The sequence below is a fragment of the Pelagirhabdus alkalitolerans genome (genome assembly GCF_900096905.1).
Classification (GTDB): Bacteria; Bacillota; Bacilli; order Bacillales; family Amphibacillaceae; genus Pelagirhabdus; species Pelagirhabdus alkalitolerans.
Window position 1 is genome coordinate 230,685 of record NZ_FMYI01000001.1, and the last position, 57,671, is coordinate 288,355.

At 38.3% G+C, this 57,671-nt stretch carries 60 protein-coding genes (1 of these 60 only partly in view); 18 read left to right on the plus strand and 42 right to left on the minus strand.

Annotation, left to right across the window (positions count from 1 at the left end; all coding sequences use genetic code 11):
- Window positions 1-49 precede the first annotated feature (49 nt).
- From BLR62_RS01020 to BLR62_RS01060, 9 genes are all read right to left on the minus strand, one after another.
- Window positions 50-1,231, minus strand: coding sequence for an aspartate aminotransferase family protein (locus BLR62_RS01020; RefSeq protein WP_090791983.1), 1,182 nt, complete (start codon window positions 1,229-1,231; stop codon window positions 50-52).
- Window positions 1,221-2,009 carry an acetylglutamate kinase gene (gene argB, locus BLR62_RS01025; protein WP_090791985.1) on the minus strand — a complete coding sequence of 263 codons (789 nt, stop codon included), beginning with the start codon at window positions 2,007-2,009 and terminating at the stop codon, window positions 1,221-1,223. The genes BLR62_RS01020 and argB overlap by 11 nt, the downstream gene beginning before the upstream one ends.
- A gap of 12 nt (window positions 2,010-2,021) precedes the next feature.
- Window positions 2,022-3,248: a bifunctional ornithine acetyltransferase/N-acetylglutamate synthase gene (gene argJ, locus BLR62_RS01030; protein ID WP_090791987.1), complete on the minus strand. Its 1,227-nt coding sequence runs from the start codon at window positions 3,246-3,248 to the stop codon at window positions 2,022-2,024.
- A gap of 13 nt (window positions 3,249-3,261) precedes the next feature.
- The gene (argC, locus tag BLR62_RS01035) at window positions 3,262-4,299 is read right to left on the minus strand and encodes an N-acetyl-gamma-glutamyl-phosphate reductase (RefSeq protein WP_090791989.1); all 1,038 of its coding nucleotides are present in this window, start codon (window positions 4,297-4,299) and stop codon (window positions 3,262-3,264) included.
- Between the two features lie 208 nt (window positions 4,300-4,507).
- The gene (locus tag BLR62_RS01040; RefSeq protein WP_090791991.1) at window positions 4,508-5,437 is read right to left on the minus strand and encodes a fumarylacetoacetate hydrolase family protein; all 930 of its coding nucleotides are present in this window, start codon (window positions 5,435-5,437) and stop codon (window positions 4,508-4,510) included.
- Between the two features lie 12 nt (window positions 5,438-5,449).
- Entirely contained in the window at window positions 5,450-5,854 is a 405-nt protein-coding gene (locus tag BLR62_RS01045) for an OsmC family protein (protein WP_090791992.1), read from the minus strand.
- A 64-nt stretch (window positions 5,855-5,918) separates the two neighbouring features.
- The gene (locus BLR62_RS01050; RefSeq protein WP_090791997.1) at window positions 5,919-6,389 is read right to left on the minus strand and encodes a threonine/serine exporter family protein; all 471 of its coding nucleotides are present in this window, start codon (window positions 6,387-6,389) and stop codon (window positions 5,919-5,921) included.
- Between the two features lie 25 nt (window positions 6,390-6,414).
- The gene (locus tag BLR62_RS01055; RefSeq protein ID WP_090791999.1) at window positions 6,415-7,182 is read right to left on the minus strand and encodes a threonine/serine exporter family protein; all 768 of its coding nucleotides are present in this window, start codon (window positions 7,180-7,182) and stop codon (window positions 6,415-6,417) included.
- Between the two features lie 10 nt (window positions 7,183-7,192).
- Window positions 7,193-8,341: an MFS transporter gene (locus BLR62_RS01060; RefSeq protein WP_090792001.1), complete on the minus strand. Its 1,149-nt coding sequence runs from the start codon at window positions 8,339-8,341 to the stop codon at window positions 7,193-7,195.
- A gap of 184 nt (window positions 8,342-8,525) precedes the next feature.
- Between BLR62_RS01060 and BLR62_RS01065 the strand changes: the two genes are divergently transcribed.
- Entirely contained in the window at window positions 8,526-9,119 is a 594-nt protein-coding gene (locus tag BLR62_RS01065; RefSeq protein WP_090792004.1) for a YbbN family protein, read from the plus strand.
- Window positions 9,120-9,163: 44 nt separating this feature from the next.
- Here BLR62_RS01065 and BLR62_RS12530 read toward each other — a convergent pair whose 3' ends face one another.
- Window positions 9,164-9,781 (minus strand): response regulator transcription factor, encoded by a 618-nt coding sequence (locus BLR62_RS12530; RefSeq protein ID WP_245719364.1) that lies wholly within the window; start codon window positions 9,779-9,781, stop codon window positions 9,164-9,166.
- 466 nt (window positions 9,782-10,247) lie between these two features.
- On the opposite strand from BLR62_RS12530, the gene BLR62_RS01075 reads away from it, so the two are divergent.
- A complete protein-coding gene (locus tag BLR62_RS01075; protein WP_090792010.1) occupies window positions 10,248-10,538 on the plus strand; it encodes a HesB/YadR/YfhF family protein in 291 nt (96 codons plus the stop codon).
- A 48-nt stretch (window positions 10,539-10,586) separates the two neighbouring features.
- On the opposite strand, the gene BLR62_RS01080 is transcribed toward BLR62_RS01075, so the two are convergent.
- From BLR62_RS01080 to BLR62_RS01095, 4 genes are all read right to left on the minus strand, one after another.
- A complete protein-coding gene (locus BLR62_RS01080; protein ID WP_090792012.1) occupies window positions 10,587-12,257 on the minus strand; it encodes a formate--tetrahydrofolate ligase in 1,671 nt (556 codons plus the stop codon).
- Between the two features lie 169 nt (window positions 12,258-12,426).
- The gene (locus tag BLR62_RS01085) at window positions 12,427-13,614 is read right to left on the minus strand and encodes an aminotransferase (RefSeq protein ID WP_090792015.1); all 1,188 of its coding nucleotides are present in this window, start codon (window positions 13,612-13,614) and stop codon (window positions 12,427-12,429) included.
- Window positions 13,611-14,108: an Lrp/AsnC family transcriptional regulator gene (locus BLR62_RS01090; RefSeq protein WP_090792018.1), complete on the minus strand. Its 498-nt coding sequence runs from the start codon at window positions 14,106-14,108 to the stop codon at window positions 13,611-13,613. The genes BLR62_RS01085 and BLR62_RS01090 overlap by 4 nt, the downstream gene beginning before the upstream one ends.
- An 85-nt stretch (window positions 14,109-14,193) precedes the next feature.
- A complete protein-coding gene (locus BLR62_RS01095) occupies window positions 14,194-14,760 on the minus strand; it encodes a DUF1836 domain-containing protein (RefSeq protein WP_090792021.1) in 567 nt (188 codons plus the stop codon).
- A 130-nt stretch (window positions 14,761-14,890) separates the two neighbouring features.
- On the opposite strand from BLR62_RS01095, the gene trhA reads away from it, so the two are divergent.
- Entirely contained in the window at window positions 14,891-15,532 is a 642-nt protein-coding gene (trhA, locus tag BLR62_RS01100) for a PAQR family membrane homeostasis protein TrhA (RefSeq protein ID WP_090792024.1), read from the plus strand.
- A gap of 73 nt (window positions 15,533-15,605) precedes the next feature.
- On the opposite strand, the gene treR is transcribed toward trhA, so the two are convergent.
- The 11 genes from treR to BLR62_RS01155 form a co-directional block, all read right to left on the minus strand.
- Window positions 15,606-16,322 (minus strand): trehalose operon repressor, encoded by a 717-nt coding sequence (gene treR / locus BLR62_RS01105; RefSeq protein ID WP_090792026.1) that lies wholly within the window; start codon window positions 16,320-16,322, stop codon window positions 15,606-15,608.
- Window positions 16,323-16,346: 24 nt separating this feature from the next.
- On the minus strand, window positions 16,347-18,032 hold the full coding sequence (gene treC / locus BLR62_RS01110) for an alpha,alpha-phosphotrehalase (protein ID WP_090792029.1): 1,686 nt from the start codon (window positions 18,030-18,032) through the stop codon (window positions 16,347-16,349).
- A gap of 82 nt (window positions 18,033-18,114) precedes the next feature.
- Window positions 18,115-19,554: a PTS system trehalose-specific EIIBC component gene (gene treP, locus BLR62_RS01115; protein ID WP_090792032.1), complete on the minus strand. Its 1,440-nt coding sequence runs from the start codon at window positions 19,552-19,554 to the stop codon at window positions 18,115-18,117.
- 127 nt (window positions 19,555-19,681) lie between these two features.
- Window positions 19,682-20,035, minus strand: coding sequence for a hypothetical protein (locus BLR62_RS01120; protein WP_090792035.1), 354 nt, complete (start codon window positions 20,033-20,035; stop codon window positions 19,682-19,684).
- A gap of 122 nt (window positions 20,036-20,157) precedes the next feature.
- Window positions 20,158-20,763: a YpjP family protein gene (locus BLR62_RS01125; RefSeq protein WP_090792037.1), complete on the minus strand. Its 606-nt coding sequence runs from the start codon at window positions 20,761-20,763 to the stop codon at window positions 20,158-20,160.
- A gap of 125 nt (window positions 20,764-20,888) precedes the next feature.
- Window positions 20,889-21,623, minus strand: coding sequence for a CPBP family intramembrane glutamic endopeptidase (locus BLR62_RS01130; RefSeq protein WP_090792040.1), 735 nt, complete (start codon window positions 21,621-21,623; stop codon window positions 20,889-20,891).
- Window positions 21,624-21,696: 73 nt separating this feature from the next.
- Window positions 21,697-22,428: a TspO/MBR family protein gene (locus BLR62_RS01135; RefSeq protein ID WP_090792042.1), complete on the minus strand. Its 732-nt coding sequence runs from the start codon at window positions 22,426-22,428 to the stop codon at window positions 21,697-21,699.
- A gap of 2 nt (window positions 22,429-22,430) precedes the next feature.
- Window positions 22,431-23,864: a cryptochrome/photolyase family protein gene (locus BLR62_RS01140; protein WP_090792045.1), complete on the minus strand. Its 1,434-nt coding sequence runs from the start codon at window positions 23,862-23,864 to the stop codon at window positions 22,431-22,433.
- Window positions 23,865-24,004: 140 nt separating this feature from the next.
- Window positions 24,005-24,442: an OsmC family protein gene (locus BLR62_RS01145; protein WP_090792048.1), complete on the minus strand. Its 438-nt coding sequence runs from the start codon at window positions 24,440-24,442 to the stop codon at window positions 24,005-24,007.
- Between the two features lie 28 nt (window positions 24,443-24,470).
- Window positions 24,471-25,466 (minus strand): arsenic resistance protein, encoded by a 996-nt coding sequence (locus BLR62_RS01150; RefSeq protein WP_090792051.1) that lies wholly within the window; start codon window positions 25,464-25,466, stop codon window positions 24,471-24,473.
- Between the two features lie 210 nt (window positions 25,467-25,676).
- Window positions 25,677-26,849 carry a TraB/GumN family protein gene (locus tag BLR62_RS01155; RefSeq protein ID WP_090792054.1) on the minus strand — a complete coding sequence of 391 codons (1,173 nt, stop codon included), beginning with the start codon at window positions 26,847-26,849 and terminating at the stop codon, window positions 25,677-25,679.
- Between the two features lie 376 nt (window positions 26,850-27,225).
- On the opposite strand from BLR62_RS01155, the gene gdhA reads away from it, so the two are divergent.
- Complete coding sequence (gdhA, locus tag BLR62_RS01160; protein WP_090792057.1) at window positions 27,226-28,581, plus strand: NADP-specific glutamate dehydrogenase; 1,356 nt, start codon at window positions 27,226-27,228, stop codon at window positions 28,579-28,581.
- Between the two features lie 53 nt (window positions 28,582-28,634).
- Here gdhA and BLR62_RS01165 read toward each other — a convergent pair whose 3' ends face one another.
- The 7 genes from BLR62_RS01165 to BLR62_RS01195 all read right to left on the minus strand — a co-directional run bounded on the left by BLR62_RS01165 (window position 28,635) and on the right by BLR62_RS01195 (window position 34,256).
- Window positions 28,635-29,132, minus strand: coding sequence for a DUF3278 domain-containing protein (locus BLR62_RS01165; RefSeq protein WP_090792059.1), 498 nt, complete (start codon window positions 29,130-29,132; stop codon window positions 28,635-28,637).
- Complete coding sequence (locus BLR62_RS01170; protein WP_090792062.1) at window positions 29,113-29,325, minus strand: helix-turn-helix transcriptional regulator; 213 nt, start codon at window positions 29,323-29,325, stop codon at window positions 29,113-29,115. The genes BLR62_RS01165 and BLR62_RS01170 overlap by 20 nt, the downstream gene beginning before the upstream one ends.
- A gap of 345 nt (window positions 29,326-29,670) precedes the next feature.
- Window positions 29,671-30,639 (minus strand): sugar phosphate isomerase/epimerase family protein, encoded by a 969-nt coding sequence (locus BLR62_RS01175; RefSeq protein WP_090792065.1) that lies wholly within the window; start codon window positions 30,637-30,639, stop codon window positions 29,671-29,673.
- Window positions 30,640-30,675: 36 nt separating this feature from the next.
- A complete protein-coding gene (locus tag BLR62_RS01180) occupies window positions 30,676-31,701 on the minus strand; it encodes a Gfo/Idh/MocA family protein (RefSeq protein ID WP_090792068.1) in 1,026 nt (341 codons plus the stop codon).
- Entirely contained in the window at window positions 31,694-32,440 is a 747-nt protein-coding gene (locus BLR62_RS01185; protein WP_090792071.1) for a sugar phosphate isomerase/epimerase family protein, read from the minus strand. Before BLR62_RS01185 ends, BLR62_RS01180 begins: the two co-directional genes overlap by 8 nt.
- 4 nt (window positions 32,441-32,444) lie before the next feature.
- Entirely contained in the window at window positions 32,445-33,167 is a 723-nt protein-coding gene (locus tag BLR62_RS01190; RefSeq protein WP_090792074.1) for a ThuA domain-containing protein, read from the minus strand.
- A 57-nt stretch (window positions 33,168-33,224) separates the two neighbouring features.
- Window positions 33,225-34,256, minus strand: coding sequence for a Gfo/Idh/MocA family protein (locus BLR62_RS01195; protein ID WP_090792076.1), 1,032 nt, complete (start codon window positions 34,254-34,256; stop codon window positions 33,225-33,227).
- A gap of 154 nt (window positions 34,257-34,410) precedes the next feature.
- On the opposite strand from BLR62_RS01195, the gene BLR62_RS01200 reads away from it, so the two are divergent.
- Window positions 34,411-35,175, plus strand: coding sequence for an AraC family transcriptional regulator (locus BLR62_RS01200; protein ID WP_090792079.1), 765 nt, complete (start codon window positions 34,411-34,413; stop codon window positions 35,173-35,175).
- 79 nt (window positions 35,176-35,254) lie between these two features.
- On the opposite strand, the gene BLR62_RS01205 is transcribed toward BLR62_RS01200, so the two are convergent.
- Window positions 35,255-37,006, minus strand: a complete 1,752-nt coding sequence (locus BLR62_RS01205; protein WP_090792082.1) for an alpha-glycosidase — start codon at window positions 37,004-37,006, stop codon at window positions 35,255-35,257.
- 317 nt (window positions 37,007-37,323) lie between these two features.
- On the opposite strand from BLR62_RS01205, the gene BLR62_RS01210 reads away from it, so the two are divergent.
- Window positions 37,324-38,346: a LacI family DNA-binding transcriptional regulator gene (locus BLR62_RS01210; RefSeq protein WP_090792084.1), complete on the plus strand. Its 1,023-nt coding sequence runs from the start codon at window positions 37,324-37,326 to the stop codon at window positions 38,344-38,346.
- A 47-nt stretch (window positions 38,347-38,393) separates the two neighbouring features.
- Here BLR62_RS01210 and serC read toward each other — a convergent pair whose 3' ends face one another.
- A complete protein-coding gene (gene serC, locus BLR62_RS01215; RefSeq protein WP_090792087.1) occupies window positions 38,394-39,488 on the minus strand; it encodes a 3-phosphoserine/phosphohydroxythreonine transaminase in 1,095 nt (364 codons plus the stop codon).
- 169 nt (window positions 39,489-39,657) lie between these two features.
- Between serC and BLR62_RS01220 the strand changes: the two genes are divergently transcribed.
- On the plus strand, window positions 39,658-40,374 hold the full coding sequence (locus BLR62_RS01220) for an HAD family hydrolase (RefSeq protein ID WP_090792089.1): 717 nt from the start codon (window positions 39,658-39,660) through the stop codon (window positions 40,372-40,374).
- Window positions 40,375-40,392: 18 nt separating this feature from the next.
- Here BLR62_RS01220 and BLR62_RS01225 read toward each other — a convergent pair whose 3' ends face one another.
- Window positions 40,393-41,793, minus strand: coding sequence for a sodium/glutamate symporter (locus BLR62_RS01225; protein ID WP_090792092.1), 1,401 nt, complete (start codon window positions 41,791-41,793; stop codon window positions 40,393-40,395).
- A gap of 64 nt (window positions 41,794-41,857) precedes the next feature.
- The gene (locus BLR62_RS01230) at window positions 41,858-42,856 is read right to left on the minus strand and encodes a cache domain-containing protein (protein WP_090792095.1); all 999 of its coding nucleotides are present in this window, start codon (window positions 42,854-42,856) and stop codon (window positions 41,858-41,860) included.
- A gap of 208 nt (window positions 42,857-43,064) precedes the next feature.
- On the opposite strand from BLR62_RS01230, the gene BLR62_RS01235 reads away from it, so the two are divergent.
- The 7 genes from BLR62_RS01235 to manA all read left to right on the plus strand — a co-directional run bounded on the left by BLR62_RS01235 (window position 43,065) and on the right by manA (window position 50,591).
- Window positions 43,065-43,412: a PTS sugar transporter subunit IIB gene (locus BLR62_RS01235; protein ID WP_143008335.1), complete on the plus strand. Its 348-nt coding sequence runs from the start codon at window positions 43,065-43,067 to the stop codon at window positions 43,410-43,412.
- Window positions 43,413-43,435: 23 nt separating this feature from the next.
- Complete coding sequence (gene celB / locus BLR62_RS01240; RefSeq protein ID WP_090792100.1) at window positions 43,436-44,716, plus strand: PTS cellobiose transporter subunit IIC; 1,281 nt, start codon at window positions 43,436-43,438, stop codon at window positions 44,714-44,716.
- Window positions 44,717-44,793: 77 nt separating this feature from the next.
- Window positions 44,794-45,102, plus strand: coding sequence for a PTS sugar transporter subunit IIA (locus tag BLR62_RS01245; protein ID WP_090792103.1), 309 nt, complete (start codon window positions 44,794-44,796; stop codon window positions 45,100-45,102).
- 11 nt (window positions 45,103-45,113) lie between these two features.
- Window positions 45,114-46,496, plus strand: a complete 1,383-nt coding sequence (locus BLR62_RS01250) for a glycoside hydrolase family 1 protein (RefSeq protein ID WP_090792107.1) — start codon at window positions 45,114-45,116, stop codon at window positions 46,494-46,496.
- A gap of 137 nt (window positions 46,497-46,633) precedes the next feature.
- Window positions 46,634-48,568 carry a BglG family transcription antiterminator gene (locus BLR62_RS01255; RefSeq protein WP_245719365.1) on the plus strand — a complete coding sequence of 645 codons (1,935 nt, stop codon included), beginning with the start codon at window positions 46,634-46,636 and terminating at the stop codon, window positions 48,566-48,568.
- A 124-nt stretch (window positions 48,569-48,692) separates the two neighbouring features.
- Entirely contained in the window at window positions 48,693-49,622 is a 930-nt protein-coding gene (locus tag BLR62_RS01260; protein WP_090792113.1) for an ROK family protein, read from the plus strand.
- Between the two features lie 15 nt (window positions 49,623-49,637).
- Window positions 49,638-50,591 (plus strand): mannose-6-phosphate isomerase, class I, encoded by a 954-nt coding sequence (gene manA, locus BLR62_RS01265; RefSeq protein ID WP_090792115.1) that lies wholly within the window; start codon window positions 49,638-49,640, stop codon window positions 50,589-50,591.
- 33 nt (window positions 50,592-50,624) lie between these two features.
- Here the strand turns inward: manA and BLR62_RS01270 are convergent, their stop codons facing one another.
- Both BLR62_RS01270 and BLR62_RS01275 read right to left on the minus strand, forming a co-directional pair.
- The gene (locus BLR62_RS01270; RefSeq protein ID WP_090792118.1) at window positions 50,625-51,992 is read right to left on the minus strand and encodes a sensor histidine kinase; all 1,368 of its coding nucleotides are present in this window, start codon (window positions 51,990-51,992) and stop codon (window positions 50,625-50,627) included.
- Window positions 51,985-52,683, minus strand: a complete 699-nt coding sequence (locus BLR62_RS01275; protein WP_090792121.1) for a response regulator transcription factor — start codon at window positions 52,681-52,683, stop codon at window positions 51,985-51,987. The genes BLR62_RS01270 and BLR62_RS01275 overlap by 8 nt, the downstream gene beginning before the upstream one ends.
- 152 nt (window positions 52,684-52,835) lie before the next feature.
- Between BLR62_RS01275 and BLR62_RS01280 the strand changes: the two genes are divergently transcribed.
- The gene (locus BLR62_RS01280) at window positions 52,836-53,063 is read left to right on the plus strand and encodes a hypothetical protein (protein ID WP_090792124.1); all 228 of its coding nucleotides are present in this window, start codon (window positions 52,836-52,838) and stop codon (window positions 53,061-53,063) included.
- A 43-nt stretch (window positions 53,064-53,106) separates the two neighbouring features.
- Here BLR62_RS01280 and BLR62_RS01285 read toward each other — a convergent pair whose 3' ends face one another.
- From BLR62_RS01285 to BLR62_RS01295, 3 genes are all read right to left on the minus strand, one after another.
- On the minus strand, window positions 53,107-53,784 hold the full coding sequence (locus BLR62_RS01285; RefSeq protein WP_245719366.1) for a Crp/Fnr family transcriptional regulator: 678 nt from the start codon (window positions 53,782-53,784) through the stop codon (window positions 53,107-53,109).
- Window positions 53,785-53,797: 13 nt separating this feature from the next.
- Window positions 53,798-55,654: a heavy metal translocating P-type ATPase gene (locus tag BLR62_RS01290; protein WP_090792129.1), complete on the minus strand. Its 1,857-nt coding sequence runs from the start codon at window positions 55,652-55,654 to the stop codon at window positions 53,798-53,800.
- Between the two features lie 64 nt (window positions 55,655-55,718).
- Window positions 55,719-55,922 (minus strand): heavy-metal-associated domain-containing protein, encoded by a 204-nt coding sequence (locus BLR62_RS01295; protein WP_090792131.1) that lies wholly within the window; start codon window positions 55,920-55,922, stop codon window positions 55,719-55,721.
- Window positions 55,923-56,110: 188 nt separating this feature from the next.
- Here BLR62_RS01295 and BLR62_RS12535 point away from each other — a divergent pair, with 188 nt between their 5' ends.
- Genes BLR62_RS12535 through BLR62_RS01310 form a run of 3 tightly spaced genes read left to right on the plus strand, consistent with a single transcriptional unit; the run spans window position 56,111 to window position 57,389 of the window.
- Window positions 56,111-56,563 (plus strand): hypothetical protein, encoded by a 453-nt coding sequence (locus BLR62_RS12535; protein ID WP_245719367.1) that lies wholly within the window; start codon window positions 56,111-56,113, stop codon window positions 56,561-56,563.
- Entirely contained in the window at window positions 56,539-57,006 is a 468-nt protein-coding gene (locus tag BLR62_RS12540; RefSeq protein WP_245719368.1) for a M23 family metallopeptidase, read from the plus strand. The genes BLR62_RS12535 and BLR62_RS12540 overlap by 25 nt, the downstream gene beginning before the upstream one ends.
- Window positions 57,007-57,020: 14 nt before the next feature.
- A complete protein-coding gene (locus BLR62_RS01310; RefSeq protein WP_090792137.1) occupies window positions 57,021-57,389 on the plus strand; it encodes a bactofilin family protein in 369 nt (122 codons plus the stop codon).
- Between the two features lie 56 nt (window positions 57,390-57,445).
- On the opposite strand, the gene BLR62_RS12685 is transcribed toward BLR62_RS01310, so the two are convergent.
- Window positions 57,446-57,671, minus strand: partial view of a methyl-accepting chemotaxis protein gene (locus tag BLR62_RS12685; RefSeq protein ID WP_425438850.1) — the end only. 266 nt of this gene lie beyond the right edge of the window; only the last 226 of its 492 coding nucleotides appear in the window; its start codon lies beyond the right edge, outside the window — the gene reads right to left on this strand; the stop codon is at window positions 57,446-57,448.

Genomic DNA, 57,671 nt, shown 5'->3' on the forward strand with positions numbered 1-57,671 from the left:
TTCAGATTGTTCTAGCATTCTACGAACTATATAAAGTTTGTCAATTCAATTAATTTAAATGTCGATCGAGTGCTGCGATCACGCGATCCATTTCTTCTTCAGTCGTTGTTAACGGTGGTAAAATACGAACGACTTGAGGTCCTGCAACTAAGATGAGGATGTGATCATTTTCCCTTACGGCATGAACAATATCAATTGCTTTTTTGGTTGTTTCTAAACCTAGTAAGTAACCCGCTCCACGAACGGTTAGAATCTCATTTTTCCGCTGCGCTAAATGCTCTAATTTTTGTTTAAAAAGAGCCATTTGATCACGTATTTGACTCAAATCAAGTTCTTTAGTGATTAGATCTAGTGTCGCTAGTGCACCACTTGTGACAATCGGATTCCCACCAAACGTTGAACCGTGTGTACCTGCAGAGAATGCTTCTGCGACTTCAGATTTAGCAAGTGTTGCACCGATCGGTAAACCTGAGGCAAGCCCTTTAGCGCTCGTTAAAATATCAGGTTCAAAATCAAATTGTTGATAGAAATATAATGTGCCTGTACGTCCCACACCTGTCTGAATTTCGTCAACGATTATTAAAATATCATGTTCATCGCACAGTTTTATCAGTTTTTCTAACCATGCTTTCTCAACAGGTATGACACCACCTTCACCTTGAACGAGTTCTAACATGACCGCTGCCGGTTGACGTTCAATCAACTGGTTGAGAGCTTCAGAATCATTATAGGGTAAATAAGAGAAACCTGGCATTAACGGAAGAAAGCCGTCTTGTATTTTTTCTTGTCCAGTAGCCGATAACGTCGCAAGTGTTCGGCCATGAAACGATTGAGAAAAGGTTACGATCTCTTCACGATCTGTTTGCTTCACCTTTTGATGATAGCGCCTCGCAAGTTTAATCGCCGCTTCATTCGCTTCTGCTCCACTATTGGAGAAGAATACTTGATCAAAACATGTTAGTTGAGTCAGTTGATCAGCTAACTTTTCCTGTGTTGGAATATGGAAAAGGTTCGAACAATGCCAAAGTGTTTCAATTTGCTCTGTCACTTTTTCTTGAACAGATTTCGGACGATGACCGACGTTACACGTTGCAATACCAGATGTATAATCTAAATATTTCGTATCATCGTCTCCATACAGATAGTGACCTTCTCCTTTTACAATCCGAACTGGAAATCGATTATACGTTGGCATAATATGTTCATTTGTTGTTATCTTTTCACAAGACATGACTAGCCTCCTTTAACTGTATCGTTGTTCCTACCTTTTTATGCTGGGTAAAGTCAATGACACTATCCGGATCCAAACCACTTACGATCGCTACTTCCGGCACACCCGAGCGTAACGCTTGTATGGCTGAATTAACTTTAGGAATCATACCACCATAAATATCTCCCGCTTCAATATATCCTTTAATTGTATCTTCAGTCGCAAAATGGATCAGCTCATCATTCACACAAATACCTGGAATATCACTCACATACAGAAGTGGTGCCTCTAATGCTTGAGCAATAGAAGCCGCGGCTAGATCAGCATTGACGTTATATCGTTGCTGAGCTTCTCCTACACCGAGTGGTGAAATGATCGGTAAAAATTCAGCGTCTGTTAATGCTTCAATCATTTTCGTATTTACATGTGTCACATGGCCGACGTGACCGATTTTCCCTGCATCTTTTACAGGCTCAGCTTCCAACATACTGCCATCAATCCCACTCATACCGACTGCTTTAACGCCCTGATCTAAAAATTTACGGACAATTGTTTTATTAACTGAACCACTTAAGACCATTTCAACAACGTCTAAAACTTGATCTGTCGTGACGCGTAAACCATCTACAAAAGTCGTTTTTACATCTAATTTATCAAGCTGCGAGGAAATCATCGGTCCTCCGCCATGAACGATAATCGGTTTAATCCCTTTATCAATAATTGATGAAAAACTTTCATAAAATGCGCTTGGTAGTTTTTCAACAATACTTCCACCACATTTGATCACCATGTATTCCATATCATTCTCTCCTTACGTCCGGTAAGATGCATTAATTTGCACGTAATCATAGGATAAATCGCAACCCCAACCCTTTGAGCTAGCGGTACCCTTTCCTACTGATGCATAAATGACAATTTCATCTTGCTCCAAATAGCGTTTAGCTTCGATTTCATCAAAATCAACAGGTACACCTTGTTTTACAACATCAATGTCGCCTAAAGCAACATCAACTGCATTGGGATCGATCTCGATACCACTATAGCCGATCGCTGTGATGATTCGGCCCCAATTAGCATCCGAACCGTGGATAGCTGTTTTGACTAAATTTGAACCGATAATTGATTTGGCAATTTGCTGCGCTTCTTCTTCTGTATGCGCCCCTTCTACTTGCACTTCAATCAGCTTCGTTGCACCTTCTCCGTCTCGAGCGATTGATTTCGCAAGCGATTGGCTGACAAAAAATAGCGCCTCATAAAATTGATGCCACTCAGGATGGTTTTCATCAAGTTGATCGTTTCCTGCTAAACCATTTGCCATGACACAAACCATATCATTCGTACTTGTATCACCATCTACTGTGATCATATTATAAGACTGGTTGGTAATAGACTTGAGAGCATTCGTTAGCGCCCCTTTTTCTATATGGGCATCTGTTGTGATAAAGCTAAGCATTGTTGCCATATTCGGATTAATCATACCCGATCCCTTTGCAGCACCACCAATTGTCACGGTTTTTCCATCAATCTCAAGTGTCACTGCCACACCTTTCCGAACGGTATCTGTGGTTAAAATAGCCGATTCAAACGACGCCGCTGATGGCTTATTAAAATCAATCTCATCAATACCTGATCGGATTTTATCCATAGGTAACAGCGTGCCAATTAAGCCAGTTGACGCGACAGCGACATCCTTTTCAGCTAAACCTAACTTCGCGGCTGTTAAATGACGCATCTCTAAGGCATCCACTTCACCTTGCTTACCTGTACATGCATTTGCAACACCGGAGTTACAAATAAGAGCACTTAATGTTTGATTGCTTTCGATACTTTCTTTTGTCACATTTAACGGCGCTGCCTTAAAGCTATTTGTTGTATAGACTGCCGCTGCGACTGCTTCTTTTTCCGTGTATAACCAAGCTAAATCAAGCTTCGTTTTTCGAATGCCGCAATGTAGCCCGCCTGCGTGAAAACCATGAGGTGATATGATCGATCCGTTTTTTATTTCTGTCATGCCCTGACTTTTCGTTGTTACATTCATTGTATTCGCCCCCCTATGGAAAAATCGGTAAAAGTTCTAATCCTGTCTTTTCATCAAATCCGTGCATGATATTAAAGTTTTGAATCGCTTGACCAGAAGCACCTTTTACTAAGTTGTCGATGACTGAAATGACGGTTAATTTGTTCGTCCGCTCATCAACATGGACAGCTATAGCGCAATAGTTACTGCCATAGACTTCTTTTGTTTGTGGGTAATGGTTATTTGTATACACTTTGACGAATGGGTCATTTTTATAATAGTCCTGATATAAATCGTTCATTTTTTGTTGAGAATAATCTGTTGATAAATTTCCGTAAATGGTTGTCATAATCCCTCTAGTCATCGGGACAATATGCGGTGTGAATTGAACTGTCACTTCCTCACTTGCTGTTTTAGATAACCACTGCTCAATTTCTGGTATATGTTTATGCGCTCCGAGCTTATACGCTTTTGTATTCTCATTCATCTCTGAGTAATGCACATTTTGAGATAAGCTTCTACCTGCTCCTGAGGCACCTGTTTTACCATCAATAATAATCGAATTCAGATCAATAAGTTTATGATGAACTGCTGGCATAAGCCCTAACAATGTAGCCGTTGGATAACAGCCTGGATTCGCAATTAATTGTGCTTGTTTGACTGCTTCACGATTTTCTTCCGTAAGACCGTAAACAGCTTCTTTTAACGTTTCGGCATCTGCTGCGTCATATCCATACCACTCTTCATAGACTTCTTGATCTTTCAGCCGAAAATCTCCAGATAAATCAATACACTTCACGCCGCTTTTTATTAACTCTGGCATCCATTTTGAACTCACATTAGCTGGTGTTGCAAAAAACACAACATCGACGTATTGGCTAATCGCCTCAACACTCATCGACTCCATTGTTAAATCAACATGGTCTTTCATATGTGGATAGATGTCAGAAAAACGCTCATTCGCTTTAGAATGCGAAACGACTTTTATTTGGTCAACATGTGGATGATGGTATAGAAATCGAATTAATTCTACACCACCATAGCCACTTCCCCCTACAATGGCTACATCCATTGACTAACACCCCTTATCCGTTCTAGTTTATAGTAAATTATTATACTTCAATATGTATGTTTATACAATAGTAAAATGATATTTATTTATTAATTAAGGTTTTGATTGTATAATTATACACAACCGCTGTATTTAACTCCCGGGTTTTAACACACAAAAAAGCCTCTTTAAATCTGTAAATTAAACAGTTTTAAAGAGGCTTTATAAATTATTCGATCACACGATTTGTTAGTGTTCCGATCTCTTCAATTGATAACGACACTTCGTCTCCAGCTTGTAAAAAAGCTGGTGGATCCTGCGCAAATCCTACCCCATCTGGTGTACCTGTTAAAATAATATCACCGGGTTCTAACGTCATTAAACTTGAAATAAATTCAATGATCTCATCAATTTTAAAAATCATTTGCTCTGTATTAGACGATTGTCTTCGTTCGCCATTTACAAACGATTCGATTTTTAAAGCTTGAGGATCTTTTATATCCTGAGGTGTCACAATCCACGGTCCAATCGGCGTTGAACGATCGAGCGTTTTGCCTTGTAACCACTGCGGCGTTCGTTTTTGTAAGTCGCGAGCCGAAATGTCATTGGCAATCGTATAACCCGCTATATAATCAATCGCATCTTCTTTTGAGATGTTTTTAGCCTTTTCTTTGATGACAACAGCTAACTCCACTTCATAATCTAACTTTTCTGTTAAGGGTGACTTTTCAATCGAATCATCTGGTCCAATTAATGCATTAGCAAACTTAGCAAACAATACTGGATATGTTGGTAATTCAGTTTTCATCTCATGCACATGATCTTTATAATTCGTTCCAATACAAATTATTTTATGCGGCGTTACAACAGGCGGCCCTAATTTTACGTCTTTTTGGTCATAGTAAAGATGAGGAAAGTCATGCGTTTGGAAAAACGAAACAACTTCTTCTGCTTTATTGAATGACCAACTCCCCATTTGGAAAAATAGATTGGGATCAGATGGACAAATCGATTCAATCGTATCAACTAAGTTCATATCCTGCTTAATCGTGACCATCTCTTGACACGCTCTTTCTAAGTCAACAATCTTTCCGTCCTTTTCATAACCCATCCGATACATAGATGATACTTGTTCATTTTTATAGGTGACTAATCGCATCTAACCACTCCCTTACGATGATGTTAACACTTCTGACTGCATATCAATCGCGATACCATGCTCGAGGGTATGTCCAATTGTACAACCGCGTTTAGCTGACTTTTCTAATTTTTTACGCGTTTTTTCTTCAAGTTCACCATTAAACTCGACATGAATAGCCATCGACTTCATTCGGCTAGGACGTGCGTCAGGATCTTTCGTTACTGAAACGTCAATCTTATAACCCTCAATGTCAATTTGATCACGTTCAATTATTGCATCTAGCGTTAATCCGATACACATTGCCACCGAACTGCACAAGTAATCAACCGGTGAGAATCCATCCACGTCTGTTTTGCTACTTGCTCCATAAGAAATTGAACCTTTTTCATTTTCAATTTCATGCGCTTGATCCGATCGTTTATTTAAAGTAATCATCACATTACCCTCCTCGTTTTTATCTCTATTATAACATGCCCTATTTTTACGCTTACAAAACCGCTTAAGACCTTGTCAGCCCTTTCCGATCATAGCGACTTTGATAATGTTTCCATTTTGCATTGCGTATCATTTGATTAATCACCTCTGACGATACCAAACCGAGCGCAATCGCACCGGATAGCATAATGACTCTAGCAGCTAAAGGAATCGCTGCGTCGTAATTATTCTCTACAAACTGACGCATCGTATCATAAGCCAATCCACCAGGTACGAGTGGGATAATACCAGCCACATTAAAAATGATAATCGGGGTGCGAAACCATTTTGCAAATACTTGTGATATAACTGCCACCACGAATGCCCCTGCCAATGTTGAAACAACCGCTTCAATACCAAAGCTCGTTAAAAGTGTGTAAATAAACCAACCTGCCATACCGACAAGCCCACAAGGAAATAATGTATTTTTAGGTGCATTAAATATAACAGCAAAACCCGCTGCTGCAACAAAACTAACAATCAATTGCTCAATCATGGAACCCTCTCACTTCCTAATTAAGTTAGACAATGAAAAAAATAGCTGCAACACCCGCTCCAATTGCGAGTGCTGTTAGCGCTGCTTCTGCTGTTTTAGCAATACCTGAAACGAGATGATGCGCCATCAAATCACGAACAGCATTTGTAATCAACAACCCAGGCACTAATGGCATGACAGAACCAATAATGATTTTATCAATATCAGCCCCTATTCCGAATTGACTAAATAAATAGGCAAGAAAACCAAGAATAATGGAAGCTAAAAATTCTGCAAAAAAACGTACCTTAAGTGTCCGGTGGAAATATTGCATCGCACCATAAGCCATAGAACCGACAACCAAAGCAGGAAAGAAATCTGACCACGCTCCTTGGAACATAATCGTAAAACCACCACTCGCTGCAGCCGCTGCTAATAATTGCACCCATACAGGGTATGTATTTTTTTGCATTTCAATCTCTTCAAGTTCATCACAAGCCTCATCAAGCGTTAGATCACCTGTTGATATGCGGCGAGAGACACTATTAACTTGACTGACCTTGTGTAAGTCCGTAACCCGCTCAACAATACGGACAAAGTTTGTCGGATTTGTTGTTGATGAGGCGAACATGATCGCTGTTGGTGTCACGTGTGATTGAGCATACTCGAGTCCATATGCATTTGCAATCCGCACCATCGTATCTTCTACTCGATACGTCTCGGCACCGCTTTTTAACATAATACGACCTGCCAATAAACAAACATTAATGATCGTTTGTTCTTGCAAAACGCTCACCTCTTTTCTTTCTATCATGATCCGTCCTTTAATACTTAGAAAATGCAGCGTGATATAAAATAATTAAGACAGAACCTGTCGTTGCCATAATACCTAATATGTAATACAACGTTGTCCCTCCGAATGTGTCTAAAACATAACCACCGCCTAGCGATGCGACAATACCTGATATACCGAAGAAAACGGTCGTAAACAATAAGTGACCTGTCGCCTGTAGTTTTTCAGGAATAAGTCGAGAGACGTACTGGAAAGCTGCGAGGTAGAAAACACCAAAGGATAGACCGTGCATAAATTGAAATGCGACAATCCCGAGTGGCTCTGTGAAATATCCGTATAAAAACCATCTTGTGGCATAAATTAAAGCCGCTCCTACCATAAAAATTAATGGATGGAATTTTCTAAACCACTTACCTGCAAAAGCAAAAACGAGCGCTTCACTGACAACCCCCATAAACCATGACCAGCCTACAAGGCTATCACGACCTCCTAATTCACTAATATAGAGACCAATATAGTTATCATTGGCTCGGTGTGTAATCGTTACTAACAAAAGCATTAATAAATAGAGGAGTAAGCGATGATTTTTTAATAAAATACGAACATCACCCAGTTGTACGGGTTTCGCCTTTACTTCCACATCAGCTAAACGAAAACTAACGATTAATACAATCGACGCCATAAAGACATATGGTATAACTAAATACTGAACACCGACCCAATCAATCAGTTCACCAACAAGTAAAGCATTAATCGCAAATCCAATAGATCCCCACGTTCTAATTGACCCAAACGGAATCCCTAGCATATGCGCTCTTCTTTGCGCGAGACTATCAGCAAGCGGTCCGATCGATGATTGGAAGAAGTAGAAGAAAATAGCGAATATAAAGATGAGTAAAAACGTTGTCATCTGGAAAAAGATCGCACTACTCACGACTAAACCAATCGCTGTAATAATTAAGATTTTTTGCATGGTTTGATATTTGTCACTCATAAAGCCCCAAAACGGTTGCGCGATGATCGATATCGTTGGACCAATAGCCAGTATAAAGCCAATTTCTTGTCCACTTAATCCTCGATACGTTAACAGTAATGGCAAAAAGCTAACGACCATCGTATTCGCACCATGAAAACTAAATAAAAGCATTTTCAATGGAACGAGTGAAGTTTGATTGTTCACATAATTCTCCCCTTATCTTGTAGTATCTAGTGATCTATTATACGGCTTTTTGTAATGATTGGAAAGGCAGAAGTCAGACTTTCCACAAACTCATTCTCTGATACCAGACCCTTCACTATAATCTAGTTTTTTCGTCTCTAACAATATATGCTATACTAGACAAAAAGAGTAAAGGAGAAGCTCAATGAAACGCACAGGTTTTACAATTACAGCGATCGTCGTTCTTTTATTTGGATTGTTAATTATATTGACTCAATTTGGTGATAACACCGTTCAAAGCGCACAAGATATTGACACAATAGATGGAGAAGAAGCATTAGACTTAAATGATCATGACTACCTTGTTTACTTTTGGCAAGAAGGTTGTCACTACTGCGAAATTATTGAAGATGATATCGTTCAATACGCCAATGAAGGCGATCTACCTATCTACCTTGTGGATATGAACGAACAACAAAACCAATCATTATGGTATGACTGGCAAGCACATCAAGATACTTATAATGAAGTTGTTGGTGAGATCGTTGACGGAGAAGAAGAATATTTTGTTGATATAGAAGAGTATCTAGAAGACGATTCGGTTGACTGGGGATTAGAGGTCACAGAGGACAATGAAATTGTTGCGATCAACCAAACCCCTGATTTAAACAGATCACCCGATGATTCAAGCGAGCTTGATATTGCTGGAACACCTACATTAATTAGAGTTGAAAATAACAATGTAGTCGATTATGCTTTTGGAGACGAAGAAAGTGTTGAACTATTAGAAGAAAATTAAATAAAATAAAGAAAGGTGCTCATCTATCAATCTGAGCGCCTTTCTTATAGACATAACCACTTGTTTTTAAGCGCTGTTAATACAGCATTCGTACGATCAGGAACAGCGAGTTTATGTAAAATAGAACTAACATAGTTTTTAACTGTTTTATCTGATATAAAAAGTTCTTCTGCAATTTTAAAATTGCTGTATCCTTTTACAAGCAATTCCAGCACTTCCCATTCTCGATTTGATAGCAGTTCACCAGGTGGGTTTGATTCTTTAGACTGCATCTCGATATGTAATTCTAGCAAACATTGACCAAGAGATGGATGAATAAACTTTCGACCACTCAATATCCACTCGATCGCTTGAGCAAGTTCACGTTCGGTCATCTCTGAACAAAAATACCCATTAAGACCTAAATCAAACAGCGGTTTTAGTTTTTCTCGGTCAGCTTGATCAACCCATACAATGACCTGTTTCTCCATTGATTGAAAGAGCTCAGCCCATTCTTTCACGTCACTAGATACATCGAGATCCAAAAGAACGAGATCAACCGATGATTCCATTTCTCTTAAACTGTTTTCAGAACCTCCTTCACAACATTCTACCTCGATGTCAGGAAATTGTCTTTGCAACAAACCTACCATACCATCACGTAACAATGAGCTTTTTTTCATAAATAAGAGTTTCATTTTAACTAATCACTTCTTTTCTGTATGTATTCGTCCAAACCCTAGTGAGGAGCCTACCTAACCTATTCATTGTACGCTTACTAGCCAACCTATAACTCATGTTACTTATTATAACGAATAGGGTCAACTAATCTCAAACCGAATCAATTGATTTAAAGAGACGTTCCCTTGTGCAGATATAATACCACTTATAATTAATGACTTTTGTATGGAGACTTTAGAAATAGTATTTGCCTCCTCATTTCAACCTAAACACTAGACATATTGCCATAAATAATACTGTGCCATTAGACTCAAAATGAAATATTGATTTTTTTATAGGTCTAAATCATTATTTTTGCTACTTTTTGACAAATGCAACAAATATAGTTGATTTGGTAACTGACCATATCTCTGCTAACATATTTAATAAGAAGAAGTACAAGACATGATAACCATAGGAGGAAACATAATGGAGATAACATTCACACAACCTGCGATCAAGTGGTTTAAAAATGAAATGGATTTAGAAGAGGGTGATTACCTCCGTTTTTTTGTTAGATACGGGGGACATTCATCGATCCAACCTGGATTTTCACTTGGAATAAGCATGCAAGACGAACCGTATGAACCACTCGCCAAAAGGGAGATCGATGGTATTATCTTTTTTATCGAAAAGAAAGACCAGTGGTATTTTAAAAACAACCGATTACACGTCAAATACTCTAGAAAAAGAGATGAAATCGAATTTATCACTGATTAATATGACACATTAAAAAACTCGCGTCTAAAATCAACGCGAGTTTTAAAATTAAAATAAACCTAGTGCTTCACCATCGTCATCAACATCCATCTTAAGCGCCGCTGGTTGTTTTGGCAGACCAGGCATGGTTAAAACATCTCCGGTCAAGACAACGATAAAACCAGCACCAACAGACGGACGAAGCTCTCGAATCGTTATTGTAAAGTCACGAGGCCGACCTAAAGCCGTCGGATCATCAGATAGCGAGTACTGTGTTTTAGCCATACAAACCGGTAAATGACCCCAATCATTTTTTTCGAATGCTTCACATTGTGCTTTCGCTTCTTTTGTTAATTCCACGCCGCTCGCACCATATACTCGCTTAGCAACTGTTTCAATCTTTTTTTCTAAAGTCAGATCAAGCGGATACAGCGGATTAAAATTAGATTCATTAGATTCAACCGTCTTAATGACTTGATCAGCTAAATCAAGCCCACCCTGACCACCATCTGCCCATACCGTTGTGAGCGAATAGTCAACGTCAGATTGCTCACAATAGTTTTTAAAATATTCGAGTTCTTTTTCTGTGTCTGTATCAAACTGATTTAACGCAACAACAAATGGTAAACCGAAAGCCTCAATCGTCTCCATATGTTTTTCCAAATTAACAAGGCCGCGCTTGATCGCCTCAACATTTTCTTCTTTCAAATCAGCTTCAGCTACGCCACCGTGTAGCTTCAACGCTCGAAGTGTTGCAACAATCACAACCGCATCCGGGTGAATGTCACCAATCCTCGCTTTTATATTTAAAAACTTTTCAGCACCGAGGTCTGCACCAAATCCGGCTTCTGTGATTGTATAATCCGATAATTTGCTTGCCATCTTCGTTGCAATTAGACTATTGCAGCCATGAGCAATGTTCGCAAAAGGGCCGCCATGAATAAAAGCCGGGACACCTTCAATCGTCTGAACTAAATTGGGTTTAAAAGCTTCCTTCAATAGAAGCGTTAATGCCCCTTCATAACCTAAATCCTTAACAGTTACTGGGGTCTCATCAGCACGGTAAGCAACAACCATTCGTGCGAGCCGTTCTTTTAAATCTGCTAAGCTTGTCGCTAAACACAATACAGCCATAATCTCAGAAGCAACTGTTATATTAAAGCCGTCTTCTCTGGGTACCCCTTGTTTCGGGCCGCCTAAACCGACCACGACATCTCTTAACGCACGATCATTCAAATCAACAACACGTTTCCAAGAAATGCGTCGTGTATCAATTTCACACGTATTCCCTTGAAAAATATGGTTATCAATAAATGCAGACAAGGCGTTATTCGCTGTTGTGATTGCATGAATATCCCCAGTGAAATGAAGGTTAATAGACTCCATCGGTACAACCTGAGAATAACCGCCACCAGTTGCTCCACCTTTAATCCCCATAACAGGCCCTAAAGAGGGTTCTCTAAGCGCCACACTCACATCTTGATTCCGCGCTCGCAATGCTTGAGCGAGTCCAACTGTTACCGTTGATTTTCCTTCTCCCGCACGCGTTGGATTAATAGATGTTACTAAGACAACCCGACCATCTTTATGATCTTTTAGCCTTTCCATCACATCTAAATTTACTTTTGCTTTATCTTTACCATACGGCTCCCATTCATGCTCTTCTAAACCTAATTGATTAGCAATTTCCTCTACCGGCTTCAAATTCGCTTGTTGTGCAATATCTAAATCTGATAACATACACTCATCCCTTCTTTTTAAAAACGTACGATTTTATGTTTTTTTATTAAATTATTCGTATTATAACACATTCTCGTATTATTGTATCGCTATACCTTAATAAAGTTTGTCTTTTCATAAATTGTGAATGATTGAGCATTAATGATTTTAAAATGAAGTGGATCAGTCGCTATGACTCATCCACTAAGTTCATTTTTTTCATAAATTCTCGCATCCGCTTCATCGCTTCTGCTAACTGTTTCATAGAAGCTGCGTATGAACAGCGAATGTATCCTTCGCCACTCGCACCAAACACATTTCCTGGAACAACAGCGACTCTTTGATCTTCTAATAACGCTTCAGCGAAAGCTTCAGATGTCATGCCTGTTGCTTTAATTGAAGGGAATACGTAGAAAGCGCCCCCAGGCAAATGACACGTTAATCCCATATCATTAAGAGCCTTGACGACATAATTTCTTCTTTGACGGTAACTATTCTTCATCTCTTGCACTTTTACGCGCCCATTTTTAAGCGCTTCTAGTGCACCATATTGCGCCATGGTTGGTGCGCACATAATCGTGTATTGATGAATTTTCGTCATAGCTTTAATAATCGATGCAGGTCCTGCAGCATAGCCTAACCGCCAGCCTGTCATCGCAAATGATTTAGAAAAACCAGAGATCAAAATCGTCCGGTCGATCATCCCATCAATTGAAGCAAAACTTGTGTACACATCATCGTATAAAAGATCGGCATAAATCTCATCCGATACAACAACGAGATCATGTTCTTTGACAACACCCGCAATCGCTCTTAAATCTTGTTCATCAAGAGAGGCTCCGGTTGGATTGTTCGGGCTACATAGCAGGATGGCTTTTGTATTCGGTGTGATCGCCGCTTCGATCTGTTCCTTTTGAACTTTAAATTCAAATGTTTCTTCTGCTTCAACGACAACCGGTTTACCTCCAGCTAATTCAATAGCAGGAATGTACGATACAAAGCTCGGTTCGATTACGATTACTTCTTCACCTGGATTTAATATCGCTCGAAACGCGACATCAATAGCTTGTGAGGCACCGACTGTGATTAACAATTGATCCTCAGCACGGTAAGAAACGTGGTATTCGGTTGCTAAAAAGTTTGAGACCGCTTCTCTTAGTTCAAACAATCCTGCGTTTGCAGTATATGCCGTGTAGCCCTGTTCTAAAGAATGATAGCTTGCCTCAATCACATTCCAAGGTGTCACAAAATCAGGCTCACCTACACCGAGTGAGATGACGTTATCCATTTGTGAAGCTAAGTCAAAAAAACGTCTAATCCCTGATGGTTTTAAATCTTGTATATGGTCTGCAACAAAATGATTATCTGATTCTGTCATGGTGAAACCACCATTCGCTTATCTGTATCTTGTTGATCTTCAAAAATAACACCATCATGTTTATACTTTTTCAACACAAAATGTGTGACGGTCGATACAACAGAATCGAGCGTCGATAACTTATCAGATACAAATCGACTAATTTCCATCATTGTATTGCCTTCAATCGTTAAGGACAAATCATAACCGCCGCTCATTAAGTAAAGCGCCTTTACTTCTTCAAAGCGATAAATTCTTTCAGCTACTTGGTCAAACCCTTTGCCTCTTGTCGGGGTTACTTTCACTTCGATCATTGCTGTTACCACTTCTTCATTCAATACTTTTGCCCAGTTAATTAATGTAGAGTAACCCAAAATAGAGCATTCATTCTCAAGGCGTTCAATCATAGCGGTTACTTCTTCTTTGTCTAACTCAATCATACTCGCAATCGTCTCATCACTTAGACGACCGTTACTTTCTAATAATTGTAATAATTCAATCTCTTTTGCTTCCATCGTCTTTCACCTTCTTATTTTGAGTCGTGTGATTTTTTAGAAATTTCTTTCATCTTACTATAATTTTGATCATACGTAAATATAATTAAGTTTCTTGGCCATCAGCTGAAGTCAATTTCTCATCAATTAAATTCTCGGCTAGTTTTCTGTACATATTACTGTAATGAATTAATGACAAAATGAGTAACAAATGATCCGTATCATCTTCCTTTGTCTCAGCGTCAATTTCTTGGTGCAGCTTTTTAATATTTTGTTCAAAGTTTTCAGATTGCATTTCCATTAAATCACTATATGTCTGGTAGAGGGACTCTACATCCACATCATCTTCTTTCATCACATTCACCAGTGGTTTTAACGTTTGTTTGACATCCGCTAATGAAAGCCCACCTTTTAATTGATAAATAAATTGAATCAACATAATATGTTCTTTTGTATATTTTTTATTTTTTACAGGCAGGAATTGATCCCCTTTTGCATAATTATTAATCATTGTTTTTGTTAAAATCTTCTCTTCTGGGTCACGCTTTGTTTCATGATACGTTTGGTCAAATAGCTGTGTCACTTGATCCATATAAAGATCGAGAGATGGAATATCTTCTATTTTAATGTAGCGATCTTTATGGTGACTTAACAAACGCTCAATATCGATCATATGATCATCTCCTATTTCTTAAGTAAGATTAGTATAACTTAACTGCGTCATATAGTAAATGTTGACAAAAATAAATATAAGAGTATTATGTTATGTAGTTATTAAAACTATGTATAAGGTTGTGAGTATAATGAATAAAAAATTAAGAGAACCCGTTAACAGTCTCACCCACTTGTTTGGCGCTATTCTTAGCGCTTTTGCAATGATAGCCATGATTATTGAAACAAGTGACGCCGGATGGATCGATACGTTATCAGTCATTGTTTTTGGACTTAGTTTAATCGCTCTTTATTCCGCTTCTGCGACATATCACGGCATTAACGGATCCATTGATCGTATTTTAAAATGGAGACGAATTGACCACGCGATGATCTTTGTCTTAATTGCCGGAACTTATACGCCTTATTGTTTAATTGCCTTAAGCGATGAACGCGGCTTGCTTTTACTTACCATCATATGGTCTGTTGCGATTGCAGGATTATTGTTTAAGTTCATCTGGTTTCACTGCCCACGTTTTTTATCCACGCTTTTGTACATATTAATGGGTTGGATCATTGTTTTTGCAGCACCTTCACTTTTAAGACAAGTTGAATTAACAGGCGTATTACTTCTTCTATTCGGCGGGATTGTTTATACGCTTGGTGGGGTTATTTATGCATTAAAACCAAAATGGCTAGAAAGTCAGTATTTAGGTTTTCATGAAATTTTTCATTTATTTATTCTTGCAGGCTCCTTGTTACACTTCTTATCTATTTATATTTATGTTTTATAATGAAAAACACCCCCTCATTCAAGCGAATTCGCTTCGGTGAGGGGGTTACTTTCTAATATAAAATGAAAGTCGACTAAGATTGATGGCGTCTTGCAAAGTCTACAAATCGAAAACGATCAGGACGGTGTCTTGATTCAGTATATTGAAATAAGGTCGCATCGTCTAAATACACATAGTTTTTAATGACAACTATATTGTGAAACCCTTCAAAATCCAATAACTCTTTATCTTCTAATGTTGGCTCTTCGACTGTGATTTCTTTCTTCGCAAAACTAATTTTTAAGCCTAACTCACCTTCAAGATACGTATAAATCGAATCTTTACAGATGTCTTCCGTTAAGTGTGGAACGTGCTCCTTGATTAAGAAATCTTTATCCAAAATAACCGATTCACCGGCGAGATGTCGCGCACGAACGACACGCCAAATCTCTTGGTCTTTTGTAACCTGTAGTTGATGCTGCAAATGACGCGAAGGATTCGTTAACGTCAAATCATGCACAACCGTCTCTGCATTCTGGTCAAGCTTTTCAGATAGCTCTTTAAAACTGACCAGTCCAGATACAGGAAAGTCGAATTTATTACGCGTAATCACAACAGATCCTTTCCCTCTTACTTTTTGGATATACCCGTTTTGTGATAAGAGGTTTAATGCTTTTCGAATCGTTTCACGTGAGGTGTCAAACGTCTCTTTTAACTCATTTTCTGATGGGAGTAATTCATCAACTTTATATTCACCATCTTCTATTTGCTCAACTAATTCTTGATAAATCACTAAATATTTATTCTTCATGCTAAATCGCCCTTACTTACTGAATTATGAGCGTAGATTGACTCGATATACGACTGATTCATATGGGCGTAGTTCCCCTTTTTTCGCATCACCCACTGGGGTTGTGTAATTGCTAATTAAGAGTTCACCACTTTCATCGATCTCTACATCTGATGTTACATCATATGAAACCGTCTCACCATAGAAATTGTTTAACACAATTAGGGCTTCATCGGTATCTTGTCTCACATAAGCAAAGATAGCACGATCATCTTCTAGAATCAATTGGTAATTACCTGTTGTGATAATCGGATACTCTTTTCTTAGTTGAATTAACTTTTGATAATGATAAAAAATTGAATCCGGATCTTTTAACGCTTCTTTTGCATTAACTGTTTGGTAATTAGACGCTACATCGATCCACGGCGTCTCGTCTGTAAAACCTGCGTGCTTCGTATCATCCCATTGGACAGGTGTTCTTGAATTATCTCGTGACTTTTCTTTTAATATTGCTAAAATTTCAGACTCACTCATACCCTCTTCTTGCTTCATCCGATACATATTTAATGACTCAACATCTCGGTACTGATCAATGGAATCAAATTTAGGATTTGTCATCCCAAACTCTTCACCTTGATAAATATAAGGTGTCCCTTTCATCATGTGAATCGTTGTCGCAAGCATTTTTGCCGATTCACGATGATACGTCTGGTCATCACCAAATCGAGAAACAATTCTTGGTTGATCATGATTACACCAAAAGAGAGCATTCCAACCTCCGCCTTGATGCATCCCCACTTGCCACTCGCTTAAAATACGCTTCAATGCTTGAAAATCAAATGGGGCTGTTGTCCACTTTTCACCATTAGGATAATCAACTTTTAAGTGGTGGAAATTGAAGGTCATATCAAGTTCCTGACGTTCTGGGCGTGTATATTTAATACAACTATCAATCGTCGTCGATGACATCTCACCAACTGTCATCACCTCGCGCCCTTGGAATACGTTTTTATGCATATCATGAAGGTATTCATGTACTTTAGGTCCATCTGTATAAAACTTACGACCATCTCCAGGTGGTACTGAACCATCATCGTCCGGGAACGATTGATCTTTCGAAATAAGGTTAATGACATCTAATCTAAACCCATCAACACCTTTATCTAGCCAAAAATTCATCATTTCATAAACCGCATCACGAACCGCTTCATTTTCCCAATTTAAATCAGCTTGTGTCACATCAAATAAATGAAGATAATATTGACCGGTTGTTTCATCATACTGCCAAGCATTACCCCCGAATTTTGATTGCCAATTATTCGGTTCTTGACTCCCTTTACCGTCTTTCCATATATAAAAATCACGGTACGGATTATCTTTTGATGATTTGGATTCTTTAAACCAAGCATGCTCTGTTGATGTGTGGTTAACCACAATATCAGTAATAATCTTAATCCCTCGACTATGGGCTTCATCTAATAATCGGTCGAAATCGTCCATCGTTCCATATTCATGAAAAATTGAATAATAATCTGAGATATCATATCCGTTATCATTTTGGGGTGAGTCGTAAATCGGCGTTAACCATAAAACGTCTACCCCTAACTCTTTTAAATAGTCTAATTTTTCAATAATACCGTTAAGATCACCAGTTCCTGTACCTGTTGTGTCATTAAAACTCTTCGGATAAATTTGATAGACAACTGCATCTTGCCACCATGGTTGACTCACGTTTCATCATTCCTTTCAATCAATTTTAAAAAAGACAAGAGCAACCATTTATCACAATGGATAAATGGTTGCTTTAAAAAGCTTATTTTTTACCTAGACGTTCGTATGCATTGTGACCCATTTTTGTTTTTGCTAACGTCAATGTTAATGCAATAGGTACAGCAATTGCAACTGCCATTGCTACAAAGAACATAAGCCAGTGTTGAGCTTGAATGGACAAGAAGCCAGGGAGGCCACCTACACCAATTGAGTTAGCCATAACGCCCGAACCGACTGAAATAACGGCTGCGATCGATGAACCAATCATACCTGCTAAGAAAGGAAAGCCGTATTTCAAGTTAATACCAAACATCGCTGGCTCTGTTACACCTAAGTAACAAGAAATAGCTGCCGGTACAGATACTTGTTGTTCTTCTTTATCACGTTTATTCAAGATAATCATACCGACTACCGCTGAACCTTGCGCTATATTTGAAAGAGCAATCATTGGCCATAAGTTTGTTCCATCAAATAAACTCATTAACTGTAGATCGATTGCATTTGTCATATGGTGCAAGCCTGTAATAACAAGTGGGGCATATGCAAATCCAAATAACGATGCAAACAACCAACCAAATGATGATGTTAAACCTGTAAAGACAACATCAGAAATCCAATCACCAATGACCCAACCAATTGGTCCGAGTACAACGTGTGCAATCAAGACAGCTGGTAAAAGAGCAAAGAATGGAACAAAAATCATTGAGACAACATTCGGAATGACTTTTCGTAACCAAATTTCTAAATAAGCAAGAACAAAACCTGCCATAATAGCTGGAATAACTTGTGCTTGATAACCAATCATATCAACTGTCGCAAAACCAAAGTCCCACGCAGGAATCTCAGTCGCTTCTGCTACACCATAAGCATTCAGTAACTGTGGTGACACTAATGTTAAACCAAGTACAATCCCAAGTATTTGAGTTGTACCCATTTTACGTGTGATCGACCAGACAATACCGACTGGCAAGAAGTGGAATATCGCTTCACCTATTAACCAGAGGAAATCAAATGTCCCTTGCCAAAATTGAGATAATTCTATAAGTGCTTGATCATTGTTAGGACCGAATTCTGGAATGTCACCAATAATATTACGGAAACCTAAAATTAAACCACCGACAACTAATGCTGGAATAATCGGCGTGAAAATTTCAGCAAGATTTGAAATTAAACGTTGTAAAAACGTTAAGTTTTGCTTAGCGGCTTGTTTTGCTTCTGACTTTGAAGCATCCCCCACACCTGCTATTTCAGTAAATTCGTTATAAAACTTAGCAACTTCATTACCTATAATAATTTGAAACTGACCTGCATTTGTAAAAGTTCCTTTGACGATGTCCATGTTTTCGATTTTGTCTTTATCCGCTTTTTTATCGTCATTTAAGACAAAACGCATGCGCGTGGCACAATGTGTGACAACAGAAATGTTATCGCTTCCACCTACGTGCTCCAAAAGCTCTTTTGCCGACTTTTCATATTGACCCATTTTTTCGAACTCCCTTCTCATAATAAAAGAATAATGACATAGGAAACTTGTATATACAAGTTAATGATTACGTTTTCATTTTATCCTGTATATACAAGTTAGTCAATAGGTAATTATCATTTTTTTATTAAGAATCGAAAAAGTTTCGGTCGAGGTAGCCACCAGCTTCTTGAATCTCTGCTACAACCTCTTTTAGATCTTTCTCTGCGACCTTAAATGCTAAGATGGTATCTTTGTCTCTCGCCGCTTTTTTCTCTTCCTCTGAAAGTTCAGTAAACGCTACAGCGTGAGAAGTCCCAGTACCTGTAAAAGCATTGTCGACACCTGCTGTTCCAGATGGTACAAACGGTACAACGAAATCAATTAAGTCATCATCAACCAGCTTCTCCACACGAATGTCTTCTGTATTATATTTAGCCAACTTCGTCTTTAAATCTTCTGCTTCATTTTCATCTTTAACAAACACTTGTACATTTTTCATCTTTAACATTCCTCCTCTTTTAATTTCTATATCAATCATTTTTCCCTAACTTAACGAATTCAAACCTTCCTTAATGCAACAAAAAACAAGTGCATGCGATTTATTTAATCACGTGCACTTGTTTAGCTCATCCATTTCGGTGGGGTATTTTTCCCCCAATAAACATCACCAATTGAGTAATGTCTTTCAAATTGATCATCTGTTAGGTGATAGTGGAAATTAAACCAATACCCACTTTGAGGTTTATTCTCTCTCCTTATATGGAACTTGGCAATAATCGATTCTTGTTCTTGGTCATATAAATCGAATATTTTCTCTCCGTATCCTGGTGAAGGTTGTTCAATCAATTCTAAATTAAACAACTGATTCGGGTCGTAATCGTCGACAAGTTCATTGATAACGGTTTCAACATTTGGGATGACCTCATCATAAATCACATCATCTACCTGGGCCATCATTCTAGGACCCATCTTCTCAGTAATTCTCGCTGCCGCTTGATATGATAACTCTTCTACAGGATCTAATGCAACTTGTGGTCTCGATTGATCACTTTCTAATTCAGCATCACGATCAATCGTCTGTGTATGTACGGTTTCATTTTTATTTTCTGGTTCAATCTCTTTATAGTCACTTTCAACATTCGCATCTACATCAAGTGGTGGCACATAGAGACCTAATGTCATAATCGCTACAATCGCAACAAATAATTTCTTAATCCAAACTTCCATTTTTTGTGTCCACCCCTTTCGTTGATTATCGAATTATAAACATCATATCATAGCTTTTATAAAAATAGTTAAATCCCTTTAAATTGTAACGAAAATGACATGTTTACATCTTTTTTTCACATTTTTCAAAAAACAAGTGAAAGCAAACTATAGGTTGCAATACTATTCCAAATTAAATGTAATAAAATGGGCGCCCAAAGCGTTCTTGTTTTATAATACACACCTGTGATAATAAAGCCCATGATTGTAGCTGATAAGATATGACCTGGGTGTAATAATCCAAATATAACTGATGAAGCAATAAACCCGACTGTTAAACCTAATTTCTCTGCTAAAAACCCGAAAATAAACCCTCTAAATAACACTTCTTCTAATAACGGGGCAATAATGATGAAAACACCTGAGATCAATAGAACATTGACTGTCGTTAGATTAATATCGCCTAAACCAAACAAATCAACTTGACTGCCGGCTTCCTCTAAAGTGAGTAAATCAATGATGATAAATTGAGACAAATAAATTAAACCGACACTTCCTACTATATAACCGTATGTAGATAATTGCTTCATAGGCTCAAGACTATATTGATCCTTTAGTGCATCACGAACACCTTTAAAAATTAAATAGGCAAGTAAAAAAGAAACAGCATCAATATATGACGTGTATTGCATTTGAAAAATTAAATCGACTTGGTCAGGGCCAAACACGAATAAACCAACAAGCATCACAACCATCATGATTGCAATCGATAGACCTAAATACGTTGCGATAAATCCAATCGAAATCCCCCAACCAAGCCTGTCACCTCGTATTAAACCATAATCTTTTTCCATATCACCATCTCCTTTCTTTGTTGTCATATTTTAACATAGATTTGTGAATAACTGTACAACTTTTTTATTTATGAAAAAGACCTAGGCAAATGCCTAAGTCTTATCGTTCAACTTCCTTATGTTTTCGAGCGATAAACATCATCACGACCAGTACGCCGACAACAACATAAGCAGCGGATGCCACAATAGGTGCCTCTGCTTGATTTCTGACAGCTATTCCAATAATTGCCCAAATAAAGACAAGCGGATAAACAAGGTCGTTTTGAGTATACCTAAACCATGTCGCAAGTAACAGGGCTACAATAAGCAGTAGTATAGTCCATACAACATCACTAATACCGAATCCACCCCAACCAATATACGTTAGGTAATATGCAATATTGGCAATCGTCGCCACACTAATCCAGCCTAAATAGACTGAAAACGGCCATAAATCCAGCTTAGAAAGTGCACGTTTTTGAATTATTTTATAAAGTGTGATTAATGTTAGTAGTAACGCAATCATAACAATAACTGAACCTAAAAACAGTTGATAGTGCCACAGTAAAATCCAAGCGATATTTAAAATATTGCTTAGCCAAAAAAGTGTATGCGTGTGGACATAGATCCCTAAATCGCGCCTATGCTCCGGCCACTGCCTCAAAACCCAAACGATTAATAAAATATAGATTAAGCTCCAAATGCTAAATACATAACCTGCTGGGGTAAACAGAACATTTTGTAAATCAGAAATTTCACCTGTTTGCAGTCCGTTAATCGGTAAAATATTGGCTAATGCATTCACAACAATAACCGCTAATAACGTGCCAAGGTTAATCCAAAATTTTTGCATCTTCATTCTCCACCTTTCACTTTTCCATAAGCGTCTAACGCCTCTTCCCTCGCGATCTTATGATCAACAATTGGTAAAGGGTAGTCATTCCCTATTTCTATATTGACTCGATCATTTATCTCAGCCTTATAACGATGCGGTTCAAAGAGATACTCAGTTGGGACATCTTGAAGCTCTTTTACCCATCGTTTAATATACAGTCCTTCTGGGTCATAGTCCTTCGCTTGCTTTGTTGGATTAAATATACGGAAATAAGGCGATGCATCAAAGCCTGAGCCAAATACCCATTGCCAACCTAATGTATTATTGGCAAGGTCATGATCAACCAGTGTATAACGGAACCACTCTTGCCCCCATCGCCAATCAATCCGTAAATGCTTCACTAGAAAAGAACCGACAATCATTCGGACACGATTATGCATCCAGCCTGTTTCCCACAATTGGCGCATGCCTGCATCAACGATTGGATAACCCGTCTTTCCTTTTTTCCATTTCTCGAACTGCTCCTCGTCATTTAGCCACTCGAATTCATCATATTCTTCATTTAATGGCATAAATGTCGCTTCAGGAAACGCCTCAAGTTGATGATAAGCAAAGTCACGCCAAATGACTTGTCTTAAAAATTGCCAAGCAGAATCCGTCACGTCCTCATGGTTGGGCTCTAGATCCAACTTCTCTAATAACTCAGAAGCAATCACCCGGGGCGTCACATTACCAGATGCTAAGTAAGGAGATAGTGTTGATGTTGCATCCTGATTGGGGAAATCCTGACCACTACTATAATACGCTATCTTTCCTCCAATAAACGCCTCTACTAAATTGAGCGCTTCTGTCTCACCAGGCTTCCAATAATCCGATAGTTTAGCCGACCATTCTCCTGGTCGTAAAGATTCTATTTGATTTGTTGAATCGATTGAATCCATCTCCACTAGAGCTTGAGCAGAAGTCGGTTTTTTTATCGGCTGATGCCACTGAATTTGTTTAAGCTTTTTATAAAATGGCGTGAAAACTTTATAAATATCGCCTTGCTTCGTCGTCACTGTACCTGGTTCTGTCAACACATCACCAACAAATGTATGCACATCTACTTGACTTTCTTTTAATCGATCAACAATCGATGCTTCATCTATATGCTCTGGCTCTGTTAAATAGTCTTGATTGACGTAAACAGCATCAATTTTATATGTTTCGATCAGTTCAAGTAATATCGAATAGGCATCACCTGTTTTAACAAGTAGAGGTAACTCAAGCTCAGCTAATTGTGTTTGTAGATCCGATAAACTGTGATAGATCCACCAATCTTTGGCTGATGATGACGTATCTAACTTGTTATGTATATAAACCGGTAGCACCGCACCATCTTTAGCGGCATTCGCTAAGGCAGGGTGATCTAATGTACGCAAGTCTCTTCTATACCAAACGATAATTCGTTTCATCCAAACTCTCCTTTCGCTAACACCTATTTACTTCCCTCTATCTTACAAATAAAAACATCATTCACACCAAAAACGAGCGCATGTGCTTAAGAGCCAAAAAAAGACACCTACATGAGTAGATGCCTTTTTAATAGATTGTATTATGCTTTTGTCCAAGTGTCGTTCATTTCAACGCCCGCAGCTTTAAACATTGTATAAACTGGGCAACGTGATTCTACTTTTTCTTGTAATTCTTTAATACGCTCATCTGATTCAGATGTTGTCACTTTAACATTAACCGTTACTTCTTCAAAGTATGGGCGTACATTTGGGTCACCCATGAAACCGCGTGGATCAAATGATCCTGAGATATCGAATGAAAGGCCTTGTAAATCAAACTTCATTTCTTTTGCTGCAATGTGAGCTGTTACGTTTTCACATGATGATAAAGAAGCAAGTGTGTTTTGCATTGGGTTAGGGCCTGAATCTTTTCCTCCCATTTGTGAACCTTCATCTAATACAACTTCGTGCTTGCCTGTTTTAGCTGTGATTGCTAAACCTTCGTTTTCTGCTTTTACGTTAAATTTCATTTTTTGCATAATTAATACCATCCTTTTTTTAGTTATTTTAAGCCTTTTGGGGCTTTGTATTTTTAAGTTGGCTTGACTCTTTTTGAGCAAACCAATTCTTAAGCGCTAGTTTCCCATAAATCGTAATACCTTGTTGCTGCACAACAAATGCGATAGTGACAATCAATGCTGCCTCAGCACCAAATGACGCTACAGCTAAACCAATCGCAATTGATAAATTTCTTAAAACAGTCCCATTAACAAGAGCAATGCCATCCCCTCTATCTAAAAACTTCACAGCAAATAGTGTACTTACAGCGAAATTGATAAAGTAGAAAAGAATTAATACAAGTGTCGCAATGAGGATCAGTTCCAAGTTGTTCACGATCATATCTGCTCGTGCACTCACACTTACAAACACAATGTAGAGCATCGCCCAAATACTAATCGGCGCTAATGCAGGTTTAACACGCGTTTTGAACTCTTGCATCGTGAACTTTTTCATTAAAAACTTAAACGTGACATGTCCTAATAACATCGGAATAAACACAACCATTATAATGGTTCTAAATGTGCCTAATATATCTACTTCAACTAATTGACCGACCATAACAAGTAAGTACCATGGCGTTAATACTGAACCAAGCACTAAACCAAACACAGTTAACTTAACAGCAGCTGGGACATTTCCTTTGTGGATTGCTGTCCATGATATTGTCATCCCACTTGTCGGTAAAAGAGCCGAAAGGGCAAGACCTGCAAACATGTTAGGGTGATCACTTAATAGAGTCATTCCTAATCCATAAGCAATGAGCGGTACAATCAAAAAGTTAATAAGTAAAGAATATAATAGCACTTTGGATCCCTTAAGCGATGTCAGTTCCTTGTAGTTAAATCCGATCATCGTAACATAAATCATTATAATCGTTGCGAACAATACTGTAGGTTGTAAAACTGTTGTATCAGCAACTGCACCTATTATAAAAGCCAAAACAAGTGTAAGCGGAACACTTAACATTAGGTAGCGTTGCGGAAAAACGTATAACCGATTCATTTCTTTAACCTCCTCATTTACCCCAAAGGGTATAAATATACTATAAGGGGTATCTAAGGATTTGTCAAACCCTTTTGCTCAGAAAAATTTTTAAAAGCTATAAACGTTGATATAGAGCGTTTATAACACAATGATAACTTACCTTTTTATTTCTTTTATCATTAAAAAAAGTAGCGGTTTTATTTACTACCACTACTTTTGATGTTCCCACTATAAATTACTAATAAACAAACGAATAATATCTGTACCTGCGATAACCGTTCCCAATGTACTACCAATGTTGGCTAGCATCACAATGAGTAAAATACGTGTCACTTTATTCTTCCAAAAACCCTTAACGGTATAAACATCTTCACTCAGTTGCTCAAAATCAGATACTTGAGGCGTTCTCACATAAGCTTGGACAATCCCTGAAAACCAACCCGCTGCCATTAAAGGATTTAGTGACGTGATCGGCGCCATCACGAGTGCAGTTAAGATCGATAACGGATGACCTAAAGCGATGGCTACACCAATTGCTGAAAACGTACCGTTCCAAAGCAGCCAGCGTGTCATTTGCTCATACCCTGCATCCGGATTCATCATAAACGTAGCAAGTACAAGTAGCACAATCGCAACAGGAATGCTCCACCCTATACGTTTGGGCCATTTAGATTTTTTAGGCTTCGTTGTTAGCTGATCTAAATCATGTTCTTTTTTCAACTCTTCTTTTATACCAGGCACGTGCGCCGCACCTAAAACAGCGACAATATGTGTTCCTGGTGCTCGTTTAATTTTTTCAGCCAAATATTGATCACGTTCATCAATCAATGGACCTTTTAAACGTGGAAAGGCTTCTGTGAATTCACTTAAAATCGCATCAATCGAATCTTGGCTTTTCATCTTTTCTAACTCTTCTTCTGTAATGTCTTCATTAGAAAAAATACCGGCCAACACTTGTGTCAGTAAGGTCATCTTCCCTTTAAAACCAATGGATCCCCACACTCGCGCGAATGTTGTTTGGATATTACGATCAGCTAAGACAAGCTCTGCACCGACTTCTTCAGCCGATTCGATACCTTGAATCATTTCTTGACCCGGCTTAATATCAAACTGCTTAGCGATTCGTTTTTGAAAAGAAGAAATGGCTAAATTCATAAGCAATAACGTTGTTTTCTTCTCTTTAATCACTTTAAAAATGTCCATGTTCTTCCACTTGTTGCCGTCTACAATTGATTGGTAACGCCCTTCATCTAATTCAACACAAACAGCATCCGGCTGTTCTTCTTTTATTACCTCTTTCACTTCTTCAGCACTATATTTAGAAACATGGGCAGTTCCGATTAAGACATATGTTTTCCCATCTTGTTCAATTCGTGTAATATGTTGTTCGTTTTGATCCATGCAAGCAACCCTCTTTCACCGATAATCTGCTCCCTAGTATAACGTACTTTTCATTTATTGAATATCGATTTAATGAAGTCTTGATCTCATAGGCTCGCAAACTTGTCGTGTGACAAATATCCGTTATCTTACACATTGATTGATTCAATCACTCGACTTGATTATTTTATCGTTTCAATCCTAAAAAGCTTCAATTTATATCGTATTTTTACGATTTCAAACTAGAAAAAAAGGGAATGATCACAATATGCGATTGTTTTAATCGTTGTTTTATATTGTTATCGTTATCATTATACACTAGACTAAACGTTAAGGCTTTAAGTTCAAAATTGTTTGACAATTTAAAAATCGATACATTCGAAAGGAGCAAAATTGCATGTCTAACGAAAAAGCACTAAATTATGTGAATGATGTGTACGAAATTGTAAAGGAGCGTAACCCAAACGAGGAAGAGTTCCAGCAAGCCGTTAAAGAAATATTAGATTCATTAGTACCGGTATTTGAAAAGGAACCAAGTTATATTGATCATGCGATCCTAGAACGTATGATTGAACCTGAGCGTATTATTTCATTTAGAGTACCTTGGGTTGATGACTCAGGTAAGGTTCATGTAAATCGTGGTTTCCGCGTTCAATTTAATAGCGCGATTGGTCCATATAAAGGCGGATTACGTTTCCACCCATCGGTTAATGCAAGTATTGTTAAATTCTTAGGATTTGAACAAATCTTCAAAAACTCACTAACAGGCCAACCAATTGGTGGCGGTAAAGGTGGATCTGACTTTGAACCAAAAGGGAAGTCAGACAATGAAATTATGAGATTCTGTCAAAGCTTCATGAGTGAGCTTTCAAAACACATCGGTCCTGATACGGATGTACCAGCCGGTGATATCGGTGTTGGCGCACGTGAAATTGGTTACCTATTTGGTCAATACAAAAAAATGCGTGGCGGATATGAAGCTGGTGTGTTAACAGGTAAAAAACCTGATTTCGGTGGAAGTCTTGCACGTACTGAAGCGACTGGATACGGAACGGTTTACTTTGTTCAAGAAATGCTTAAAGGAAAACAAGATGACCTAAACGGCAAAACAGTTGTCGTATCAGGTTCAGGTAACGTATCAACATACGCAATCGAAAAAGCAACTGAACTTGGCGCAACAGTTGTTGCATGTAGTGACTCCAATGGATACATTTACGATAAAGAAGGCATTAACCTCGATACCGTTAAACGCCTAAAAGAAGTCGAGCGTAAACGAATCAAAGCCTATACTGAAGAACATCCAAATGCAGAATATCATGAAGGGTTTGAAAACATTTGGACGATTCCTTGCGATATTGCTCTGCCTTGTGCAACACAAAACGAATTAAATGCAGAATCTGCTCAAACACTTGTGAAAAATGGTGTTAAAGCTGTTGCAGAAGGGGCGAATATGCCATCTACACTTGATGCCATTAACGTCTTCCAAACAAACGATGTCTTATTCGGGCCTGCTAAAGCAGCTAATGCTGGCGGTGTAGCTGTATCAGCGCTTGAAATGGCTCAAAATAGCTCAAGAATCGCATGGAAGTTTGAAGAAGTCGATGCGAAACTTCAAGAGATTATGAAAGATATCTATAACAACAGTGTCAAAGCAGCTGAAGATTATGGCAAGCCAGGGAACCTTGTGGTTGGCGCAAACATTGCTGGTTTCTTAAAAGTAGCGAATGCAATGGTTGACCAAGGCGTCATTTAATAAATACTCATACAAAAACAAGCAGCGATATTAGGTCGCTGCTTGTTTTTTATTTAGAAATGTTTTTGCAAACTTGATTTTGACATTTTATACATCACAGCCCCAAACACAATACCACCAAATAACCAAGTCATTATACTAAAGGCATTTAAATTAGGATCTCCTGCTGATAAATAAGGAAGAATATACTCCATAAAGACAAGCATGAAAAATCCCCATTGAATACCCGCTAATATAGATTGTTTTTTCATTTGTCTCTTTTTCTCTTCATACTCTGCTTTCGTTACACAATCCGTTTCATCCAAGTGCTTTTTCCTAACACGAACGGTAACTGTAAGCGCGTAAGCCATATTAATCAAGAGAAGCGCCGGTGTGATCCACGATAATGTATTTTGCACCGTATCTACAATTAAACTTGTGACCATTAAAATCATCGTTAAATACCACAATAAAACACCTGTTGCGGCTAATTCTTTATGAATTTCTTGTGTTTGGTACTCATCCCTCTCGTCTACTGCTCCAATAAAACGATTAAGTATTTTGTCCTTCATTGTCGATCTCCTCCCAAAATAATGTATTTAAATCACTTTCTAATGCTTTTGCTAATGCAATACATAAAGATAAAGATGGATTGTATTTATTATTTTCAATCAAATTGATCGTCTGTCGAGCGACTCCTACTTGTTTAGCTAGTTCAATTTGAGTCAACCCTCTATATTTTCTGTACACTTTTATTTTATTCAAATCCCTCCACCTTTCATCGGCTTTCATCTTTAAGTACATTATATATGACATTTTTGATTTTTGTCAACTATATATGACATTTTTAATATTTTTCGATATTTGCAATTAAACACATTATATTTATCGGAATTATGTGTTATAATATTCTTATTCATGAAAGGGGTGGCTTCAGTGAAACAAATTCCTATTATTGATTTACGCAGTTTTTTATTAATTATTGTCGTCATTACGTTAATTATCCTCATTTAAAAAAGCAGCCATCACCTATTGTTTAGGTTATCGCTGCTTTTCTTTGTCATTAAATTATATAATTCGTTTAGGAATCGAACGTTTTAAAACCTACAATTATGCCCACCACATATCAGCGGGTTGGTCGTAAATCATCACAGATTTTAAGTTCTCTACCGCACGCATAAACCCTTCTTCAATCGACATAATCGGATCTTCATGTTCGATACTAACGACATGATCATAACCATACGTACGAAGCGCACTCATAATGTCACTCCATACTTTCACCGAATGACCATACCCGACAGAGCGAAACGTCCACGCACGTGATTGAACTTCACTATAGGGCTGCATATCCGTTAACCCATACATATTCACATGGTCTTGGTCGATATACGTATCTTTCGCATGGAAATGGTGAATCGCGTTAGCCTTACCTAAAATTTTAATAGCAGCTACCGGGTCAATGCCTTGCCACCACAAATGACTTGGATCCAAATTAGCGCCGATTGCTTCACCAGTTTGTTCACGCAACTTTAACATCGTGTGTGGTGTGTGCACTAAGAAGCCTGCATGTAATTCCAAACCAATTTTTACGTTATGTTCTTCTGCTAGCTTGTTAATCTCTTTCCAATACGGGACAAGCTTCTCTTCCCACTGCCAGTTCAATACTTGACTATACTCTTCTGGCCAAGGCGTGACGGGCCAATTTGGATACTTGCCATCTTCTGAATCACCAGGCGTTCCTGAAAACGTATTAACAACTGGGACATTTAGTAAATTCGCTAATTTGATTGTTTTGACTAACGTCTCATGTGAGTCTTGTCTAAATAAATCATTGGGTGAGACTGGATTTCCATGACAACTTAACGCACTGATCGTCAAGCCTCTTGATGTTACCTTCTCCATAAATGCTTTTCTTTCCGTTTCATTTTCAAGTAGAGCATCCAGTTTTAAATGATCATCACCAGGATATCCACCTGTCCCAATTTCAACTGCGTCGAGTCCTGCATTTTTCACATGGTCTAACATGTCTTCGAGATTTTTATCCGCAAATAATACCGTAAACACACCTAGTTTCATACTTATTGCTCCTTTAATTGTTATTTTTATTGCAACTTATAATTGAATGGTATGGCCTTTTTCACTCGATTCGATCGCTGCAAGAATCATGTTAAGCGATTTTTTTCCTTCTTCTCCATCAATCAATGGTTTCGTGTTCGTTCTAACCGCTTCAACAAAATGATCAATCACACCTGTTGAAGTTTGCTTCCCTTCCTCATTCGATTGAATCTTGCCGAGTTCGTAATTTACTCGACTTCCATCTGTGTACGCGGCCATTAAACTATAGGTTGGGTCATCTTCAAGACGGAGCTCGCCTTTTTCACCGTAAATAATTGTTGAGTTATCTTCATTTGCTCGATATGCCCAGCTAGCGGTTAACGTTCCAATAACACCCGATTCAGTCTTTAATAAACAAATTGCATTATCATCCACCGTAATGGCTTCTTTAGCATTTGTTTCGACCATGGCAGATACATGCGTAAATTCTTCACCTAAAACATAACGGAGCAAATCAGCTTTATGAACGCCTAAATCCCCCATCGCTCCTAAAACCGCTTCATCCTTTTTAAAGAACCATGAATCTTTACCATCTACACTCCAACCTTCAGGACCACCATGACCAAATATCGTCTTGAAGCTATACACTTTTCCGATCGCGCCTTGTTCAATCAGCTCTTTCGCTTGTTGATGAGAACGGACAAAACGTTGATTATGGGCAATCATTAACTGTTTGCCATTCTTTTCAGCCGCTTCGATCATTGCTTCTGCTTCTTCGGTTGTTGTAGCCATTGGTTTTTCACATAACACATGCGCCCCACTGTTTAGTGCTGCGATGGATACCGGTGCATGTAAATAATTTGGCAGACAAACACTGACTAGATCAACCGCTTCATTCGAAAGGAGCTCTTCATAATCTGTATAGACGCGTCCACCATAAACGCCCTGCATCGCCTCAGCACGCGACATGACGCGATCACAAAGTGCCACAATTTCGACTTCACTGTTTCCGGCGTATTCCGGAAGATGACGGTGCTTGCTAATACTTCCACACCCAATAATCGCTGCTTTAAGTTTACTCATGATCAACAACTCCTTCATTTTTTAAATACTGGTAGCTTGTTTTGATCGCTTCAAATGGATCACCATCTGTTTGATCTTGTTCGACAATCCACACATCTGGTTGTGCGGTCGTTAAAATCGATTTTAAATCTGTCCGTCCTGTCCCAAGAGGGGCAAAGGTTTCGCGCTCATCTGATGACATATCTTTTAAGTGGAGGAGCACCAACTGATCTTTATAACGACTAATCCAATCAACAGGTTTTTCTTTTGCCTTTTGGATCCAATACACATCCAGTTCAAGTTTGAGTCCATTCACGTTTTTAAGTAGATAAGAAAGGACACTTTCGTTATCACGATATTCTTCAAGTTCAAAATCATGATGATGATACACAAGCACCATGCCATGTTGAGCTAGCTCACGTTGAATCGATTGTAAAATGGAAGGTAAGTCTTGATAGAAATCATAATTACGGTTTTCTGGCAAAATATACGGACAAACCACTCGCGTATTACCCAGTATTTTCTGCTCCTTGATGACTTCATTTAAACGATTCGTCAAGTCGTGTAGCGGTACATGATTCCCCGCCACAAACAAATCTAATTGATCAAGTGTTTTTTTAACTTCCTCAACGGTTAAATCACCATACCCCGCAAGTTCGACACCTTGATACCCGATTTCTTTTACTTTTTTTAATGTTGTTGCCATGTCTGTTTCGCATGCCTCACGTAAAGTGAAGAGTTGGATAGCTACTGGTATCATCCCATCACCCTTTCTTTGAAATTGATTCTATAGCTTTTGAGTTTCCATAATCCGGTTGATGAGCATCTGTTACATTAAGCCAGTTCACTGCATTTTTGATCACGGTTTGAACCTTTTCATTATGATAGGTAGGATACGTCTCGTGTCCTGGTCTAAAATAAAAGACTTTTCCGCGCCCCCGCTTATATGTCGCGCCACTTCTAAAGACTTCGCCACCTTCAAACCAACTTATAAACACCAATTCATCGGGTGTGGGGATGTCAAAGTGCTCACCGTACATCTCTTCTTTTTCGAGTTCAATGTAACTTCCGAGTCCCGATACAATCGGATGCGCCGGATCCACGACCCATAAGCGCTCGCGATCATCTGCTTCACGCCATTTCAAATCACACGTTGTGCCCATTAGAGATTTAAATATTTTTGAAAAATGCCCCGAGTGAAGCACCAACAGCCCCATGCCTTCTAGCACGCGTTGCTGTATTTTTTCTACCCATTCATCTTCTACTTCGTCATGCGCTAAATGTCCCCACCAGATTAAGACATCTGTTTGGTTGAGTAGGTCATCAGATAATCCATGGTTAACCTCATCTAGCGTTGCAGTTGTCACATCATGCCCTGCTTCGGTTAAAAATTTCTTAATCGCTCCATGAATCCCTTCTGGATAGATGCCACTTACTTCAGGATTCTTTTTCTCATGTCGATTTTCATTCCATACGAGAACCTTCATTCTTCCCCTCCTCATTTAGTAAAATTGCACTCACTTTTCGTCAATTAAATTAACAATTTAAAAATGAACTCGCTTTTTCTCTTTACCTGATTGATAAACTGCATTAATCATTTGTTGCGTTTTTAACGCTTCCTCCGCTGGTATATCAAGGTTTTCAGCTTTGCCTTGTAACACATCATAATAATTGTTGATTTGTTTAACGTGGCTGACACCCCAATAACCCTTTACACCTGAATCATAAGTAAAGGTCTCAAGCGGGTTGTTCTCAGCTACAAACGTTCTGCCATCTTCTAATGAAACAGTTGCTGTGTCGGCTACCATTTTGGCAATTCCTTTCTCGCAGTGGAGTTCAATCTCAACTGGCGCATCATAGGTGTAGTAGTTAATCGCATGAAACGCTGTAACAACACCATTTTTATAAGCAATCACACCCTCTGCAGCATCTTCCACCTCAATAATTTCATGAGCTCGGTTACTAATTGATGCATCCACATACTTCAATTCACTATCAACAAACCAGCGCATTAAATCCATCGTGTGGATCGCTTGATCAATAATGACACCGCCACCTTCTTTGTCCCATGTACCTTTCCAATCACTGTTTTGGTAATATGCATCAGATCGATCCCAGGTCACTTGTAATTTAGCGGATTTAATTTGACCCAAATCACCTGAAGTCAACATATTTTTTATCAGTTGCGAACCAGGATTATAGCGATTTTGGAAGATAACACCGAGTAAGACATCATTCTCCTTAGCTCCACTAATCATCTGTTCTGCATCTTCATAGTGAATGGCCATTGGTTTTTCTGTTAGAACGTGAATTTTTCGCTTTGTTGCTGCATCTGTTGCAGGTCCATGTAAATAGTGCGGCAAGCAAATATGTACCACATCAAGTTCTTCTGAATCCATCATTTGCTCATAATCGTCATATGCTTTGACGTTGTATTGAGCGGCCTTCACCTCAGCTCGGTCACTTTTCACATCACAGACCGCTACGAGTGATGCATCACCTCTTTCTTCTATACTCGCTGCATGCATCGGAAAAATATTTCCACATCCGATAATCCCTACTTTTAGATTTGTCATCATCATCCACTCCTTATCATTAAACGTTTTCAATATCTGATATAACTTTAAAATAAATTGATTAACTTCATCTTACTGTTTATTTAAGTTATTTAATATAGATGATATAATCAATTCATATCCGATCTTGCTAATAATGAAAGGGAGTACTTTTATGATTATTCATCACTGTAGCTATTCATCTCATAAAAACGGCTATCACGACAAACGTATAAATGGATTCGATCAATTTTTAATACGCCTACAAATCGAAGGAAAAGCGCAGGCCAGAATAGGAAAGCATACATATTCACTCGAGCAAGGAGATCTGATATTCGTTCCTCCTAACACACATTATCAGCTCACGATTCATCCCAATCAGCTCAGTGGCGATTACCATTTGTTCGTAAAGGGAGACTGGTTAAGATCTTGGTGGAAAGAACTAGGACAGCCTAATTTCGCCTCACTCTCCACTACCGATCCGATCGTTACATTGTGGCGCCTTCTTTCGACCGAGAATTTACGTCCTACTCATGAACAAACGCAAGCATTAAATACGCACTTACTTAAAAGCATCCTATTAATGATAAAAGAAGAAATTAATGCCCGTCACTCCATCCAGCGTCCATTTATCGTGACACGTATGATGCGTTATATCGAAGAGCACGCGTTAGAGTCTATTACCCTTGAAGATGTTGCAAATGAGGTAGAGTTGAGTGTTTCACGTGCTAGCCATTTATTTAAAGACCACACAGATAAAACCATGATCCAATATGCTCAACACATTAAGTTAGAGGCTGCTATTAACCAAATGAAATATACCAATATGACCCTTGAACAAATCGCATTGATGTGTGGTTTTGGTAATTATCCTTATTTTCATCGCCTCTTCACTCGAAAATACGAGTTGTCACCTAGCCAATATAGAAAGGTGTATTGATTAATTCATGTACCTTTTAGTTGATAATCTAAAAAAGCAGCGACAACCTATCTTTTTAGGTCATCGCTGCTTTTATTGATTAATGTCGTTTATAAATACCGAATGCAAATGGCTCAAGTTTCATACGCCCATCTGATTGAGATATATTTTTCTCTGTAAATAACGGCTCAGCTCGCTTGTTTAAAGCTGTCGGCATATCAATAGTTTGATCATTAGCTGTCGTATTCATAACAATAACGAATTGTTCTGCATCGTTTTCTTTTGAGTAAACAAGTACACCTGATGCTTCATCTGCGTCAATGAATTTAAATTGACCATATGCACCAAGTGCGGGATTTGATTTGCGAAGTTCAATCAATTGCTTTACAAAATGCAATAAGTCTAGATCTTGCTTTTCTTCATCCCATATCATACAACCGCGGCTTTCCGGCTCCTCTCCACCTTCTAAGCCAATCTCATCACCATAATACAAACATGGTGAGCCTAAAAAGGTTAACTGAAAGGCATACATTAATTTCACACGCTCTTTTTCACCACGTACTAACGTTTTAATTCTTGCTGTATCATGACTATCAAGTAAATTAAATTGAACATCTTGTACATGGTCAGGATACATATGCAACAAATGCATCATTTGATCCTTAAAGTAAGAAACCGACGATGTACCATCAAATAATTCAAGAACATTTTCTGTGAACGGATAATTCATAACAGCATCAAATTGATCGCCTCTTAACCATGGCATCGAGTCATGCCATACCTCGCCTAAGATATATACGTCTGGATTAGCCGATTTCACTTCTTTTCTGAATGCTCTCCAAAATTCATGATCGATTTCATTTGCTACATCTAAACGCCAACCATCAATATTAAATTCTTCAATCCAATAACGCGCCACCTTTAACAAGTAGTCCTTAACTTCTGGATTTGCTGTATTTAGCTTAGGCATATTTGATACAAATGCAAATGTATCATAATTTGGATAAGGCGTTGTTTGTACTGGGAAGTCCCAAATGTGGAACCAATCTTTATACGGAGACTGTTCATTATTTTTAAGGACATCTTGGAATGGTTCGAAATAATATCCACTATGATTAAACACGGCATCTAACATCACTTTAATACCACGCTCATGACATTGGTCAACTAGTTTTCTAAATGTTTCTTTATCTCCAAACTGTGGATCAATCTCAAAATAATCAATTGTATCATATTTATGATTTGAGCCCGCTTTAAAAATAGGACATAGATAAATACCGTTAATACCTAATTCTTCTAAGTAATCAAGGTGATTTAGAATACCTTGAAAATCCCCACCGAAGAAATCTTTTGATTCAGGCACTTTCTCATCCCAATTATATGCATTTTCTGGACTCAAAGACGGATCACCGTTCCCAAAACGTTCCGGGAATATTTGATACCAAACCGTATCTTTCACCCACGCTGGAGCTTTGAAAGCATCAACCTTGTGTATGTACGGCAAACAAAAGTAAGCATTAATTTCTTCAGGTGGTTTCGTGTAGTGACCTTTACCTGTTAAATACGTCACTTCACCGTTTGCTCCTTCACAACGAAATCCATATCGCATGCGACGATAAGGTGGTTTAATTTCGATTTTCCAATAGTCTAGAGTCTTTGTTCGACCAGAATGCTTTACTTCTGTCAATTCATATTGCCACGTTTCCTCTTTAAAGTTATAAGGGTCTGCCCAAATTAATTGGACATTTTTCAAATCATACGCCCTTGATTGAATCATAATGTGAACTGTACCATCATCATAATGGTAAGCGTATTGATTCATCGGCTGATGAAAGATTGCTTCTTTAATCATGACGTCATCCTCCTTTGTTTATTCCTTTTATTTAGCGCAATCGCTTGCCAATAGGTTGAATTTCTTTGTATCCGCTTTTGTCATTCCTACTAATAAAGCTTAAATTAATGATAAACGCTTACATTATAGTGGTCAAGCTAATTTTGTGCAACAAATTTCACAAAGGGACTTTTTTTATTGTTTCATTTCCTATATAATGAACATGTTAAAATAATCAAATGAAAACATCAAGCGTTTGCACTATTCACACCAAATATGCAAGCGCTGTCAAATGATAATCATCTATCGATTAAATCTAAACTAAAGGGTGGGAGCTTATGGCTGTTACAATTAAAGACGTTGCAAAAAAAGCAGATGTTGCACCTTCAACGGTTTCACGCGTCATCGCTGATAATCCGAGAATTAGTGCGACAACAAAAAAACGTGTAAGAAAAGCAATGAAAGAGTTAGGGTATCACCCCAATGTCAATGCGCGTAATTTAGCAGTACGTTCGACACAAGCGATCGGGGTCATTATGCCTTCATCTGCTGAAACAGCCCTGCAGAACCCATTCTTCCCTGAAGTTTTACGCGGGATCGGATCAGTGGCACACGAGACTGAATATTCACTATATGTATCAACAGGTGGTAATGATGAACAGCTGTTCGAGGAAGTAAAGCGCATGGTATATGGTAATCGTGTTGACGGCATGATCCTTCTTTATTCAAGAGACAATGATCCAATTATGGATTTTCTAATCCAAGAGAACTTCCCTTTTGTTGTTGTTGGAAAACCCTATCAAAATGAAAGCCAAATTACCTATGTCGATAATGATAACATTAGCGCAAGCAAAGAAATTACAAAACACTTAATTGATTTCGGACATGAGCACATCGCCTTTATTGGTGGTACAACGGACTTAGTTGTGACAAAAGATCGGTTAACAGGGTATTTAGATGCCCTTCGTGAAGAAGGTATTGAATATGTCGATGACTACGTTGTCCATGATGAATTCTTGCGTTCAAGTGGTCGTAAAGCCGTTGAACAATTGTTTTCACTTGAAAAACCGCCAACAGCTATGGTAATTGCCGATGATATGATGAGTTTAGGCGTTATTAACATGCTCGAGGAGTTTGGAGTAGATTGTCCAGAGGATGTATCGATCACAAGCTTCAACAACCTTTATTTATCAGAGATCACACGCCCACCACTGACAACAGTGGATATTCAAATTTATAAACTAGGCATTCAAAGTGCGAAATGCTTGATTGAACAATTAAAGTCAAAAGACGAACCTGCCAAGCGACTGATCGTACCTTATGCTATAAAATATCGTCATTCAACACGAAAATTAGATTAAAAAACGACAGCTCCACTAGTGAAGATTAGTAGAGCTGTCGTTTTTGTTTACCCGCGATGTTTCTTTTCAAATGCCTCAATAAATTCTGCTAATTTCTTAACACCCTCATACGGCATTGCATTATAAATACTTGCACGCATACCACCAACAGATCGGTGACCTTTGAGTGTCTCAAGTCCTTCTTCTTTTGCTTCTTTAATAAACGTCGCTTCTAACTCTTTATCGTCATCAACACTAACGAATGGCACATTCATCCAAGAACGATCCTCTTTTTCAACCGTTGTTTTAAAAAGTGCTGATTGTTCTATGGTTTGATAGAGCAATTCTGCTTTTTGTTGATTCCGTTTTTCCATCTCATAAAGTCCTCCGACTTCATCACGTAGCCACTCAAACACTAGCTTCGCCATATAAATCGAGAATGCTGGTGGTGTATTATAAACGGATTTTTTCTCAGCATGAATCTTGTAATCAAGCATTGTTGGCACCCAATCCGGTGCATGCCCGATTAAGTCATCTCTCACGATCACTAACGTTAAACCAGCTGGACCAATATTCTTTTGAGCACCTGCATAAATGAGCCCAAATTGACTGACATCCATCGGCCGCGATAGAATATTTGAAGACATGTCTGCCACAATTGGAACGTCCCCTGTGTCAGGAATGTCGTGAAAGGTTGTACCCTCAATTGTATTATTTGTCGTAATATGAACATAATCCGCTTCAGGGTCAACTTGATCCTTTGTAATCTTAGGAATATGGGATAAGACTTCCCCTTCTGAATCCCCAATCAATCTAATATCGCCATATTTTTGCGCCTCTTGATACGCTTTTTGAGACCATGAACCTGTAATAACATAATCCGCTTTTTTACTACCCGTTAGTAAGTTCATCGGAGCCATCGCAAATTGTGTCGATGCCCCACCTTGGAGGAATAAAACTTTGTAATTGTCTGGAATCTCCATTAATTCTCTGATCAATGCTTCCGCGTCATCCATAATCTCTGAAAATAAACCAGATCGGTGACTAAGTTCCATTACAGACATACCAGAATTCTTGTAATTCACTAATTCTTCTTGCGCTTTTTTTAATACGTCTTTCGGTAAAGCCGAAGGACCTGCTGAAAAATTATACACTGTCGTCATCTGTTTTCCTCACCCATTCTCTTTTAAGTATTGCGATTATTTTAACAATATTCAAACAATTATTCAATATAGATCGCTGAATTATCAGAAAAATTGTGAAAAAATGAACATTTGCACTTTCACAACCAGATGATATGATAAAATCAAAAAGAAATAAAGGGGACTTTTTATGCATACTGTCGTTTTTGACGTTGATGATACATTGTACGACCAACAACGTCCATTTAAGCAAGCTTTTAAACGTGTTTTATCCACTCAATTTACCGATCAACAACTCGCACAACTTTACATAGCCAGTCGCAAATATAGTGACCAAGTGTTTGAAAAAGAACAACGCGGTGAAATCTCAACGTTAGATCTGCAAATTTATCGCATTCAACAAGCAACAAAAGATTTTAATTTTGATATTACAGAACAACAAGCAATTGAATTCCAAGACGCCTATTTAGAGGAACAAAAACAAATCACGTTATTTCCCGAAATGAAAGACGTATTGGATATTTTAAAAGAGCGCGGTATACAGATGGCCGTTTTGACCAATGGGAATACAGAGCATCAACAAATGAAAATAGATCAGTTAAATTTAACTAACTGGATCAAAGAAGAGCATTGTTTTATCTCTGGTTCAATTGGCGCAGCTAAGCCTGAGCTTACACCTTTTCAGCATATTGAAAATCGCTTGACGATTGATCGAGATTCAACTTGGTATATCGGTGACTCCTTTGAGAATGATGTATTAGGCGCTAAAGGAGCTGGATGGCGTGTGATTTGGTTTAACCATCGAAAAAGACAAGCACCGAAGCGAGACGTGTTCCCGGATCAAATAATAGAAGAAACAAAAGACTTAGTCCCTTTTTTTACAGCAAACCTCCTCACTGATTCATGAGGAGGTTTTAATAAGGCACTATCTCTTTTTTCTTCCGAAATAAACCAGGCCGAAGATTAAAAAGAAAAGAGTGACAATCGTTGAGAGAACCAATATAGCCACCGGACCAAATTCATAAATTAATGGCAGTGAACCGGCTGTGAATAACCCACCACCAACAAGTGGCTCAAATAATAATTGTTTATAACCAAAGCCTTCTAAAGCTGGTGATTCTGTGTAAGGATCTGCGATTTTCATTAATAACAGCCCCGTCGCTGTCATCCCCATCGCTTGCCCCATATCTCCAATCCCACGTTCAAACCAAAACTGTGGAATCATGCGAGGTGCAATGACTAAAAAGGCAAATACATTCCACACGATCGCTACAGCAGCTATTAATAGAAAAGGCACAATATTATCACCTATAATCGATAAGGCAAGTGTCCCTAATGCACTAACTATTAAAACATCAAGCGCAAACCCAGAGATTCGATTAATCAACTCACGATCGATATAATGATCAATCCCAATTCGACTAAAGACAATTTGTATGACCATCCCACCCATCATCGCAAGTGGAAAGAGCGGGACGTATGGGAATAAATGTGTACCTGTCCAAGCACCCCAAGTCCACGCTTCTAATAAAATCAAACCTTCTAGTAAAAGAGCCCCTAGACCAATTGCCGCTCCAACAATGGCTAAGTGAAACGCTAGTGGTTCAAGAGATGATGTATGTCTTGTCTTTTTAGGGGTCTCTCGATCATCAAATTCACCTAACTTCGCTTTTTCATTTTCGGTTAATTCATTTCGCTTCCCTACAAACTTCGCGCGATTCGTCCGTGCACCCCAATTGATTAAAATAATCCCGATGATTACACCTGATACAATCCCAATTGTTGCAAGACCAACAGCTAAATCCGCACCTTCTGCAAAACCTAATTCCTCAAATGTCGAGGACAAGCCAGCAGCTGTACCGTGACCACCAACAAAACTAATTTCTATTAAAGCACCTGATAATGGACTTAAATCAAAGACTGGCACTAAAACAAAGATCGCTAACAACAACCCTAATACATACTGCCCCCAAGAAACCGTCTGTCCCATCACAACTTGCGGGCCTGCTATTAACCAAATCTCTTTCAAATTCGGAACAACTTTACCTAAAAATAATGCAGCAAATATAATATTAATAAAGAGTCCAGGTAACGTATCCCAAACAGCTAATACGTTCTCAGGAATGAGACCGTTCGACAAAAATGTATCATTCTGCATAAGTTGCCCAAGTACTTCTGGCCCGACAAGTAAGGCGACAAACCCAGCAATGATCGAGCTTGGTAAATATAAATCGCGTAACCATTTGAACTGAACACGCAACCATTTACCGATCAATAAAAACAAACCTAAAACGATAAAACTTAAACCGATCATTTCAGCCGTCACCACGATAACCTCCTTCTGTCCTAGTTATCGTATAGCCTCAAGAAAAGCTTACTAAACGTTACATTTAATCAATCGGTTCCTTAATTACTACGAACCACCCTTTCCCTTTATACTGGTTATATCCTTTTGTTAAACAATAGGCATAAAGATGACGATCTTCTATTAAATGACCCTGCTGCTTCCCTTCATTTAAGACAGCCTTTACAGCTGTCCAATCATTAACATCTTTTTTTAACGTATCTTGCGGATTTGATCCGGCAATGACTACCCCTTTTTGATTCACTAAATACAAGTCACTCTCATCACTCAACTTGACATCATCTAAAATATCGTAAATAAATGACCAATTAAATCGTGTTGTAAATACACCGATGACTTCACCATTTGAGCGGATTGGAGCTGAATAACTCATCGTATGGCCTTGAACCACTTTAGAATAGTACATATCTGTCACATAAACATCATTGTCTTGAATCGTATTTTGGAACCATTCTCGATTTGCCATCGATTCCATTTCTTGATTCGGATGCTCACAAGAAACCACAATATTTCCCTCACAATCAATGATCAAAAGGTCGTGATACACTTCATATATATGGTGAATGTTTTTTAACAAATCACGCGCCGCTTGCTTCGTTTCAGGAGTTGTCTTATTTAATACATCTTTTACCGCGTCAAAAGTCGCCCAAGCTTGAACATCACAGTTACGCTCGAATAAATTGCGGTCAATTTTATCAATCGTATCAAATGCTACATCTTCTGTTCTTAGCGCCATAATCGCATTGGCTTTGTCTTGGATTTGATCGATAATGTCACCACTTTTTTGACTCACTTTAAAACTATCACTTGAGAACGTTTTAATCTCATCAGCCACAACTTTAAACCCTTTACCCGCTTCTCCTGCACGAGCCGCTTCGATTCCTGAATTAAGCGCGAGTATATTCGATTTTCTTGAGATATTTTCCAACTCACTCATGACACGTTGCATCGTTTCATTATCCTGTTTTAACCCGACCATTAATTGAGAAATTGAGTTTTGTTTTTCTTGCAAGCTAACTACCATTTAATGACACCTTCCTACTTTTTTACTAGTAAGTGTACCATTGAACAATCTATAAAATCGATATAGATTCGCTATCAATTCCATACCAAAATGTGATCCAACAGGCAACTCACCGGAAAGGTCAACCTAATCAAATTTGAATCTATGTCACTTCCGTTATGTTACGGAAAAAGTGCAAGTGGTGATGTAAGCGGTTTTAAAATACACTATGGTTATAAGAAAAACACATAATAAAGGAGGAAAAAACATGAAGAAAATTTTACTTGCTTGTTCAGCTGGTATGTCAACAAGTTTACTCGTAACACGTATGCAAGAAGAGGCTGAAAGTCGTGGTCTTGAGGCTGAGATTTGGGCTGTTGCTCAAGACAAAGCACCAGAAGACATGAAAAAAGCCGACGTATTACTGATCGGTCCACAAATGCGTTTTATGAAAAAGAAGTTTTCTAAAGTCGCAGACGAGGTTGGCATCCCTCTTGATTCGATTGACCCTGTTGCTTATGGTCGTGTCGATGGAAAAGCTGTACTCGATAAAGCATTAGAACTTATTGATGGTTAATTTATTTTAAAGGAGGAATTCATATGAATAAGTTTATGGATATGTTAGAAAATGTATTAATGCCTGTTGCCGATAAGCTTAATAACAACCGTTATTTAACCGCACTGCGTAACGGGTTTATGGTTGCATTACCACTCATTATTTTCGGATCGATGTTTGTCGTTATTGCAAACTTACCGTTTCTGGATGAATTAATTGGTGAAGAAGCCTTTGCAACTTATCAAGATCTATTAGGGCCAGCGTCCGCTTCAACCTTAAGTATTATGGGGCTCTTTGTTATAATGGGAATTGGTTATAAAATGGTTGAGCAACGTGGTGGTGAATCCGTTTATGGCGCTGCTGTTGCAGTTGCTTCATTTTTAATCTTAACCCCACAAGTTGTTGAAGATACAGCAGGTGGTATTCCTACGAATGTATTAGGTGCAGAGGGTATGTTCTTAGGGATTTTCACAGCCTTTTTCGCTGCAGAGATTTATCAAGCATTTGTCAAACGAGATTTAACGATCAAAATGCCTGCAGGTGTTCCTGATGCAGTATCTCGTTCATTTAGTGCACTTATTCCTATTGCTTTAACGTTAACGATCTTTTTAGTTGTCCGTATTATCTTTGGGTTTACACCGTTTGAAACGGTTCAAGAATTTATTTATACAATCATCCAAGAGCCACTAACAGCACTTGGTAGTGGATTACCTGCAACACTTATTGCGGTATTATTAATCCAAGTCTTCTGGTTCTTTGGTCTACACGGTCAAATTATTGTTAACTCTGTTTTTGATCCAATCTGGTATGCATTGAACGATCAAAACTTATCAGCTTACCAAGCTGGTGAAGAATTACCTAACATTGTGACAAAACAATTTATTGATACCTTTATCGTTGGTATCGGTGGTTCAGGTATGACACTCGCTGTCTTAATTGCCATTCTTCTCGTTGCGAAAAGTCGTCAACTTAAAGAAATTGGTAAAATCGCTACACCTCCTGGTATTTTCAATGTGAATGAGCCGGTTATATTCGGTTTACCAATTATTATGAACCCACTTGTTATCATTCCGTGGTTACTTGCACCGGTTGTTGTTGCATTTGTCACGTACATGTTTATGAGTGTTGGGATCGTACCACGGCCGGCCGGTATTATTGTACCATGGACAACACCCGTCTTATTAAGTGGTTACATGGCTACAGGTAACCAAATCATGGGTGCTGTAATGCAGCTTATTAACATGGCGATTGTCTTTATCATTTGGTTACCATTCCTTAAAGTGATGGATCGCCAGTATTATGACAATGAACAAAGTGAAAAATAATCTAAATAGAACGTTTACGCATTTCTCGAGTCCTTGAGAAATGCGTAAACCATTTTAATTGTTGAGGGGGAATTTCGATGGAACAATCAATCACAGAAATTGCTTTCCAAATTATTCTTTATGCTGGGAATGGAAAATCAAGTGCCATGGAAGCAATTCAGGAAGCTAAAGAAGGTAATTTTGAAGAAGCAGAAAAGAAAATAGCAGAATCAAGTGAAGAATTAGGGAAGGCTCACAAATATCAAACAGAGCTGTTGCAACAAGAAGCAAGAGGCGATGGTGAGTCTGTCAATATTATCTTAGTTCATTCACAAGATCATTTAATGACATCAATGACTGTACGTGATTTAGCAACTGAAATTGTTGAAATCTATCGTTTGAAATAAGGAGGAGACACATGACACTTCATTATTCATTTCCTAAAGATTTTTGGTGGGGCAGCGCTGCTTCTGCAACACAAACTGAAGGCGCAACGAACAAGAAAAGTAAAACAATCTGGGATCATTGGTACGAAACTGAACCTAATCGATTCTTTGAAGGCGTCGGACCAGAGGTTACATCTGACTTTTACAACCGTTACAAAGAAGATATTAAAAACATGAAAGCCATTGGACACAATACCTTTAGAATGTCAATTTCTTGGGCACGTCTTATTCCAAACGGTGTTGGAAAAGTCGACCAAGACGCTGTGAACTTTTACAATGACGTCATTGATGAATTAATTAAACATGATATTGAACCTTTTGTGAATCTCTTTCACTTTGACATGCCACTCGCCTTGCAAGAAAAAGGGGGATGGGAAAATCGTGAAGTGATCGACGCTTTTGTCGACTATGCGGAAAAAGCCTTTGACTTATTCGGCGATCGTGTGAAAACGTGGTTTACGTTTAACGAACCGATTGTACCTGTTGAAGGTGGCTATTTATACGATTTTCATTACCCGAATATCGTTGATGCTAAAAAAGCGATACAAGTCGCTTATCACACGATGATTGCTCACGCAAAGGCTGTCGAACTTTATCACGCGCGTTTTGACGGCAAAATCGGTATCGTTTTAAACTTAACGCCTTCTTATCCGAGAAGCCAAAATCCAAAAGACCTTAAGGCATCACATATTTGTGATTTATTCTTTAACCGAAGTTTCTTAGACCCAGCGGTTAAGGGTGAATATCCAGAAGATCTTATTCAATTACTAAGTGAATACGACCATCTTCCAACAACAGAAAAAGGCGATGCTGAACTTCTTAAAAACAACACCGTTGACTTATTAGGTGTTAATTATTATCAACCGAGACGTGTTAAGGCAAAAGATTATTTACCAAATCCAAATAGTCCATTTATGCCCGACTGGTTCTTCGATAATTATGAAATGCCTGGACGTAAGATGAATCCTTATCGTGGGTGGGAAATTTACGAAAAAGGTATCTACGATATCATGATCAATCTTAAAGAGAATTACGGAAATATTGAATCCTTTATTTCTGAGAATGGAATGGGTGTTCAAAATGAAGAACGCTTCATTGAAAACGGACGCATTGAAGATGATTACCGAATTGATTTCATTAAAGAACACTTAAAATGGTTACACAAAGCGATTCAAGAAGGGTGTCAAGTTAAAGGGTATCACCTTTGGACATTTATGGACAACTGGTCTTGGATGAACGCTTATAAAAATCGTTATGGGTTCTTCTCAGTCAACCTCGAAACGCAAGAACGTACAGCTAAAAAGAGCGCATCGTGGTTTAAAGACGTTTCTGAACAAAATGGATTTAATGACTGATACAAAACCTTTTAGCTTTGTCTTATAATAAAAGCGTAGCCACCTCGTGCTGCGCTTTTCTAATAGTAATTCACCCAAGTCCTGTCCACTTGTTCAAGTAAGGACTTTTTGAAGGGGATGATAAGTTGAACAATCGAATGATTACGATATTGCGTGAGCTAATGGCCTCCTATTCACCACTCACAGGGGATTATTTGGCCAACATTTTAAATGTCAGTTCAAGAACCATTCGAGAAGATATAAAAACCCTAGATTATTCTCTTCAGTCTAACGGCGCAACGATTAAATCCACTCGAGGCACTGGTTACCAATTAGAAATTGAGGATGACCATGCTTTTCGCTCTTATTTAAATCAATTGATTAAAGATGAAACAAACGACAAACAATTGGTCGACTCACCAGACGCACGAGTGAACTATTTAATCAAACGATTCCTACTTGCTGAAGATTATTTAAAACTAGATGATTTGTGCGAAGAAATGCATATTAGTAAATCGACGATCCAAAGTGATTTAAGACAGGTTAGACAAGCGCTTAAAAAGCATGACCTATCGTTGGACACGCGTCCGAATTACGGAATGAAAGCAAAAGGATCTGAAGTTAGATTCCGCTTTGCGCTATCAGAATTTGTTTTCGACCGGAGTGAATCGTCTTCTACATCGATATGGAAAGAACAATTAAAGACTTTAGCCGACCACGATGAAGACAAACTAGAAGCCGTATCAGATGCGATTATGAAACAAATCCGAAATCATAATATTTCTCTATCCGATATTGCGATCAATAATTTATTCATTCATATCGTCATCGCTTATAAACGAATTAAAAGTGGTCATCATGTTTCCATGATTAAACAAGAATTAAACGATATTACAAATGAAAAGGAATATCATGTCGCACGTAAAATAGTCGAAGAGGCAGAAGACATTCTGAATGTGAAATTTCCATTTGTAGAAGTAGCTTATATAACGATTCATTTGCTAGGTACTCGTATGGTCTCACAAACAAATATGGATCACACGGATATAGAAAATGTTTTAGAACCTCATATCCAGAAATTGACGGTTGCTATTTTAGATGAGATTGAAAATCGAATGAGTTTAGGTATTCGACATGATCAAGAATTATTTTTAGGACTTGGTCTTCATTTAAAACCATCCATCAACCGCTATAAATATGGCATGAATATACGTAACCCCATGCTAAATGATATTAAGGTTAATTACCCACTTGCTTTTGAATCAGCAGTCATTGCTGGCATTGTCATTGAAGGTGAAATTGATGTCTCAATTGACGAAAATGAAATTGGCTATCTAGCCCTTCATATCGGCGCGGCCATTGAACGTAAAAAAGCACAAGATCAACCCATTCGTTGCTATATTGTATGTGCATCTGGACTTGGCAGTGCCCAATTGATTAAATATAAAATTAAAGCTGTATTTGGATCCCAAGTTGATATACTCGGTACAACTGAGTATTACAAGATTCAGCAAATACCGTTTCATCAAACAGATGTCATTATTAGTTCAGTACCCATAAAAGATTCCTTACCGATCCCTGTGATCGAGGTCAATACAATCCTTGGTGAACCTGACATTAACCGAATCAGAGCATTTGTAGATGAGGATAACACGAATCTATTAGAATATATTAGACGTGATTTTATTTATTTAAATCAAGGTCTCTCAACTAAAGAAGAAGCGTTAACCTTTCTTGTTGATCAATTAAATAAAACAATCGATCTACCTAAAGATTATCTCGATTTAATCTTTGAACGTGAAGCCATTGCACCAACAGCTTATGGAAATTCAGTGGCTATTCCGCACCCAGTGACAGCACAAACGGATCAAACTTTTTTAACCATTTGTACATTAAAAAAACCAATTGAGTGGACAAATCAATCTGTTCAATTCATCTGTTTGTTGAATGTCGCCAAAAATAGTCAAGAGGATCTGCAAGATATGTACCAAATGCTAATCAAATTGATCGAACAACCTAAGTTTATTCAAAAGCTGATACAGTGCCAAGACCGTGATCAATTTCTACAAACTTTAATGACTTATCAGCCTTAAGCTAACCGAGCGTTTTCTCATCTTTTGAGTGAACGCTTTTCTTTTACCCAAAAGCAATTGATTCCGTTAGAATAAACTGCTACACTTTATTCTAATTGTGATCTTAACAAAGGAGCTACTCAATATGTATGCCATTGGAATTGATATTGGCGGTACAAAAGTCGCCATTGCACTTGTTAATGAAGAAGGAACGATTCTTGCACAAGAAAAGTTATTAACCGATCAAACGATCCCACCAAAGGACATGATTGATCAAATAATAAACACAACAAAGTCAATACTTGAGACGCAACAGATCTCAGTTCAATCATTAGCTGGAATCGGCATCGGGGCACCAGGTCCAATCGATACCCAAAAGGGAGAAATTAGTCGTCCACCAAATTTAAAAGATTGGGTTAATATCCCTGTTGTTGAGATGATGGAGCAAGCCTTTAATGTCCCTGTTGCATTTGAAAATGACGCAACAGCCGCCGCTTTGGCCGAAAAATGGCTCGGTGCTGCAAAAGTCTGTGATGATTTCATCTATGTAACCATTAGCACAGGGATTGGAGCTGGCATCTATGCCAACTCTAAGTTATTAACAGGCCGAAAGGGAAATGCCGGTGATATTGGCCATACAGTAGTTAATCCATCATTTGGAACGTGTGCATGTGGACAGATGGGGTGTATCGAACATATCGCATCTGGCACCGCCATTAGCAAAAAAGGGTCAGAGCTTTTAAATCAATCACTATCAACAGCGGATGTTTTTGAACGCTTCAACCAAAAGGATCCGATAATAACCCCTTATATGGATGATGTTTTACGTGCTCTAGGCGCTATGTGCGTCTCATTAATTAATACATTTGAGCCTGAGAGGATTATTTTCGGGGGTGGTGTTTCCAAAGTAGGTGCTCCCCTTCTTGATCCGATTCGTGATTATATTCGTCAATATGCACTTAACCCAGACAACCGAGCAACACCGATCCAGGTAGCCACGTTAGATCAAAATGCAGGTGTGATTGGAGCTGCAGCGCTCATTTTACACAAACCTGAAATGAGTAAAACAACCTAAAAGGAGGACATACACATGTCACAACCATTATTTCTTAAGCCCGCTTTTCAAAATCGTATATGGGGTGGAACGAAATTAAAACGCTTATTTCATTACACGATACCAACAGACACAACAGGTGAAGCATGGGTGATTTCTGCACATCCAAATGGACCAAGTTACATACAAAACGGCCCTCTAGCAGGTCAGTCTTTAAAAGATGCATGGGAAACGCATCCTGAATTATTTAATCAACAATCAACGGAAAATAAGGCCTATCCATTGCTTGTTAAATTGCTTGATGCAAACAAAGATTTATCAGTGCAAGTTCACCCTGATGATAAGTACGCACAACAAATAGAAGGAGAACCATACGGAAAAACAGAATGCTGGTACGTCGTTCAAGCTGAAGAAGGGGCTGAAATTGTCTTCGGTCATCACGCACAATCACAAGAAGAATTTGAACAAATGGCTAAAAGCGGGCAGTGGAACGACTTACTAAGACGCATTCCTGTTAAAGCGGGCGACTTTGTATACGTACCAAGTGGAACGATTCATGCAATTGGCGAAGGTATTGTCATTCTTGAAACACAACAAAGCTCGGATATCACATATCGCGTGTATGATTACGACCGAACAGACGAACAAGGAAACACTCGAGAGCTCCACCTTGATTCATCGATTAAGGTCACGACAGCACCTCATAAAGACCCTAAATTAAACCAAGTTGAAAACGTGATCGACGGCTTAACTGAAAAGCGACTCGTTCAAGAAAACTATTTCACGGTTTACCATTGGCAATTGTCAGGTGAAGCTACATTAAAAAGAGATCCTGACTTTGTACAGATTAGTGTGATCGATGGAAAAGGTGAAGTCATAGTCGATAATGAAAAAACGGTCATTCAAAAAGGGGATCATTTTATTATCACAGCTGATATCGATCAGTACACACTTTCTGGTCAACTAGAGATGATCGCTTCACATTCATAATACTAAAAACAATCGCACAACAATGGATTTTAACTATTGTTGTGCGATTGTTTTATTAAATGGAAAGTAAACGGTAACAGTTGTTCCTTCTGCCTTTGTGCTTTTGACATCAATCTTGCCACCATGAGCAACTATAAGTGCTTTTGCGATCGATAAACCAATCCCTAAACCACCTGACTTGCGATTGCGAGACTGATCCCCTCTATAAAAACGTTCAAACAAGTAAGGAATTTGTTCCTCATCCATACCTGAGCCCTCATCTTGGATGATAAACTTTACCCATTCATCTGAATGACTGACTTTCACATAAACGTTATCGTTGATTGATGTGTGTGTTAACGCATTGTTCAATATGTTCGAGATAATTTGAATGACTTTATCTCGGTCACCAACAAACGTTGGTGAAGTTGGATCTGAGGTCCCGTGTAACCCGACATTTTTCTCCCTAAACATATATTGAAATTGTTCAATCAATTGTTGAAGCAGAGTGTTAGCTGATAAAGTCTCATCATTTAATTCTAGCTGAGGACTTTCAGACACGATCAATTTTTCTAGGTCGTTGACAAGCCTGACTAATCTCATTAGCTCATTATGAGTACCTTTTAAACGTTCTTCATTCGGTTCCCAAATCCCATCTCGATAAGCTTCAATTTGACTTCTCAATGATGATAATGGTGTTCTTAGTTCATGAGCCAAGTCAGCGGTAAATTGCTTTCTTAATCGGTCTTCTTCTTGTAGTGCTTTTTGTAAATCGTTATATGCTTCGGCTAAAGGCTTCATTTCTTGATCAAATTCATTAGGATCAAGACTTTCAATGACTTTCGAACGTTTCATATGATGAATGGCTTCGGCCATCTGTTTAACTTTTCGGATCAAATGCTCACTCATAAACACGCTCAAGAACAAAACGGCCATAGAGGTTAATAAAACAGCCCAAATCGCTTGTGTTCTTATATCTTCGATAAATGCATATGCTGAACCCACCGCTTCTGTTGAATAATAAACATCAAGCTCTCCGATCGTTTCATTCTGATTGATTAAAGGAACCGTCATGGATTCATCAAAACCACTAGGTGTATCACGCTGCATCATGTGACCTCCATGATCTGAGCTTAATACAAGCTCTCCACTTTCATCGTACAAATGAAGCTCCAATTGATGATTCATCGCTTGTTGATGAAAAAAAGACCGCAACTGATTAGTCTGAAAACTGCCACTTTCGTTATAATTTTCAATTAATGTCTGTTCAATTGCTTCAATCTGTTCAAGACGTTCCTCTGCCAAGTAATCATCGAATTGATGTTCGACCCTATTGAATATAAAATAACTTGTAATAAAAATTGCAAAAAGCGCAACAAACATAAGCGTGATAAACAGGCGCGTTCTAAACCTTTTAATCAAGCGAACTCACCTCAAATTTGTACCCCATCCCGAACACTGTATGAATGTAGCGAGGTGTTTTGGGATCATCTTTTAATTTTTTTCTTAAATTTTTAATATGTGTATCGACGTTTCGTTCATATCCTTCAAAATAGTCATTCTCTCCCATCAATACAGTCAATAAATCTTCTCGACTGTAGACGCGTCCTTGATGTTTTGACAGTGTTCTAAGTAAAATATATTCATTAGGAGTGAGTGATAGTGTTTCGCTATTTAGCGTTACCTTTTTAGCATCATCATTAATCATTAAAGCCCCATCATCAAATAAGACATGATCTTGCTTTTCATATTTTCCAGATCGTTTAAGCAATGCCTTAACTCGTGCCACGACTTCTTTTGTGCTAAAAGGTTTTCGAATGTAATCATCAGCTCCAATGGAAAAGCCGTGTAATAAGTGATCTTCTTCCGATTTAGCTGTTAACATTAAAATCGGCTTATCACTCGTTTTTCTTATCGTTTCACAAATAGACTCCCCAGATTCATCAGGCAACATTAGGTCTAAAATAAGACAGTCATAATAATTGTCTTGCCATTCCTTTAAACCTTCTAATCCATTTTTTATATGGGTGGCGCTCCAACCTTCTTTTTCAAAATAAGCGACTAAAACTTCTCCGATCATCGGCTCATCATCAATTATTAAAATATTAACCACGGTATCACCTCTTCATCATCATAGCACGTATGTGAAATCAACTCATCATCTTCACAACATTCACACAAGTCCTTCACGTTCACAACATATCTAGCTGTTATATTATCATTAAGCTAAACATTTAGCGATACACTTTTTGGGAGGGAATAAACATGAAACTATTATTAACTGTTTTAATCGTAGGGCTTTTCTTTGCAATGGGAAATCCACTAGCTTTTGCAAGTGAGAATGATACGGATGAGTCATGGACTAACAGTGCACGTCAATTTATGAGTGAAATGCACCCTGAGTTCTCATCAGAAGAAATTGATGAACGAATCGAGAATTGCCACGGTAATCGCTCATCAGACAATCAAAGACAAAATCGTCCATCATGGTAACAAAAAAGTCACGAACAACTTTTCTCAAGTGTTCGTGACTTTTTTAAAACAAATCATCTAGATTATAAATATGAATCTCTCGCGGGCTTTTATTTGCTACATAACCTTCTTTTTCAAAACGTTTCAGCTCACGACTGATTGTTTCAGGTGTAGTCCCTAAATAAAGAGCTAAGTCTTTTCGCGACATCGGTAATGTTATAGATTTAGACTGATCAGCCTGCATCAGTTCGTTCAAAAAGTAAGCCAGTCGCTTGGAGACAGACTCAGTCGCAAAACGTGTTGTTTGCTGTTCAGCTTGGTCAAGTCTGTTAGCCAACGCATTTAACATCTTTACGGCAATTGAAGGGTAATCTGTTATCAAATCATTAAAATCTTGGCGAGAAATACGACAAATACTTGCATCTGTTAATGCTTCTGCAAAAGATGTGTGATCTTTTGATTGAAATATGGCTAGCTCTCCAGTGAAGTCACCTGGTAATAACAGTCGAACGAGTTGTTCTTTCCCATTTTCCGACAACCTGTAAATTCTAACCTTGCCCTTGTGTACGACATATAAGCCTTCAGATCGATCATCTGTATGAAACACATGATCACCCTTTTTAAATTGACGCGAATGAACGACTGACATTATTTCAGCCATATCTTGATCATTTAAATGATTAAAAATGGGTACACGTCTGACACAATGTTCAGTATGCCCGCAAGATGATTGATTTGACATCTGCATTTCACCTCTACTTCTTTTTGAATTGCCTTAGGCGCATCGCATTCATAATGACGATGATGACACTCGCTTCATGAACAAACATACCTGAGGCTAAATGAATCACACCATATAATACGCCTACTAATAAAAAGGCTACCGTCACCAGTGCAATCGCAATATTTTGCCATCTATTTTTAACAATTTGTTTAGCCAATCGATACGCATGCAATAAATGGTCATACCGATCTGCCATTAACACCACATCGGCTGTTTCAATCGCAACATCTGTACCTGTGATACCCATCGCAAGTCCAATATCACTCGCTGCAAGAGCCGGAGCGTCATTTATCCCATCTCCTGCCATCAATACGCCTTTGTTGTCTTCTTTTAATTGTTCAATGTATGTTAACTTATCTTCTGGTAATAGTTCAGCATACACTTGATCAATAGCGAGTTCATTTGCAATCTTCTGAGCCGTCCGTTCATGATCTCCTGTTAACATGACGAATTGTTTAACACCATTTTGTTTTAATTTTTCTAATATTGGTTTAACCCCTTCTCTAACCGGATCTTCGATCATGATTAAACCAACTATCTGGCTGGATTGACTAATAAAAATGACTGTTTTTCCAAGTGCTTCTTGTTCTTGTGCCAACTGATCTGTTCGTGCATCTAAATGGATCTGTATATCTTCTAAAAGTTTACGATTACCGATTGTATACTCTATCTCGTAAACACTTGCTGCAATCCCTTTTCCTTTCGTCACTTGAACCGATTGTACCTCGCTTGTTAACTTAAGGTCGTGTTGATGAGCGTATTCAACGATTGAACGTCCTAAATGATGTTCAGATGCTTGTTCAATAGAGGCAACGTCTTTAAACCACTCTTTCCAATCGTCTTCAGTTAATGAAACAACCTCAGTCACTTCAGGTTCACCACGGGTTAACGTACCCGTTTTGTCGAACACAAATGTATCCACCTGACTCAATCGATCGACAACATCCCCACCTTTTAAAAGTACACCATGTTTGGCACCATTACCAATACCAGCAACGTTAGATACCGGTGCTCCAATCACAAGCGCACCTGGACATGCAATGACTAAAAATGTAATTGATAAGTGAAGATCTCTAGTTATAAGATAAACAATGAGCGATAAAAGTGCAATGAGTGGTGTGTACACTTGACTAAATCGATTTAAGAATTTTTCTGTTTTTGATTGTTGGTCTTGTGCTTCTTCCACCAATTGAATAATCTTTTGAAACGTTGAATCTTCCCCTGTTTTTTCAGCTACAAGATGGATATAGCCAACATCAATCATCGTTCCACTATAGACATAATCCCCCTCTTGTTTTTCAACCGGCATGCTTTCGCCTGTAATCGAAGCTTCATTTACTGAAGCCTCGCCCTTCTTGATATAACCATCGACTGGAATACTACCACCTGAATACACAAGAATTTCATCATGTTTCTCTAAAGAATCAATCGAGACTTCTTCAGTTCTCTCACCCTTTTTGACAGTTGCGGTCTTTGGAACCATATCTATTAATTGTTCAATCGAAGCACGCGTTTTTTTCAATGTTTTCGCTTCCAAATAACTCCCAAATAAAAATAGAAATGTCACAACACTCGATTCAACATATTCGCCTATAATTAGTGCACCGACAACAGCAATCGTAACGAGTAACTCAATACTAAACGTACGCATGCGTGCTGATTGATAGGCGTGATACACAATTGGAACACTGGCGATGAGAGTCGCTGTAACCAGTAAGGAATCGACTACAGCTGTCAAATTTAAAGATGCAACTATAAAAGCTGTTAAGATCAATCCTCCAGATATACGCATCATTATATGTTTATTTTTATTTATCCATATTGCCAATGTTAAACACCTCATCATTTAAAATGACAGCACAGTAGATCTCATCTACTGTGCTAATTCTCTATTATTTCACTTCAAAACCTAACTTTTCTATCGCGTTTTTCAACGTATCTTTAGACGTTTTACCTTCGTCAAAGTTGACTTTCACCTTACTTGCATTGAAGAGGACATCGGCACTATCTACCCCCTCTATTTTTCTCAACCCTTTTTCTATTTTCACGCGGCAACTTGGACAACTTAGTTGTTCTAATTGAAATGTTTGTTCCATAGTTAACACTTCCTTTCTATTGATTTATCTTCAGTTTAGATTAAGATAGACATAAATAAATTGACGAGCATCAAGTTTTTTATATTTCATTTTCATTACATTTCTACGGATACGCTTGAATGCCTATGAGTCTTTCGGTATGGTGATAGTGGACTAATTTCGAGGTGATAAGAGGTGATGATGCTGTGTTGAAAAAACGATGGTTTAAACATCAAATGCTTGAACTAATGGTGATAACAGACCAAGCAGATAAATCTGTTAAACATATACGTTTCCCTAAATTTTTCATCTGGCTGATTCTGATTCTTTTCATCAGTAGCGCGACTCTTTTTACGATTCAATATTCAACGAATCAACAACTCGCTAGAAGTAATGAACTATTAGAAATGAAAATGGATGATAAATCGGCTTCAGAAAGTGAATTATTAAATGAGATTGAGGAACTAACAGATGAACGTGATCGCGTTTTAGAAAGAAATGAAACATTAGAAGCGATTGAAACCAAAATTTATGATTCACTTGATGCCTTACCAGAAGAAGCATTAGGTGGGGTTGATATTCCATTAGATAACGCGTCACAGGACTTAACTGAACAAGAGATCATCGAGACCTCAGAGTGGGTCATCGTTATCATACGATGATTGAACACATTGAAACAGTTGATCAAAATTTAACCTATATTCCGACCGCATGGCCGACCGAACCTAATACGATAACATCAGATTTTGGACCAAGAAACGATCCTTTTTCTCAAGCTGAATCTTTTCATACAGGGATTGATGTTCGAGGGGCAACAGGAACACCTATCTATGCAGCCGCTAATGGAACGGTCACCTTAGCTAGGCGTTACGGGGGGTATGGTAAAACAATCAAAATTGATCATGGCGGACATTTTGAAACACTTTACGCACACCTCTCATCGATTGATGTTGACGTAGGGGATTCAGTCGAAAAAGGAGAAGAAATCGGCGCCCTTGGCAGTACAGGAAGAAGTACAGGGCCTCATTTACACTATGAGGTTATTGAAAACGGTGAGCCCGTTGATCCAGAATATTATATGAATTTTTATAATGATGAGGAATAGAAAGGATTAAAATGATGTTAAAAGAGAAAAAACAAGAAAAATCAATTGAAACAGTAATAGGAAAAGAGGCTGTGATTGAGGGTGATTTAACCCTTTCAACCAGTGTGAGAATCGACGGTAAAATAACAGGGAATATTCATTCTAAAGGTGATGTCTACATTGGTAAATCGGGTGTGTGCGGGCCTAAAATTACTGCTAAACGCGTCATTGTCTCAGGGGAAGTCTCGGGTGATATCACGTCTTCTAATCATGTATATATTAAAACTAAAGGAAAAGTGAGCGGAACAGTTATTTCAAAAGGTATTGTCATTGAAGAAGGCGGCATTTTTAACGGTCATAGTCGTATTGAGGGTAACGACCCAAAACATAAAGAATCCTCATAATTTCCAAATAAAGCGCATGACTCTTGTGAGCCATGCGCTTTATTTGGATTAACTTATTATATGATCGTCATCACTTCAGTCGCCTGTTTAGCTAAGGCTTCAGATGAAGATAAAACGTCTTGAAAATCTGAGGTGGCTGTTTGAATATTGGCTTGCGCCCGTTCAACATTTTCTTTTACGCCAGACGTACTTTCTACCATTTGATTCATTTCTCCTGTGATGCCTTCAATCTTCTGTCTAATCTCAACAATCGACTCTTCAACACCTGATGCCAGTTTTCGA

Bases quoted from the DNA above. Each gene is read 5' to 3' on its own strand.
- BLR62_RS01020 (WP_090791983.1), bottom strand. From the start codon at position 1,231: ATGTCTTGTGAAAAGATAACAACAAATGAACATATTATGCCAACGTAT.
- argB (WP_090791985.1), bottom strand. From the start codon at position 2,009: ATGGAATACATGGTGATCAAATGTGGTGGAAGTATTGTTGAAAAACTA.
- argJ (WP_090791987.1), bottom strand. From the start codon at position 3,248: ATGAATGTAACAACGAAAAGTCAGGGCATGACAGAAATAAAAAACGGA.
- argC (WP_090791989.1), bottom strand. From the start codon at position 4,299: ATGGATGTAGCCATTGTAGGGGGAAGTGGCTATGGTGGTGTAGAATTA.
- BLR62_RS01040 (WP_090791991.1), bottom strand. From the start codon at position 5,437: ATGCGATTAGTCACCTATAAAAATGAACAAGTATCATCTATGTATCGG.
- BLR62_RS01045 (WP_090791992.1), bottom strand. From the start codon at position 5,854: ATGATTACTTTAAATAAACGATCGGATCAAGCGCATGAAATTGAAAAT.
- BLR62_RS01050 (WP_090791997.1), bottom strand. From the start codon at position 6,389: ATGATTGAGCAATTGATTGTTAGTTTTGTTGCAGCAGCGGGTTTTGCT.
- BLR62_RS01055 (WP_090791999.1), bottom strand. From the start codon at position 7,182: ATGATAGAAAGAAAAGAGGTGAGCGTTTTGCAAGAACAAACGATCATT.
- BLR62_RS01065 (WP_090792004.1), top strand. From the start codon at position 8,526: ATGAAACGCACAGGTTTTACAATTACAGCGATCGTCGTTCTTTTATTT.
- BLR62_RS12530 (WP_245719364.1), bottom strand. From the start codon at position 9,781: ATGAAAAAAAGCTCATTGTTACGTGATGGTATGGTAGGTTTGTTGCAA.
- BLR62_RS01075 (WP_090792010.1), top strand. From the start codon at position 10,248: ATGGAGATAACATTCACACAACCTGCGATCAAGTGGTTTAAAAATGAA.
- BLR62_RS01080 (WP_090792012.1), bottom strand. From the start codon at position 12,257: ATGTTATCAGATTTAGATATTGCACAACAAGCGAATTTGAAGCCGGTA.
- BLR62_RS01085 (WP_090792015.1), bottom strand. From the start codon at position 13,614: ATGACAGAATCAGATAATCATTTTGTTGCAGACCATATACAAGATTTA.
- BLR62_RS01090 (WP_090792018.1), bottom strand. From the start codon at position 14,108: ATGGAAGCAAAAGAGATTGAATTATTACAATTATTAGAAAGTAACGGT.
- BLR62_RS01095 (WP_090792021.1), bottom strand. From the start codon at position 14,760: ATGATCGATATTGAGCGTTTGTTAAGTCACCATAAAGATCGCTACATT.
- trhA (WP_090792024.1), top strand. From the start codon at position 14,891: ATGAATAAAAAATTAAGAGAACCCGTTAACAGTCTCACCCACTTGTTT.
- treR (WP_090792026.1), bottom strand. From the start codon at position 16,322: ATGAAGAATAAATATTTAGTGATTTATCAAGAATTAGTTGAGCAAATA.
- treP (WP_090792032.1), bottom strand. From the start codon at position 19,554: ATGGGTCAATATGAAAAGTCGGCAAAAGAGCTTTTGGAGCACGTAGGT.
- BLR62_RS01120 (WP_090792035.1), bottom strand. From the start codon at position 20,035: ATGAAAAATGTACAAGTGTTTGTTAAAGATGAAAATGAAGCAGAAGAT.
- BLR62_RS01125 (WP_090792037.1), bottom strand. From the start codon at position 20,763: ATGGAAGTTTGGATTAAGAAATTATTTGTTGCGATTGTAGCGATTATG.
- BLR62_RS01130 (WP_090792040.1), bottom strand. From the start codon at position 21,623: ATGACAACAAAGAAAGGAGATGGTGATATGGAAAAAGATTATGGTTTA.
- BLR62_RS01135 (WP_090792042.1), bottom strand. From the start codon at position 22,428: ATGCAAAAATTTTGGATTAACCTTGGCACGTTATTAGCGGTTATTGTT.
- BLR62_RS01140 (WP_090792045.1), bottom strand. From the start codon at position 23,864: ATGAAACGAATTATCGTTTGGTATAGAAGAGACTTGCGTACATTAGAT.
- BLR62_RS01145 (WP_090792048.1), bottom strand. From the start codon at position 24,442: ATGCAAAAAATGAAATTTAACGTAAAAGCAGAAAACGAAGGTTTAGCA.
- BLR62_RS01150 (WP_090792051.1), bottom strand. From the start codon at position 25,466: ATGAATCGGTTATACGTTTTTCCGCAACGCTACCTAATGTTAAGTGTT.
- BLR62_RS01155 (WP_090792054.1), bottom strand. From the start codon at position 26,849: ATGGATCAAAACGAACAACATATTACACGAATTGAACAAGATGGGAAA.
- gdhA (WP_090792057.1), top strand. From the start codon at position 27,226: ATGTCTAACGAAAAAGCACTAAATTATGTGAATGATGTGTACGAAATT.
- BLR62_RS01165 (WP_090792059.1), bottom strand. From the start codon at position 29,132: ATGAAGGACAAAATACTTAATCGTTTTATTGGAGCAGTAGACGAGAGG.
- BLR62_RS01175 (WP_090792065.1), bottom strand. From the start codon at position 30,639: ATGAAACTAGGTGTGTTTACGGTATTATTTGCGGATAAAAATCTCGAA.
- BLR62_RS01180 (WP_090792068.1), bottom strand. From the start codon at position 31,701: ATGAGTAAACTTAAAGCAGCGATTATTGGGTGTGGAAGTATTAGCAAG.
- BLR62_RS01185 (WP_090792071.1), bottom strand. From the start codon at position 32,440: ATGATACCAGTAGCTATCCAACTCTTCACTTTACGTGAGGCATGCGAA.
- BLR62_RS01190 (WP_090792074.1), bottom strand. From the start codon at position 33,167: ATGAAGGTTCTCGTATGGAATGAAAATCGACATGAGAAAAAGAATCCT.
- BLR62_RS01195 (WP_090792076.1), bottom strand. From the start codon at position 34,256: ATGACAAATCTAAAAGTAGGGATTATCGGATGTGGAAATATTTTTCCG.
- BLR62_RS01200 (WP_090792079.1), top strand. From the start codon at position 34,411: ATGATTATTCATCACTGTAGCTATTCATCTCATAAAAACGGCTATCAC.
- BLR62_RS01205 (WP_090792082.1), bottom strand. From the start codon at position 37,006: ATGATTAAAGAAGCAATCTTTCATCAGCCGATGAATCAATACGCTTAC.
- BLR62_RS01210 (WP_090792084.1), top strand. From the start codon at position 37,324: ATGGCTGTTACAATTAAAGACGTTGCAAAAAAAGCAGATGTTGCACCT.
- serC (WP_090792087.1), bottom strand. From the start codon at position 39,488: ATGACGACAGTGTATAATTTTTCAGCAGGTCCTTCGGCTTTACCGAAA.
- BLR62_RS01220 (WP_090792089.1), top strand. From the start codon at position 39,658: ATGCATACTGTCGTTTTTGACGTTGATGATACATTGTACGACCAACAA.
- BLR62_RS01230 (WP_090792095.1), bottom strand. From the start codon at position 42,856: ATGGTAGTTAGCTTGCAAGAAAAACAAAACTCAATTTCTCAATTAATG.
- BLR62_RS01235 (WP_143008335.1), top strand. From the start codon at position 43,065: ATGGTTATAAGAAAAACACATAATAAAGGAGGAAAAAACATGAAGAAA.
- celB (WP_090792100.1), top strand. From the start codon at position 43,436: ATGAATAAGTTTATGGATATGTTAGAAAATGTATTAATGCCTGTTGCC.
- BLR62_RS01245 (WP_090792103.1), top strand. From the start codon at position 44,794: ATGGAACAATCAATCACAGAAATTGCTTTCCAAATTATTCTTTATGCT.
- BLR62_RS01250 (WP_090792107.1), top strand. From the start codon at position 45,114: ATGACACTTCATTATTCATTTCCTAAAGATTTTTGGTGGGGCAGCGCT.
- BLR62_RS01255 (WP_245719365.1), top strand. From the start codon at position 46,634: ATGATTACGATATTGCGTGAGCTAATGGCCTCCTATTCACCACTCACA.
- BLR62_RS01260 (WP_090792113.1), top strand. From the start codon at position 48,693: ATGTATGCCATTGGAATTGATATTGGCGGTACAAAAGTCGCCATTGCA.
- manA (WP_090792115.1), top strand. From the start codon at position 49,638: ATGTCACAACCATTATTTCTTAAGCCCGCTTTTCAAAATCGTATATGG.
- BLR62_RS01280 (WP_090792124.1), top strand. From the start codon at position 52,836: ATGAAACTATTATTAACTGTTTTAATCGTAGGGCTTTTCTTTGCAATG.
- BLR62_RS01285 (WP_245719366.1), bottom strand. From the start codon at position 53,784: ATGTCAAATCAATCATCTTGCGGGCATACTGAACATTGTGTCAGACGT.
- BLR62_RS01295 (WP_090792131.1), bottom strand. From the start codon at position 55,922: ATGGAACAAACATTTCAATTAGAACAACTAAGTTGTCCAAGTTGCCGC.
- BLR62_RS01310 (WP_090792137.1), top strand. From the start codon at position 57,021: ATGTTAAAAGAGAAAAAACAAGAAAAATCAATTGAAACAGTAATAGGA.